The organism is Mesorhizobium sp. WSM4810, from assembly GCF_055811235.1.
The window spans coordinates 1-57,165 of the sequence record NZ_JBVVQV010000024.1; the positions used below are offsets into that span (position 1 = coordinate 1).

Sequence of the window (57,165 nt, forward strand, 5' to 3'; positions counted from 1 at the left end):
TCCGGCACCGGCACTTCTTCCATCCAGATGCCCGGCTCGGCCTTGGCCTTGACCAGCGCCTTCATCATGTTCGACATTCTTTTGTCCCTTGAAACTCTTGATCCGGAATCGCTTTTCGGTTCCGGTCGTTCAGGAAATCACACCAAGTTCGCGCCCGACCGCGCCGAACGCCTCGACCGCACGGTCGATGTCGGCGCTGGAATGGGCGGCCGACATCTGCGTCCTGATGCGGGCCTGGCCCTTCGGCACCACCGGAAACGAGAAGCCGATGACATAGATGCCGCGCTGCAGCATGCGCGCCGCCATCTCCTGCGCCAGCGTCGCATCGCCGAGCATGACCGGAACGATCGGATGTTCGGCGCCGGCCAGCGTAAAGCCGAGCTTACCCATTTCAGACCGGAACCGTGCCGCATTGGCATAGAGGCGCTGGCGCAGCGCATCGCCATTTTGGATCAGTTCGAAAACCCGGATCGAGGCGCCGGCGATCGCCGGCATCAGCGTGTTGGAAAACAGATAGGGACGCGAGCGCTGGCGCAGCCAGTCGACCACCTGGCTCTTGCCCGATGTGTAGCCGCCCGACGCGCCGCCCAATGCCTTGCCGAGCGTGCCGGTGATGATGTCCACCCTGCCCTCGACGCCGCAATGCTCGGACGAGCCGCGCCCGTTCTTGCCGACGAAGCCGACTGCATGGCTGTCGTCGACCATCACCATTGCATCGTACTTGTCGGCGAGATCGCAGACGCCCTTCAGATTGGCGATGATGCCGTCCATGGAAAATACACCATCGGTAGCGATCAGCCGAAAACGGCAATCCATCGCCTCCTTCAGCCGCGCTTCCAGATCGGCCATGTCGTTGTTGGCGTAACGGAAACGCTTCGCCTTCGACAGCCGCACGCCGTCGATGATCGAGGCATGGTTCAGCGCGTCGGAAATGACCGCATCCTCCTCGGAAAGCAGCGTCTCGAACAGCCCGCCATTAGCGTCGAAGCAGGAGCCGTAGAGGATCGTGTCCTCCATGCCGAGAAAGCCAGAAATCGTCGCCTCGAGCAGCTTGTGCTCTTCCTGCGTGCCGCAGATGAAACGCACCGACGCCATGCCGTAGCCATAGCGGTCGAGTGCCTGCTTGGCCGCATCGCGCAAGTCGGCGCTATCGGCGAGGCCAAGATAATTGTTGGCGCAGAAATTCAGCACCCTCTCGCCGCCCACCTCGATCTTAGCCGATTGCGTCGAGGTGATCACCCGCTCGGATTTGTAGAGGCCGGCCGATTTCAGCCCTTGAAGCTCGCTGTCGATATGGGAGAGGAATGCCGCGCTCATGATTTGGCCCTGTTGAGATTGAATGGACTGTCGCCCCGCGCGGGCGAAAAATCCACCGCAAAAGCGACGGCTTCGGTGACCCGACGGTCAGTGGCCAGAATGCCGCCCCAGAATGCCGCCAAATGGCAGATGTTCAAATGCAGCTGCGGCGCGAAAGAAGGCGATAACCATTTTGCGAGCTTTTCACCGCTGCTGCTGTGTCGGCTTCCGGAGCTGTTAACCTTTCAAGCCAATGGTTCTCATACCCAACAATCTGTCGGCGAGAGGGACCGCCCCAGAAAATGTCGCAGCAACCGATGCAAACCATTTCGGGCAAGCTCATATTGCTGATCAAGGCAGGCTATTGGCTGGCGCTGCTGATCATTGCAGCCATGGTGATGGCCTCCTTCATCCTTCTCCAGCAGATGATGGCTGGCCATCGGCACGACGACACGCTGCTCGATATTGTCGGCATGCAAAAGGTGCTGTCGCAACGCATTGTCTTCCTTGCCAACGCGGCAGGAGCAGCTACGCCCAACCAACAACCGGCTCTGGTCACCGCATTCAAACAGGCCACGGCCGACTTCGAGAGGAACTACGACCTTCTGCTCGAGCGTGTGGTCGCCGACCCGGCGTCACCGGCAAGGCTCGATCCAAAATCAGTCGAGAACGTCCTTTTTGCCAAGCCGTTTCATCTCGATTACTTCTCGGTCGGGCTTATCGCCAACGGCGAACGCCTGGTTTCGGCGTTTGAATCGCAACTCGGCATGGCCGACAATGGCGGCTACAAGGGTGGCGGCGAACGCGTCAACCTCGACGCTTCCGTAGCCAATGCGGCCCTGTCGGGCTATGCGGCACTCGGTCAGCGCATCAGCGCCCAAGCCGACGCGCGATCGGAGAGCCTTCTCGATCTCCATCGAACGCTGTTCTACTCCACCCTCGGGGTCATCGTGCTGGTGGCACTTTTCATCTTCAGGCCGATGTCGAACGCCATCCTGCGCAAGACGCGTGAACTGATCGATACCCGCAATTCCATGGCCTTCATCGCCGTGCATGACGGCCTTACCGGCCTGCACAACCGCACCTTCCTGACCGACCATTTCGATACGCTGATCAAGGGCGCGCAGCGCCGGCGGGAGCGGCTTGCGGCGGTCCACCTCGACCTCGACCGGTTCAAGCAGATCAACGACACGCTTGGCCACGCCGCCGGCGACTATGTGCTGGTGGTGATGGCGCAGCGCATGCGTGATTCCTGCCGGGCGTCGGATCTCTGCGTGCGTCTCGGCAGCGACGAGTTCGTGATGATCCTCAACGGTGCCGGCGGCACCGAGGACATCAACACGGTCGCCGGGCGCGTCCTGTCGCAGATCAACGAACCGATCGTCTATCGGGGCGCGACCATCCTCCCGGGCGCCAGCGCCGGCGTCGCCGTCTATCCGGTCGACGCCGACAATGCGCAAGACCTGCTCGTCCATGCCGACCTCGCGCTCCACGCCGCCAAGAAGCAGGGTGGCGGCAGTCTCTCATTCTTCTCCGAGGAGTTGCGGCATGAACTCGACTACCGCAAGCGGCTCGAGCATGACATCAGGATCGCTATCGCGGAGAAGACGTTCCAGGTCTATTTCCAGCCACAGGTTTCGTTGTCGAACGGCACAATCGGCGGCATCGAGGCGCTGGTTCGCTGGAGACATGCCGAGCGCGGCATGATCGCACCGGGCGAGTTCATTCCCATCGCCGAGAAATGCGGACTCATGCCTGCGATCGGCCGCATCGTCATCGCCAAGGCAATCGGCGAGGCGGCGGAGTGGAACCGTGCCGGCATTGCCTTCGGACGGCTCGCCGTCAACGTCTCCGGCTCCGAATTGCGTGAGGCCGATTTCGACACCTTCCTCTTCGGTGCGCTGGAAAAGGCTGGGCTGCCGCCACAAAAACTGTCGCTCGAGATCGTCGAATCCGTCATTCTCGACGACGAGAAGACCGGCATCGCGGCAAAGCTGCGGCACATCCGCGCCACCGGCGTCCATCTTGAACTCGATGATTTCGGCACCGGCTACGCGTCGCTCAGCCACGTCAACCCGAACGAGATCGACAGGCTGAAGATCGATCGCCGCTTCGTCCAGAACATCAATGAGAACGGCGACAACACCAAGATCGTGCGTGCCATCACCGAACTCGCCCGCGGCCTTGGCATCTCGATCGTCGCCGAGGGCGCCGAAACCGAGGCTGAGCTCGATTCGCTGATGGCGATCGGCTGCGACCAGGTGCAGGGCTACTCGATCGCCTTCCCGATGCCGCAGGACCAGGTACGCGAATGGCTGGTCGCGCGGGCGCCGAAGAGAGCCAGGCTGACGGTGCTGCAGGGAAGGCTGGCGTAAGGCGCCAACCTTGACACGCCGCTTCGGAAATGGCGGCCTGATGGGGTTACGGCCGGTCCGTAGCCGGCTGCCGCTACATCTTGGGCTCGCTGAACAATGCGTTCGGCAGTTGGGATCAATCGACATTCGCCCGTAGCGTCGCCAAAACTTCTGCGAACTCCGCCAGCCTGTCGTCCGACAACCCGGTCCGCAGCCGCTTGTCGAAGGCAATGGCTGCCGTGCGCAATTTCAGGAACAGCGCCTCTCCCGCTTCGGTCAGTTCGACCTGATGGACGCGGCGGTTTTCCGGATCGCGGCGCCGGGTCAGCAAACCTTGCGTCTCCATCGCGTTCAGATGGTGGGTCAGCGTCGCGCCTTGGATTCCGATCATGCCGGCGAGCTCACGCTGGTTGGCCAGTTCGCGCGACTTGATCGACAACAGCGTGACCCAGACCGGCAGCGTGCCGCCCGCCTCGACCAACGTGGCGTCAAAGGCCTGAGCGACAAGCTTTGCGGTGCGGGCGAGATTCATCCCGACTGGCGGGCGGTCAAAAAGCGTCATGATCCGACACTAGAGTAAGGGAAAGGCCGATGGAACTGGCCCTTTGACTTTACATTGACACCTAATCATTTGATATCTAACTTTATGGTTGGCGGTAGGAAAGGAGGAACGCGGTCATGCAGTATGTCTACATCATCGTCCTCGGCCTTCACGTATTGGCCGGTGTGTTCTGGGCTGGAACGACCATCGCTGTCGCCCGCGATCCGGAGATTCGGATCGAACGGTTTTTCCGGCCGCAAATGAACGCGGCTGGCATGGTTTTCCTGACCGGCGCCCTGCTCTGGTATTTCTTCCACAGCGGCTCTTTCGGTTCGATGGAAATGGTTCTGGCCCTGGGTATCGCGACGGCCTTGATTGCCGCCGGTGTTCAGGGAGCTCTGGTCGGCTCTGCCAGGACGCGGCTTGCCGGCACTGACACGGCGACGGAAACGCAGTTGCGCGCGAAAATGACAAGGGGCGAACGCATCGCCGGCGGCCTGCTGGTCATCACCGTGCTCTGCATGGCCACCGCCAGAATGTTTTGAGCGGCCAGCCGCTATCGCGGTTTAAGAGATCGTACGGTGTCTGGCTGCAAGCCGGCGGCGTGCGCAGCGCGCAGATCGGACCGACGTGCCTGGTGGCTCTCCGTGCGGAGGTTCGGCTGCGCGCCACCAAATCAAATCCGAAGTGATCTTCAGATCCATACCGTCCTCGGAAATAGGCCGGCTCGTGGCTGGTCGACATGACCCGGTTCTTCAGCGTCAAATGTTTGAGCTGATAGGGTTGGAGAAGCGGATCGCTGGTGGTCATCGTCTTCCTGTTTCAAATTGTGCTAATGAGCGGCAAATTTTTGTTTTTGCGCATGTCGTATCCAAATCCGCGCACCCTCGGGTCGGGCCCGTGGGCAGGCTTTTGGGCGACATGCAGTAAGGAACCCGCCGATGACCGATACGAAAAACCTTACCCAGCTCGGCTCCAACGTCGAGGCGCCACAGAACCCTGAAGCAGCAGTCCTGGAGACCGTGCTGTTTTCGCGCGGCGACGGGCCGCCGGCCATCGTTCGCTTCACCTGCCCGGAATTCACCTCGCTCTGTCCGGTCACCGGCCAGCCGGACTTCGCCCACATCGTCATCGACTATGCACCCGACACGCTGCTGGTGGAATCGAAGTCGCTGAAGCTGTTCATGACCTCGTTTCGCAACCATGGCGCCTTCCATGAAGAGTGCACCGTCATGATCGGCCGCCGCATCATCGCCGCGACCAAACCACTGTGGTTACGCATCGGCGGCTATTGGTATCCGCGCGGCGGCATTCCGATCGACGTGTTCTGGCAGACCGGCGCGCCGCCGGAAGGCGCATGGCTGCCCGACACCGGTGTTGCGCCCTATCGCGGACGCGGCTGAATTCTGCTGCGAGATGTCCGGCGGGACAGTAGGATCGCCAACTCTGGTTTTCGATCGCCATCAGGCGATCGACGCTGTATGTCCCATCCTTCATCGGTCCGTTCTCACTCACACTGATATTGGCTGAGCGCCCATTCGCCGGTCACCGACAGAAGGTCCGATATCTTCCAGTCGCCGTCGACCTTTTTGAACTTCCATTCCAGCCGGTGCGGAGTGCCGGCAACGACAAAGGCGACGATGACCTTGGCCTCATCGCCTTTGACCGTTTCAACGGTCTTCAGGCTGTTGTCGATCTCGGCCCTGTCGTACGTCGCATTGTCGAGTGCAATGTTGGGATCGAGGCATTCGCCCTGCCCCGATTTCCGCAGCGCATCGCTTTTGTCGAGCACCGACTTCGCGGGATCGACGAAATGGCTGCGCTGAGCCGGATCGAGCTCGAGCCCGACATGCTCGTAAAACGGTTTCACCACAGCTGTTGGAGAGCCCGGCTGCAACGGGGCGGCCGGTGCCCCATCAGTCGGCTGGGACGCGGCCGGCGCATTTGCGGGCAGCGCGCCGAATAGACCCTGGCCAGCGGTGCTGCTCAAACCCGCGGCCAGCAGGCACACAGTCCGCAGGGCCAGGATGCGGGCCATGGCATTACTCCGGAGTCTGGCCAGCCAGGCATTCGAGCGCACTCAGCGTCCAGCCGCTGGTCTTCGAGGTGATGTCGGCAACCTTCCATTGGCCGTCGACCTTCTTCAGCGACCAGACCATTTCGCGTTTGGATTCATCGTCTTCCGGGAAAAGGTTGAAGGTCACTGTCACGTTGGCGCTGTCGCCATCCACTGCTTCGGACAGCTTCAACGTCTTGGCGACTGTCTTCTCGTCAAAATCCTGCGCGTCGAGACCGGGGGCGAAGTCGATGCAAGGCACCTCGTCCGGCTTGTTCTTCTGCGCCTGGTCGTTGAGGTCGAACAGCCTTGTCACCGGCTCGGTGAAACGGTCGCGGTATTTCGCGTCGGCCTCGAACTTGACCTCGGGCATGTAGAAGAACTTCACCGCATTGGAGGCCGGCCCGGCCAGGGCGGCCGCAGGCGCTGCGATCGAGAGAGCGGCGGCAAGCACAATCAGTCTCATCCGATAATCTCCAGGCTTTCGTGGTTTGAACCCGTTCAATACCACGAATCCATAGCGAGCGCGGTGACGTGAAGCCGCCCGAAGAAGTCAGCGAGCAAGAGAGCAGCTGCTCAAGAGCTTTTGGCGAGCCAGCTCGCAAAAAGCCGCGCTTTCGAACCTGCCCTGAGATGGATTTTCAGATAAAATGCCCTGGGTGAGGGAATGTTGTCGGGTACAAGTGTGACCAGCCGGCCCTGTTCCATCAGGCTTTTGACCAATCCATCCCACCCCAAGACCGCCCCGATATCATCCTGGGCGGCCTGGAGGGCAATCATGTAGTTGTTCACGCTAAACCTGCGGCCTTTTGGGATGGTGTGTCCAAGCGCTTGAAACCACTCCGGCCAGTTCGTCCAGTCGGTTTCCTCGTTGTTCATATGAATCAAAGGCGCCTTGAGCAGGTCCTCAACTCGGTCAATGCCGTGCTCGGCGGCGAATTTTGGAGTTCCGAGCGCGACAATGCGATCTTGAAAAAGTTTGTGACATTCTTCAAGATTCTCCTGCGCATCCCCGTATTGAATACTTAGATCGCAGCGGGCGGCTATTGCGGGAACGTCGCTGACGATCTGCGAGACAGTGATGGTGGGATGGCTCTTCCAGAAGGCTGAGATCTTCGGCGTGAGCCATAGCGAACTGACGGCCGTCGTTGTCCGGATGGTCACGTCGGCGGTTTCCGGGCGATCGCGCATGTGAGTAACCGCGTCGGAAATCCTCTCAAGCCCGCGCTGCACGGCAACGAACAGGAACGCCCCTTTCTCAGTCAATTCGACGCCGCGGCTCAAGCGCAGGAACAGGTTGCATCCCAAGTCACCCTCAAGCGCCTTGATCTGGTGGCTGATCGCCGCGGGCGTCACATTCAATTCCTGGGCGGCGTTCTTGAAACTCGCATTTCGGGCGGCTGCCTCGAAGCAGATGAGAGCCGTCACCGAAGAGAGATCGTACGGTCTTGGCATCAACGCTTCTTCGGACCCGCTTTTAGGATGGTTCGCTGAGTGCAACAGATTAGCTGAACTAAATCGTTCTGAAAATTAGTGCTATTGCGCAAAAGGCGTTCAGGCAAGAAAATTTCATCTCAAATGTGCACGCCATCTATGGAATTCCGCATGAACGCCCCCTCGCCCTCGATCCAAGCGTTGCTAGCGCGCCCTTTTACACGTCGCCGACGATTTACCAGCTCGATCTCGAGCACATCTTCTACCAGGAATGGCTCTACGCGGCTCCGGCGTGCCAGCTTGCGAAAGCTGGTAGCTACGTGACGATACGCGTGGGTGCCTATGAGGTGGTCATCGTGCGCGCCCGCGATGGTGAAATCCGCGCCTTCCACAATTCCTGCCGCCATCGCGGCTCGATGATTTGCAAGGCGCGCGAAGGCCAAGTGGCCAAACTCGTCTGCCCCTATCACCAGTGGACCTATGAGCTTGACGGCAAGCTCATCTGGGCAAATGACATGGGGCCCGACTTCGACATGTCCAAACACGGGCTGAAGCCGGTCCATCTGCGCAATCTTGCCGGCCTGATCTACGTCTGTCTGTCCGCTACGCCCCCAGACTTCGAACCGTTTGCCGACCTGGCCCTTCCCTACCTAGAGGTCCATGACCTCAACAATGCAAAGGTTGCGCATACGTCGACTATCATCGAGAAGGCCAACTGGAAGCTTGTGTGGGAAAACAACCGCGAATGCTACCACTGCAGCAGCAACCACCCGTCGCTCTGCCGCTCCTTCTCGCTCGACCCGGAAGTGGCCGGGGTGTCTACCGACGGGTCGGTCTCGGCGACCCTCCAGGCGCATTTTGACCGTTGCGAAGCCTCAGGCGCGCCGGCGCAGTTCCGCCTTGACGGCAGCGGCCAATTTCGCCTGGCGCGGATGCCGCTGCAGCAAAAGGCGGTGAGCTACACCCTCGACGGCAAGACTGCCGTTCGCAAGAATCTTGGCCGGGTGGCGCTGCCCGAAGCAGGCTCGCTGTTGATGTTCCATTATCCAACGACCTGGAGCCACTTCCTGCCGGATCACTCCTTGACCTTCCGGGTCACGCCAATCAGCGCCACGGAAACCGAGGTCACCACCACCTGGCTGGTGAACAAAGATGCCGTCGAAGGGCTTGACTACGACCTCAAGCGCCTGACCGAGGTCTGGATTTCTACCAATGATGAAGACCGTGATATCGTCGAGACCAACCAGCAAGGGATCTTCTCTCCTGCCTATGTTCCCGGACCATATTCGCCGGTTCAGGAAAGCGGTGTGACCCAATTCGTCGATTGGTATGCGAACTGGCTTGGGCGCTCTCAGGCCTCGATGCGATTGGCCGCGGAGTGAAGCAATGAACGTGGTGGCAAAACTCAGGCTGGTTTTCTGGACCGACGCGGAAGAACTCGAATGTGCCTCCTTTCTTCCGGAGGCGCCGAACGTCCTGACCTTTTGTTTCCGGTCGCCGTCCGGAGCGCTGTTCAATTTTGATCCGGGACAGTTCCTCACTTTGGAACTGCCCACCCCCGGCGGTCCGGTCTACCGGACCTACACGATATCCTCATCTCCGTCGCGGCCGACCTCGCTGACCATTACCGTAAAGGCGCAGGCCGACTCTGTCGGAACGCAGTGGATGTTTGACAGCCTCCGTCCGGGCATGCGCCTGCGGGCAATTGGTCCGGGGGGCACCTTCTCGATGGCACATCAGCCAGCCGAAAAGTTTCTTTTCATATCAGCCGGCTCGGGCATCACACCGATGATGTCCATGACTACACATCTGTATGATTCCGGAGTTGATCCGGACATCGTCTTTGTCCACTGCGCGCGCCGCCCTTCTGAGATCATCTTCCGCGAACGGCTGGAGCATATGGCGTCGCGCGTAACTGGCATCGACCTGAAATGGGTGGTTGAACAGACCGATCCATACAGGCCATGGACCGGCTACAGAGGCATGCTCAACCAGTTGATGCTCGGACTGATGGCGCAGGATTATCTTGATCGCGAGGTGTTCTGCTGCGGGCCCGAGCCCTTCATGCAAGCCGTGCGCGAGGCGCTGGCCGGTCTCGGTTTCGACATGGCAAATTACCATCAGGAAAGCTTCCGCGCGCCGCTTCCTGAGGCCGAGAAGGTCCCGGATGACTTCGTTCCCGCCGAGAACAACGAGGCCGAGATCGAATTTGTCCTATCCGGCGTCTCGGCGAAATGCGTCGAGACGGATACGATCCTGGCTGCGGCACGGGCTGCCGGTCTGGTGATCCGATCGGGTTGCAGATGGGGATATGCGGGACATGCAAGGTTCGCAAAATCGATGGCGATGTGCATATGGTCCACAATGGCGGCATCACCGACGATGAGATTGCCGACGGCTACATCCTTGCTTGCTGCTCTAATCCGGTTGGCCGTGTGAAAGTCGAGATATAGCAACCATTTCGCGATCTTTGATCAAGGCGCTTCTTCGAAATCGGCAGCGCCTTGACGGTCCGCGGTCAACCGAAGTCGATGATGAAGCTATTGATGAGTCACGCGCTTCACCCGCAAGGCGGTCTTGGCTCTTCCTCGGCCGGTAGCCGGGTTTCGGGCAAGCTCAGTGATGCGTCTGGTCCACCAACAGCGCCCAGAATGCGAACAGCGGCCGATCCAGCGATCTCATTGCGTGTTTGATGCCTGGCGGATTGTAGAGTGATCCACCGATGCCGGGCGAAAACCAATCCATGTCAGCCTGCTTGAACTCGCCATGCGAAAGCACGAGGTAGGTTTCTTCCGGCGGATGATCGTGGTCGGGATACCGGACGTGAGGAGCCATCAAAGTGACGCCGAGCCACAGGTCGTTTCTGTCCTCGAGGCCGCCCGGGCCAAGGATCATCGCGTTGGCGTGACCGTCGCGGAAATTGCTGCTGGCAGACGGGGCGGGATTTGATTTCAGCCGCCATTCGAGCAGCGGCTCGATCGCCTTGAAGCGCCCAATCAAGTTGCGGAGCGTAGACGGGATCGCCTCTTCCGCCAACGCCGGGCCGAGATAGGAACAGACCGGCAAACGGCTCCCGGCCCTGGTCTTTTCAGGCCCGGGAACCTCCGATTGGGCGAAGAGCTGGATGATCGATCTGCGCGATCGCAGGTCGTGTGAGAACTGGTCAAAGGCCACGAACGCTGTGTCTACGAAATATTGCAGGGCCTCACTTCTGTTCATCTTTCAGCCCTTGTTGTGAGCGGACGCTATGGTCCGTTGCCGGATGTTAGATATCTTTCGCCAGTCGCAGTGCATCGTAGATCGCGGCGTGGGTGTTGCGAGCTGAAACGGCGTCGCCGATACGAAAGAGTTGGAATTGGCCCTGCGCATTCCGCACCACCGACTGCGGCTGCCCGGCGATGAGCTCATCTTGCGAAATCTCTCCGTGATTGGTCGATTTCGGTTTCAGTTCGAAATAGATGTCGTCCAGCGGAATGGTGCCGTGGTTAATGACAACCTGATCCACGACCCGCTGTTTGGATATGCCGCCGTAGTCACTGCCGACATTTGCAATGAGCTGATTGCCATTCTTTTCAACTGACTCGAGCCGATAGGTAACGGTGAAGGTCACATCGAGTTTTTGAAGAGACCTCATGTAGGGCACGAGGTTCATAGCCATGACCTCGGGTGAGAATGACCGGTCCGGTGTCATGATTTCAACCTTCGCTCCGGCGCCGGCGAGGAATTCCGCGGCCTGGAGTGCCGCGTGGTCACCCGCGTCGTCGAAGATGAGGACATTGGTTCCCGGCTTTGCGTCTCCGGAGATGATGTCCCAAGACGACACCACGAACTCGTTGCCCTTGGAAAGGACGTCGGTGTGCGCCACCCCGCCCGTTGCGACGATGACAACGTCCGGATTTTCCGCCTCGATGGTTTCGGCTTCCGCCCAGGCATTGAACCTGATGGTCACTCCATGTTTTTCGCACTGGGCCATGCGCCAATCGATGATGCTCATCATCTCCTTGCGGCGCGGGCTCAGCGCTGTCAGCCGGATCTGCCCGCCAGGGTCGCTGGCGGCCTCGAAGACCACGACCTCGTGTCCCCGCTCACCCGCGACACGGGCGGCCTCGAGGCCAGCCGGACCTGCACCGACGATAACAACTTTCTTGCGGCTGTCGGCCTTGGCGACAATGTGCGGCATGGTCAATTCGCGGCCGGTCGCGGCGTTGTGAATGCAGTATGCCGCCCCGCCCTGATAGATACGGTCAAGGCAATAGTTTGCGCCCACGCATGGCCTGATTTCGTCTTCGCGCTTTTCGATGATCTTGCGCACGATGTGAGGGTCGGTCATGTGCGCGCGCGTCATGCCGATCATATCCACCTTACCCGATTCAATCGCGTGGCGCGCTGTCGCCACGTCCGGTATTTTCGCTGCATGGAAGGTTGGGAAGTTGGTTGCCGCACGAATCTCGCCGGCAAAATCAAGATGCGGCGCATTCGCCATACCCTGAATCGGAATGACGTCCGTCAGGCCCGCATCGGTGTCGATGTGGCCGCGGATCACGTTGAGGTAGTCGACGAGTCCGCTTTGCTTGAGGCGTTTGGAGATCTCAATGCCCTCCGACATGCCAGTGCCACCGGGGAGACGCTCATCAGCGGTATATCGTACGCCCAGGATAAAGTCGTCGCCCACCCGTGACCGGATCGCCTTGAAGACGTCCATGCAAAAGCGCATGCGATTATCGAGCGAACCACCATACGGACCGTCAAGTTCGTTCGTGAGAGGAGACACGAACTGGTCGATCAAGTGGCCATAGGCCTCAAGTTCGACGCCATCCATCCCGCCTGCCTTCATCCGCTCCGCGGCGTCCGCAAAGTCCTTGATGATGCGCTCGATATCCCAGTCTTCAATTTTCTTGGGAAATGCACGGTGTGAGGCTTCACGATGATGGGACGGAGCCACAACGGGAAGCCAATCGCCTTTGTCCCAGCGTGTACGCCGTCCAAGATGGGTCAGCTGGATCATGATGGCGGCGCCCTCTTCGTGCACCGCATCGGTCATTTGCCTGATCCACGGCACGATCTCGTCCTTGTAGGCGAGCAGGTTATTGAAAACCGGGGGGCTGTCCTTCGAGACCGCCGCGGACCCGGCTGTCATCGTCATCGCCACACCGCCCTTCGCCCGTTCCACCGTATAGGCAAGATAGCGTTGCTTCGGCATCCCGTCCTCCGGATAAGCCGGCTCGTGGGACGTCACGATGATGCGATTGCGCAGAGTCAAATGCTTGAGTTTGTACGGCTGCAGAAGGGGATCGGTCGACATCTGACGGACTCCGGGCTGGGATGGCAAGTGCGAACGCTATCCGAAAATGTACATGCATGTCAAGTTTCACTTCTCATAAGTCGATATAGTCGACATAAGTGTACATTATGCTGGTTTTCACTTTGATATTTTGTTAGGCTGATCGCTCATGGAGCAAATTTCGAACGATAGCGGATGGCGCGGATCGCCGGAGGGGTGGCTTGAAGCCGCCTACGACCTGCTTCTTGAATCCGGCGTCGACACGGTCAGAATATCGCCACTGGCCAAGAAATTGGGCCTGTCGCGCACCAGCTTCTATTGGTTCTTCAAGGATAGAGAAGAACTGTTGGCTGCCCTCGTGACCCGTTGGCGGGACAAGAACACCGGCAACCTCGTCAAGCAGGCTGAGGCATACGCCGAGACGGTCGCCGAAGCGATGCTGAACGTTTTCGACTGCTGGCTCGACAAATCCTTGTTCGATTCCCAGTTCGAGTTCGCAGTCAGAAGCTGGGCGCTTCAATCCCCTGACATTCTGGCGGAGGTGCAGAAAGCCGACCAGACGCGTCTCGATGCATTGAGCCAGATGTTTGTCCGCTTTGGTTACGGCGAAGGCTCAGCCGATGTTCGAGCGCGCACCATCTACCTCGTGCAGATCGGCTACATCTCAATGCAGACCAGCGAAGATCTCGCGGACCGCATGAAGCGCATTCCCGGGTACGTGGAGATTTTTACAGGTAAGGCCCCGCGGAAGCGCGAACTCGACCGGTTCTTCGCCAGACACGGCCATTCGGCGGGCTGAGGAAGCGTTTCGACAATGGGTGAACCCCTGAGCATCGGAATAATCGGCGGAGGTGGCTGGCTTGGACGCGCTATCGCCGAGGCCATCATTGATGCGCAAACAGTCGCCGCAGAGCACCTCACGCTCTCTCATCGAAGTGGGCAACCCGACTTTCTGCCAAACGCTACATGGACCAGGGACAACCAGGAACTGGTGGATCGATCTGATGTCATCATCGTCTCGGTCCGGCCCCAGGATTGGCCTGCCATCGACATTACTGCGTCCGGCAAGCTCGCCATGTCGGTTATGGCCGGGATCACTCTCGACCAACTGGCGGGACGTCTTAAAACCGACCGCGTCGTCCGCACGCTTCCGAATGCAGCGGCAGAGGTGCGGAATTCCTATACTCCCTGGATAAGCTCTCAGGGCGTCACCGCCGATGACCGCAATGTCGTTCGCCGGATTCTGGAGGCCTGTGGCGCTGCCGATGAAGTCAAAACAGAAGCAGATATCGACTATTTGACGGGCCTCACCGGATCCGGTCCAGCCTTTCCGGCGCTCTTGGCGGCAGCGATGATGGACGATGCCGTCAGCCGAGGAATGGATCCAGATATTGCCCGGCGGAGCGTCAGCGCGGTGCTTGTTGGAACCGGAAAACTCCTCGAGGCTCGTCCAGACAATCCCCAAGATATCGTCCAGACCTTCCTCGACTACCGCGGCACCACCGCGGCAGCGATCGAGGCCATGCGCGCAGCCGGGTTTGAATCTGCCGTGGCAGACGGCCTTGCCGCGGCGCTCCAGAAATCCGTGACTATGGGACAAGCCACCTGACTGCCGCCCGAGGCCTTCCTCCGACCGCTGGTGTGATATTATGTCAAAACTCTTTCCGCATCTGTTTTCACCTGCAAAGCTAGGCAGTCGCACGCTGCGAAACCGGATCGTGTTCGGGGCTCATACCGCCAACATGGCCGAAAATGGCGTGCCGACCGAACGACACGTTGCCTACTATGCCGAGCGAGCGCTCGGTGGGGCCGGCATGATTGTTGTCGAACCCATGCCCGTCCATCAGGCCGCCGTCCTGACACGCGGCAATTTTCGACCTGACGACGACAGCGTCATTCCTCATTTCCAGCAGGTCACGCGCGCGATCAAGGACCACGGGGCGATCGCCATCCAGCAGCTCTATCACGTCGGAGCGCACGGGGATTCGGACAACTCATTTCACGCGCATTGGTCGCCCTCTGGCCTGCCGAGCTATCATGACAGCGACGGTTCCCACGCCATGTCCGAGGGTGAGATTTGGGAAACCATCGACAGCTTCGTTCAGGCGGCGCGCCGCTGCCAAGAAGCCGGTTTCGACGGCGTCGAAGTCTGGGCTGCCTATCTCGGACTGGTCGATCAGTTCTGGACGCCCTGGACAAACCGACGCGAGGACCAATGGGGAGGGTCGCTCGACAACCGCACGCGGATCTCGCGCGAAATCCTAACCCGCATCCGCGAAACATGCGGCCTCGATTTCATCATTGGACTCTCGGTCAGCGACGAACCCGACTACACAGTAGCGCTCAGTCGCCAGGAACTGGCGGAGATCATTCGGCTGCACGATGAGCAGGGGCTGATCGATTACGTGACCTGCGGCACTGGCAGCTACCTCGATTTCTACAAGATAATGCCGACGTTTCTCTATCCGGAGAAGCTTGGCACCGATCTCGCGACGACCCTCAAGGCCGCGGTCAAGAAGGCCCTCGTGGTCGCCGAAAGCCACATCAGGACGCCTGAAAACGCCGAAACCGTGCTCGGCGAGAAAGCTGCAGATCTGGTCTCGATCGTCCGGGGCCAGATCGCCGATCCGCATCTGGCACGCAAAGCCGCGGCAGACCGGCCCGAGGATGTGCGCGGATGCATATCCTGCAACCAGATGTGCTGGGGCCGTCGTTCGCGCGACTACTGGATCAGCTGCCTTATCAATCCCTCTGCAGGGCGCGAGTTTGAATGGGGTGGTGACCGGTTCACGTCCGCTGTCATCAAGAAACGGGTGCTTGTCGTCGGCGGCGGTCCCGCCGGGCTCGAGACGGCTCGGGTTGCCGCCGAGCGAGGGCACGACGTGGTGCTGGCCGAAGCCTCCAGTAGGCTGGGCGGGAACTTTCTGCTCGCAGGACTGCAGCCGCGCCGCGGGCAAATCCTCGACCTTCTCGGGTGGTATGAACGCCAGCTCAGCAAACTGAATGTCGACGTACGACTGAACACCTACGTCGAGGCCTCGGAAATCGCCTCTTTCCAAGCTGACACCGTTATCCTGGCCACGGGGTCGGTGTCTCCCGAAACCGGCTTTCAGAAGGGTTTGCCGGCAGTGCCGAGCCTGCCCGGCATCGAAAGGGGCAATGTCTTCTCGATCGAATCCGTCATGGCCCGCGTTGTGCGGCCGGGTAAGCACGTGCTTTTGCTCGACGAGGGCGGAGGCTGGCGCGGTTGTGGCACGGCCTGGAAACTTGCCGAGGATGGCCGTCAAGTGACCATTCTCACGCCCGATCCGTTGGTCGGCAAGGAGCTGCAGCGGACAGCTGCCGATTTCCCGCTTCGACGGACATTGCGCCAGCTTGGCGTCACATGGGTGTTGAATGTCAACGTGCTGGAATGGCACGGGGACGGCGTGACCATCGTTGACCACAACACCCGTGAAGAGAGCTTTGTGCCGGGCGATTGCCTTGTTCTCGCAACCACCAATGTAGCAGCGAATTGGCTGGCGAAAGAGTTGGAAAGCACGTCCCAGCCTTTCATGGAGGTCGGCGACGCCGTCGCTCCGCGCCAGGCGCCCTACGCCTTCCACGAAGGACGGAAACTTGCCTTGGGGCTATGATACGCGGACGTTGTGCTTGCGCTTCATAAAATCCTTGGCGGTCTCGACTGCCACGGCTGCGTCGCGGCAATAGGCGTCGGCGCCGACGGCCTTGCCGAATTCCTCGTTGAGCGGGGCACCGCCGACCAGCACGACGTAGTCGTCGCGGATGCCCTTTTCCTTCATCGTGTCGATGACGACCTTCATGTAGGGCATGGTCGTGGTCAAAAGCGCCGACATGCCGATGATGTCGGGCTGGTGCTGTTCGATGGCGTCGAGATATTTTTCCACCGCATTGTTGATGCCGAGGTCGATGACGTCGAAGCCGGCGCCCTCCATCATCATGCCGACAAGGTTCTTGCCGATGTCGTGGATGTCGCCCTTGACGGTGCCGATCACCATCTTGCCCTGCTTCGGCGCGCCGGTGGCGACAAGCAGCGGACGCAGGATGAACATGCCCGCCTTCATCGCGTTGGCCGACAACAGCACTTCCGGCACGAACAGGATGCCGTCGCGAAAATCCTCGCCGACGATGCGCATGCCTTCGACCAGTGCCTCGGTCAGCACCTTGTAAGGCGCCCAGCCGCGCTCGAGAAGGATGTTGGTCCCTTCCTCGATCTCTTCCTTCAGCCCGTCATAAAGGTCGTCGTGCATCTGCTGCACGAGTTCGTCGTCGGAAAGCTCGGAAAGGACGATCTCGTCGTCGGACATGTTTGACGCACTCACTGATTTCAATGGTTTGCGGTCCGCCGGCACCTGTTTCTGCAACGGGTGCCGGCGGGTCATTGCCAGCCTTGGGAGCTAACTCAGGCGTCCAGCCAGACGTTCTGAAGATCCATCTCGAAAGTCTGGTGGACCGCGTAGTTCTTCACCTTCTTGTTCATGTGGCTGTACAGCTTCTGCCAGAACGGCTGAATGATGACGCCCGAATCCTGCAGGATCTGCTCGACGTCCTTCATGACCTCGCGGCGCTTCTCCACGTCGATGAGTGAGAGGGCCTGCTTGAGCTTGGCGTCGAAATCAGGATTCGAATACGCCGTTTCATTCCAGGCCTCGCCGGTGCGATAGCCGAGCGCCAACACCTGAACGCCGAGTGGGCGCATATACCAGATGGTCATGGAATAGGGGTATTTCGTCCAGTCGTTCCAGAAGGTCGAACCCGGCAGCACCGTGCGCTTCACCTTGATCCCGGCATCGCGCAGCTGGCCGGCAATCGCGTCGCCGGTGTTCTTTTGCCAATCGTCCTCGACGGTGATCAGTTCATGCTCGAAATCGGCCTGTCCGGCCTCGGCCATCAGCTTCTTGGCGCCGGCCGCATCGCGTGTCTTCTTGGGCAGCGGAAAATATTCCGGATGGATCGGGCTGACATGGTGGTTTTCACCTGGGGTGCCGCGCCCGGCGTAGCCAAGTTCGAGCACCGCATTGTTGTCGACGGCCATCTGCAGGGCGTTGCGTACCCGCTGGTCATCATAAGGCTTGTGCGTGATGTTGGTGCGGGCAACGAGCGTCGTCGCCGTCGCGACCTCCGATTTCACCAGATCCATCTGGTCGAGGATGTCGATGAAGTCGGCGGGCGTCTCGAAATTGACGTCGATTTCCTCGGATTCGAATGCATTCACCGAGGCGTTGAAGTCGGTGCCGTAGTCGATGAATTCGACGCTGTCGAGCGGCGCTTCACCGCCCCACCATTTGCCATTCTCGCGACGCTTGACGACCGCGTTCTGGCCGACCGAATAAGACACAAGCTCGAAAGGCCCGGTGCCGATCGGCTTGGCGAGCGGATCGGCGCCATCGGTATCGAATTTGCGGTGGACGACGAGCGCTGGATAGTCGGTGAAGTTCGGGATCAGCGAGATATCAGGTTCGTTCAGCATCAGCTTGACCGTGTTGTCGTCGACCTTGGTGATCGCCCCGTCCCTGGCCTTGCCGGTTTTGACGTCGATCAGCGCACCGACGCGGGCGGCCATCGAATTGCCGGCGGCATCCTTCTCGCACCAGCGCGTCAGATTGTAGACCACGTCGTCGGCGTTGAAGGCGTCGCCATTGTTCCAGGTGATGCCCTTGCGCAGATGCAGCACGTATTCGGTGGCGTCGTCGTTGACGTCCCAGCTCTCGAGCAGGACCGGCTCGAAAGTAAATTCGCGGGTGTAGCGGACAAGCGGCTCGAGCCAGCAGCGCGAAATGTTGGCAAGTTCCACCCAGTCGTAAGTACGCGGATCCTTCTGCGCCTTCACCGACATCGATACGCGCAGCGTTCCGCCTTTCTTGGGCTCTTCGGCCAAAGCCCGTCCCGGCACCGCAAGACCGATCATAGCGTAGGCAAGGGCAGTCGATGCCCCGAAGGCGCTTGCCAGCGCCAGAAACTCGCGCCGGTCCATCCGGCCTGAGCGGGCTTCTTCAGCCATCGCTTCGATAACGCTGGGGACACGATCACCGTTGTTTCTGAAGATTGCCATTGTTTCCTCCCTTATGGTTGCCTTTGGGTCTTCGCCCGTTGGATTAACTAACGCTGTCCGGCAGCTTCTCCTCGCGCAGCGCGATCAAATCTTTGAGACCATCGGCGATGCCCTCATCGAGCTTCGGCTCCTCATAATCGGCGAGCATGTTGCGCGCTTTCTCGCGGCCGCGCGTGTCGTGGTCCTTTGCCCCTTCAGCCTTCCACTGTTCGTAGGAATTGAAGTCCATGATGCTGGGCATGAAGAAGGCGGACTGGAAATGCTCGAGCGTGTGCTGGGTGCCGAGGAAATGGCCCTGCGGCCCGACCTCGCGGATCGCCGCCATCGCTTCCTTGAAATCGTCGAACGGCAGGCCGCCGGCATATTTGTACCAGCCGACAAGCTGTTCGCAGTCCGTCGCGAATTTTGAATAGCCGCAGGTCAGGCCCGCCTCGAGCCATCCGGCGGAGTGCCAGATGTAGTTGGCGCCGGCAAGGATGGCGGCATGCATCAGCATGTTCGCCTCGTAGCCCGCCTGGGCGTCATTCAGTTTCGACCCGACATGGAAGCCCGACGTGCGCCATGGCAGCCGGTATTTTCGCGCCAGTGCTCCCATCAGATACATCATCTGGGCGGCCTCGGGCGTGCCACCCATGGGCGCGCCGGTCTTCATGTCGACCGTGACCATGAACTGCCCGTAGATCTGCGGCGAGCCCGGACGCAGCAGCTGCGTGAAGGCGACGCCCGCCAGCGCTTCGGCATTGACCTGCGCCACCGCTCCCACCGCCGAGGCCGAAGTCGAGGCGCCGCACAGCGCGAACGGCGCCAGGATCAACGGCTGGTTGTGACGCGCATAGACCTTCATCGCGTCCAGCATGGTGGCGTCCCATACCAGTGGCGAGTTGCAATTGGTGATCGCGACCAACACAGGGTTGTCGCGAACAAAATCCTCGCCGAACACGATGCCCGCCATCGCCATCGTGTCTTCGGCGCGATCCTTTGATGTCACGATGCCCATGAACGGCTTGTCGGAATGCTTCAGCGCCGAATGGATGATGTGGAGGTGACGCTTCGGCACCGCAATTTCCATCGGCTCGCAGATGATCGAGCTCGACGAATGCAGCGCTGGCGCCATATAGGCGAGCTTGTGGAAATTGTTGAGGTCGGCGAGTGTGCCATAGCGCCTGACATTGTCGAGGTCGCGCACGTAAGGCGCGCCGTACATCGGCACGAAGATGGAATTCTTGCCGCCGACGCGGACCGAGCGCTCAGGGTTGCGCGCATTGAGCGTGAACTCCGGCGGGACTTTCGAGACCAGCTCCATCAAGAGCGCGCGGTCAATGCGGACGCGCGTCTCAGAGACATCGGCTCCGGCGGCCTGCCACAGTGCTATGGCCTCGTCGTCGCGGAACTCGCAACCAACCTCTTCGAGGATCGACAGCGACTCCTGGTGGATCAGCTCGACAGCCTCGTCTGGGACCATTTGGTATGTGGGTATGTTGCGAACCAGCGTCGGAAACGACGCCATCGGAGTTCCCCGCAGCGCCTTGCGGCCCAGGCGGCCGCCACCTCGGCGGCCGGCGTGTTCGGTGACTTCGGCGGCCGGTGCATTCATGGCAACTCTATCCTCCCAATGACGACCAGCCTAGCGAGAGGAAATACGGCTGTGACGCTGGAAAATCCTGATCACTTGTATAAGCTCAGCTTATGCGAAGCTTGCGCCATCTGCTGCCCTCGGCCGGTAGCCTGATCGTTTTCGAGGCCGCCGGCCGGCTGTCGAGCTTTACCGCCGCCGGGCGGGAGCTCGGCATGACGCAGGCTGCCGTGTCTTATGCGATCCGCGGGCTTGAAGAGCAGCTCGGCGCGAAACTCTTCCAGCGCCGCCATCGTCAGGTCAGCCTTACCGAAGCCGGCGAGCGTTTCCACGCCGACGTCTCGCTCGGCCTGTCGCACATCCGCAAGTCGGCGGAGGATCTGCGCCTACAGGCGACCGGCGGCCATGTGACGCTCGCTGCCTCGACCGCCTTCGCCTCGTTCTGGATGATGCCGCGCCTGCAGCAGTTTCGCGACGAACTGCCGGGCATCGACCTGCGCATCCAGACCGCCGACCGCGATCTCGACATCATCGCCGAAGACATCCCGCTCGGCGTTCGTGGCGGCGAACCCCAGGGATGGCCGGACTATCATTCGCTGCCGCTCGCCGATGAGGAAATATTCCCGGTTGCCGGCGCGAGCTATGTGGCACGGTTCGGGCTGCCGGAGAGCGTCGAGGATCTGCCATCGCACCGGCTCATCCATCTCGAAGAGCCGTTTCGCGAAGCCGCGAGTTGGGACGAGTGGTTCCAATCGGCCGGGGTCACCATCACCGATGCCGGGCGCGGCTTGCGCATCAACGATTATGCGCTGGTGATCCAGGCGGTCATGGAAGGGCAAGGCATTGCGCTCGGCTGGGGCCACCTCGCCGAGCGCCTGCTGGCGTCAGGACTGCTCGTGCGTGCGACCGACCACACGATGACGACCGGCAAGGGCTTTCATGTCATCTGGTCGAGAACCCGCGACCTCAGCGACAATGCTCGCAAGGTGCGGGACTGGCTGGCCGCGCAGGCGTGAGGCTCCCATTAATGCTCAATCAACCGTCACGACGATCTTGCCGAATTGCTCGTTCGACTCGAGAAAGCGATGCGCTTCGACGATCTGCTCGAATGAAAAGGTTTTGGCGATTACCGGCTTTAGCGAACCCGACATCAATCCGTCGAGGATGAACGCCTTGGCAGCTTCCAACTTCACCGGATCGCCAGTGATCTCGTAGACGAGATAGCCGCGCAGCGTCAGCGTCTTGGCCAGCACATCGAACAGCGGGAACGGCGTCGGCTCGGGGCTCAAGCCGCCATATTCGATGAGAATGCCACCCCGTGCCATCGCCGCCGTCAGAGGTTCGAAAATCGGGCCGCCGACTGCGTCGAAAACCACTCGGATGTTGTCCGGACTGGCGATTTCCTTCAGCCGGGCTTCCAGATCTTCGTCCGCTGAAGCGACGACATGGGCCGCCCCGAACTTGAGCAGGGCCTCTCTCTTGACAGATGTCCGCGTCACCGCGATCGCGGTCGCACCAACGATGTTGGCAATCTGGATCGCGGCAAGTCCGACACTACTCGATGCCGCGGTAATGACGACGAAGTCGTCTCTGCTGAGCTTGGCAATGTCGATCAGTGCGCCATAGGCGGTGAGATATTGCATCCAGACGGCTGCCGCCTCTTCCCAGGTAAGCGATGGCGGGTGCTTGGCCACGAGATGGGCGGGATATGTGGCGATCTCACCATAGGCGGGCCAGCGGGCCATCGATAATGGCGGCACGACGCTGACGGCGTCACCTGGCGCAAAACCGTGCACGGCTTCGCCGACCGCTTCGACGACACCCGCTGCCTCAAGGCCAAGACCGGAAGGTAACGGCGGCGTCTGGATATAAGTGCCCGAACGCAGCAGCGCCTCGGCCCGGTTGAGACCCAATGCCTTGACCCGGATATGAATCTCGCCGCGACCGAGCGCGGGAATATCGAGATTCTCGATGCGCAGAACCTCGGGACCACCATGCTCATGAAAGCGAACAACACGTGCCATGCGGCCATAACTCCAAAATATTTGAACCGAATACGCTATGCCATCGGCCTTCCGGCAGATAAATGCTTGCTTTGGCAAGACAGTAGAAACTGAGAGTTTTGAATATGGATCGCCTTACGAGCATGGCCGTGTTCGTCAAAACCGTCGATCTTGGCTCGTTCGCGGCGACTGCTGCCGCTCTCGATCTGTCCGGACCGATGGTCGGCAAGCATGTCCGGTTTCTCGAGGAGCGTCTGGGTGTGCGCCTCATCAACCGGACCACACGCCGCCAGAGCCTGACCGACTTCGGGCGCGCTTACTATGAGCGCTGCCGGATGGTACTCGCTGAAGCCGAAGCTGCGGATGCACTGGCGGCCGATCAACTTTCCGAACCACGCGGAAAGCTGCGCGTCATCATGCCCGTACACTTCGGCCGGCGCTGCGTTGCCCCGATCCTGCTGGAGCTTGCGCAGCGATATCCCGCTCTGGAACTCGACCTGTCTTTCAGCGATCCCATCGCCGATCTTGCAGAGGATGGCTGCGATCTTGCCATCCGGACCGGCAATCTGGAGGATCAGGCCGGCGTGATTGCGCGTCGCGTCGCGCGCCAGCGCATGGTCGTCTGCGCGTCGCCATCCTATCTCGAGATGCACGGGCAGCCACGGCGGGTAGAGGATCTCGGCAGCCACCAGACCATTATCTACCGCCGTTCGGGCCGTGTCGTTCAACCGTGGCTGTTTCCGCGTGATGGCCAGCGTGCGCTGGAGGTCATGCCGGTCAGCCGGCTGCGGCTCGACGACCTCGCTGCGATCGCCGATGCTGCGGCAGCCGGCATGGGGCTCGCCTGGCTGCCATACTGGCTGGTCCGTGAGCGCATTCAGGCCGGCGCACTTGTCGTGCTGTTGCCGGAACAGCCGGGATTTCTTTACGACGCCTATGCGCTCTGGCTGCAGACGCCTCACTTGCCGCTGAAGGTCCGCCTTGCCGTCGGCGCGCTGGCAGCGGCACTGCCCAGGCTGATGACGTGAAATGCAGGAGCACGGTGAGCGGCTCGGATTCCTGAATTCGCCCCTCCCGCTTGGGCGACGAATCCGCGTATAGTACCCCCATGCCCATTCGCCAGCTTTCCGAAACGATGATCAACCAGATCGCCGCCGGCGAAGTCATCGAGCGTCCGGCAAGCGTGGTCAAGGAACTGGTCGAGAACGCACTCGATGCCGGCGCTGCGAGAATAGAGATCGTCACCGCCGGCGGTGGGCTGAACCTGATCCGCGTTACCGACGACGGCTCGGGCATCCCGGAAAAGGAACTGCCGCTGGCGATCGCACGCCATTGCACCTCGAAGCTCGCCGATGACATTCACGACATCCGCTCGCTCGGCTTTCGCGGCGAAGCGCTGCCGTCGATCGGCTCGGTGGCGCGGCTGTCGATCCGCTCGCGCACCGCCAACGGCGACAGCGCCGCCGAGATCGGTATCGAGGGCGGGCGCGTGTCCGCCGTCAAGCCGGCGGCCGCCAATCGCGGCACCACGGTCGAGGTGCGCGACCTGTTCTTCGCCACGCCGGCGCGGCTCAAATTCATGAAGGGCGAGCGCGCCGAAAGCTCGGCGACCAGCGACGTGATCAAGCGTATCGCGATCGCTTTCCCGGCCGTGCGCTTCACGCTGGCCGGTTCCGACCGCTCGACGCTGGAACTGCCGGCGACCGACGACAGCGCGGAAGGCCGGCTGCGCCGCGTCGCGCAAGTGATGGGCGCCGACTTTCCGGCCAACGCGATCGCCATCGACGCCATGCGCGACGGTGTGCATCTTGCCGGCCACGTGTCGATACCATCCTTCAGCCGCGCCAACGCGCTGCAGCAATATGGCTATGTCAACGGCCGGCCGGTGCGCGACAAGCTGATCGCCGGCGCTATCCGCGGCGCCTTCGCCGACGTGCTGCCGCGCGACCGCCATGCGGTGACGGTGCTGTTCCTGACCCTCGATCCGGCCATCGTCGACGTCAATGTCCACCCGGCCAAGGCCGACGTCCGCTTTCGCGATCCGGGGCTGGTGCGCGGGCTGATCGTCGGCGCCATTCGCGAGGCGCTGGCCAATGCCGGCATCCGTGCCGCCACATCAGGGGCGGCCGGCATGATGGCGGCATTCCGGCCAGGCGCAGCATCCTATGCGCATCCAGGACCGGCCAACGGCCATCGCAGCTACGAAGCGGCCTACCGGGCCTCCGGCTTCGCCGGTTTCGATCCGGCCCGCTCGCCGCAACGGCCGCTGGATGCAGGATCTGCAAATGGCGGCTTCGGCGAAAACGATCAGGCGGCGTTCGATGCCGGTTCGCTTCACAGCGCCGACGCGCGCGCCGGACAAGACGAAGCGGCGGAGACGCTGCTCGGCATGGCGCTGGGTGCCGCACGCGCGCAAGTACACGAGAACTATATCGTCGCGCAGACCAGGGATTCGCTTGTTATCGTCGACCAGCATGCGGCGCATGAGCGGCTGGTCTACGAGGCACTGAAGAACGCGTTGCATTCGCGCGCCGTGCCGTCGCAGATGCTGCTTTTGCCCGAGATCGTCGATCTGCCGGAAGAGGATGCAGAACGGCTCGCGTTGCATTCCGAAACACTGGCCCGCTTCGGTCTCGCCGTCGAGCGCTTCGGCCCGGGTGCGGTTGCGGTGCGCGAGACGCCGTCGATGCTCGGCGAAACCAATGTCCAGCAGCTGGTGCGCGACCTTGCCGACGAGATCGCCGACAACGACACCGTCGACACGCTGAAAGAGCGGCTGGACAAAATAGCCGCGACCATGGCCTGCCACGGCTCGGTGCGTTCCGGCCGCCTGCTCAAGCCGGAAGAGATGAACGCACTGCTGCGCCAGATGGAGGCGACGCCCGGGGCCGGCACCTGCAACCACGGCCGCCCGACCTATATCGAGCTCAGGCTCGCCGACATTGAGCGACTGTTCGGGCGGCGGTGAAGGGACTGAGCTTTTCAGTTGTAACGGCGTAGCCCCCTCTCCGGCCGCTTCGCGGCCACCTCCCCCATTAAAATGGGGGCGAGGAAACACCAATCGCCAAGGCCGCGACCCCAGAAAACTTGGGTTCCTCGCCCCACGAAGTGGGGAGAGGTGGTTTGCGAAGCAAACCGGAGAGGGAAAATCATAAAGAGCCGTTCGAAACAGCTGTCTATGATTCAAGCAAACCTCCAACCCTCTGATTCACCGCTTCAAATTCACCACGACCACGCCGCCGAGCGCCAGCGCGCCACCGAGAATGCCGAGCAGCGTCGGCACCTCGCCCAGCCAGAAGAAGCCGATCAGCGTCGCCACCGGCGAAACCAGATAAAGGAAGTTCGAGGCGCGCGCCGCCGGCAGCCGGGAAAGTGCTGTCGCCCAGGCGGCGTAGGCGATGAGGCTTGGCACGATGCCGAGAAAGACGACGGCGCCGAGACCGGCGGTATCGGCAACTGCCGCCTGCGCCAGGCCGTTCGGCAGGAAGGGCAGCAGACAGAGCGCGCCGAGCAGCATGTTCGAGGCCGAAATGGTCAGTGGATGATGGCGGGCAAACAGCGGCTTTTGCACGATGGTGTTGACCGCCGAGCACAGCGCCGAGCCGAGGACCAGCAGCGCGCCATTGTTGAAATGCAACCCTTGCCCCTCGCCCATGGCGATGATGCCGATGCCGGCGAAGGACAGGAATGTGCCGGCCCAGGCCAGGCCCGAGAAGCGTTCGCCAAGCAGCGCCATCGCCATGATCGCGGTGAAGATCGGGCTGACATTGATGATGAAGCCGGCGGCACCCGCCGAGACGGTCAGCTCGCCGAAATTGAGCATTACCGTGTACAGCGCAACGAAGACGGCGCCGCCGAAGGCAAAGCGCCATAATTCATCGAGCCGGGGCAGCGCCGGCCGCTTGACGGCGAGGAAGATCGCCGCCGGCACCGCCGCGATGGCGAAGCGCAGCGCGCCAAGTTCCAGCGGCCCGAAAGCGACGAGGCCGGCACGGATCGCCGGAAAGGCGGAGGCCCAGCCGACCACTGTCAACGCCACCGCAATGGCCGCCGTGGTGTCGATCCGCTGTGTCGTATTCAACGTGCCGGTACAAGCGTTCATTTCCTTATTCCCGCGTTTCATGCTCTCAACATACAAAGCGCCTTTCCCGATCGGTTGACAAACGACCAAATCGAGGGTCAGCTGTGACTATGGATCACAGCTCAGACGCGATGCTGCCGCTCGAAACCCTGCGCGCCTTCGACGCCGCGGCACGGACGGGCAGCTTTTCGGCCGCTGCCGAAAAGCTCAACCTCACCCATGGCGCCGTCAGCCGGCAGATCGCCAAGCTGGAGGACTGGCTCGGGCTGAAAGTGTTCGATCGCGGCGCGCGAGGAGTCTCGCTGACGATCGAAGGCAACCGCCTGCATCTGCGCACCACTGAGGCCTTCGCGCTGATATCGAGCAATTCGGACCGCTGGATCGAGCCGCGCGGCACCGCCGTGGTGCGGCTGACCTCGATTCCCTCGGTCAGCGGGCTGTGGCTGATGCCGCGCATGGCGGCGCTGGAAAACAATCCGTCCAGGCTGCGCATCGTGCTCGACGTCGATATCCGCCAGGCGGACCTTGCCGACGAGGGCATCGATCTGTCGATCCGCTGCGGACGCGGCCGCATCCCCGGCCGCGTCTCGGTGCAGCTGTTCGAGGAACATGTGTTTCCGGTCGCCTCGCCGGACCTCGCCCGCGAGATCGGCCGAGGCGACCCTGCCCGGCTGCTCAAATTCCCGCTGATCAACGATTCCGACGCCTCGGCCTGGCGTGCCTGGTTTGCCGCACAGGACATCGATTACCGCCCGCGTCCGCAGGACCGCCGTTTCGAGGACTACAATCTGGTGCTCGGCGCCGCCGCCCATGGTCTCGGCATCGCGCTGGCGCGGCCGCCGATGACCGAGGATCAACTGAAGTCTGGCCGTATCACCGCGGCCGACGAGCGCGTCGTCCTCAGCCCGATATCCTACTGGCTCGACCGGCCTATCGGGCGCCCGCGCGCCGCCGCAGCCGAGCTTGCCCGGCGCATCGCCGCCCAAGCCGGACTGGCGGCGGAAAAGATCGAGGATTTCATCGCAGCCGAGCAGTAGGATGCGGGGCATCCACTTTGCCGGCCTGCCCGGCTGGTTGCCGTCCGAAACGAAGCCGACTGAAGCCAATCTTGCCTCGCTCGGAGCTTGACCTTGCCGGCATTTTGTGGCGATGACATCGTCATGAACCTTGGCTCCATGTCATGATGAATCGCTTTGAAGGCCCCGGCGGCAAGGAAGCCCGTATCCGCTACCTGGACGGCGACTTCCAGGTGACCAGCCCCGGCGCCTTCGTGCGCTGTGCGGTCACCGGTGAAAGCATCCCGCTCGATGAGCTCAAATACTGGAGCGTCGCCAGGCAGGAGCCCTATGTGAGTGCCGCGGCCTCGCTGCGCCGCGAGATCGAGGCACATCCCGAAATGCGCAGCCGGCGCTAAACCGGTTACGCAGAATGAGACCCGATCTGTAGCGGTCCTTCGCGCCCCCTCCGCCCTGCCGACATCTCCGCAAAGTTCGACCGCCGCGGCGCTCGAAGGTTCTCTGATTCAGTCCTGCAGCTTGCGCTGCCGCCAGGCATCCAGCGTCTCGACGATGATGCGTTCGGGCACGTGGTCGGGATCGAACACGGTGTCGATCTCCAGCACATCGAGCTGTCCGAGGAAATCGGCCGACGCGGCATCGTGGCGCAGCCGGGCGGCGTCCTTGGCGGTGGTGATGAGGCCAAGTCCGGCACCTCGCGCTGTCGTTGCCAGTTCGGCCAGTTCGTCCTTGCCATAGAAATGATGGTCAGGAAACGACCGGGCCAGCGCAACCTCGCCGCCGGCCTGACGGACCGTGTCGAAGAATTTGTCGGGATGGCCGATGCCGGCAAAGGCCAGATATCGCTTGCCGGCCAGCCCCGCCTTGCTGGTTGGCCGCGTATGCGCCTCGAAGATCGGCCGACCGGCGCGCGCCGCCTGGCGAACGACGGCATCGGCAGCAAGGCCCTCGCCCATCTTCAGCAGCGCGCTGGTGAAAACCAGTTGGTCGACGATACCAGCCCTGAGCGGACCGCCGGGAATGACGCGGCCGTTGCCGACGCCGTAGCGTGCGTCGACGACGACCAGCGCATAGTCGATGTGGATGCGCGCGCTCTGGAAACCGTCATCCATGATCAGGAAATCACAGCCATGCTTTTCCAGCAGGATGCGTGCGCCGGCGGCACGGTTCGGCGTCACTGCGACCGGCGCATGCGCAGCCAAAAGCAGCGGCTCATCGCCGACATGCTTGGCGGCGTCATGGTGCGGATCGACGACATGCGGCCGCGCGAAGGAGCCGCCATGGCCGCGCGACAGGAAACCTGGATTGAGCTGCATGCGCCTGGCCCGCCGTGCCAGTGCGATCGCCACCGGCGTCTTGCCGGTGCCGCCGACGGTGAAGTTGCCGACGCAAAGCACCGGCGCCTCGATCTTCTCGCGCGCCGCTGAGCGCATGCGGCGGCCGGCAACCAGCGCATAGACAGCCGACAGCGGCGTCAGCGCCAGCGCTCGCCAGTCCGGTTCTTCCCACCAGAAGGGGGGCGCTTCGCTGGCCATCTTAACGGCCGTTGGCGCCCTTGAGGCGCGATTTGACGACCAAAGGCTGAATGTAGGGTTCGAGCGACTTCAAGGTGAGCGCCAGCGCGCCGCGCATCTCTTCGACAGTCGCCGCACCCGCGGCCATCATCTCGTGGCGAGCCACCTCGTTGGTCAAAAGGAAATTGACGGCGCCGGCCAGCATGTCGCGGTCGCGCACCAGCTTGGCGCCGCCGCTGTCGAGCAGGCGCTGATAGGTCTCGCGAAAATTCTGGACATTGCGGCCGGCCAGCACCGCGGTGTCGAGCATGGCCGGCTCCAGCGGGTTCTGGCCACCCTCCGAGGTGAGCGAACGGCCAACGAAGGCGATCTCTGTCAGCCGGAGATAAAGCCCCATCTCGCCCATCGTGTCGCCGAGCAGAATGTCCGTATCGGCGATGATCCGGTCGCCCTTGCTGCGCCGAGCGAGTTTCAGGCCCATGCCGGAAATCTGCGCGGCAAGCGCTTCGGCGCGATCGGGATGGCGCGGCACGACGATGGTCAAAAGACCGTGGTGCCGCTTGTGCAGCATCGCGTGAACCTCGGCGGCGACCGCCTCCTCGCCGTCATGGGTCGAGATCGCCGCCCAGGTCGGGCGGGCGCCGATCTGGCGCTTCAACGTGTACAGCGCCCTTTCATCGGCCGGCGGCGGCGTGGTGTCGACCTTGAGATTGCCGGATACGGTGACCGGCCGGGCGCCGAGCGAGAGGAAGCGCTCGCCGTCGACATCCGACTGGGCGACAACATGGGCGAGATTCTCGAACAGCGCCTCGGCGATGTTGGCGCGCTTCTTCCAGGATTTGTACGAACGGTCCGACAGCCTGCCATTGACCAGCACCTGCGGCACACGCCGTGCGCCGAGTTCGAGGATGGTCATCGGCCAGATCTCCGATTCGGCGATGATCGCCAGATCCGGCCGCCAATGGTCGAGGAAGCGGCTGACCGCCGGCTTGAGGTCGAGCGGCACGTATTGGTGGATGATGCGGTCGCCGAGCCGTTCCTCGGCAACCTGAGCGGAGGTGACGGTCCCCGTCGTCAGCACGATGTTGACACCGTAATCGAGGATGCTCTCGACCAGCGGCACGACGGCGATCGTCTCGCCGACGCTCGCCGCATGGATCCAGATCAGCGGCCCTTCGGGGCGCTCGCGCCCGGCGATGCCATAGCGCTCGCGCCGGCGAATTCGATCCTCCTTGCCTCTGGAGGTACGCCAGGCGACATAGGGCCCGACCAGGGGATAGGCGGCTGCGCCTGCGAAACGATACGCCGTCAGGAAAGTGCGCGCCCAGCGCTCGCTCATTTTGGGCCATCCACGAGGCGGTAGGCCTCGGCGGTCGCGGCGTTGAGCGCGGCCGTGACCTCCTGGCGCTTGCGTTCCATTTCAGCCTCGTCGGCGTTGGCCGGAACGAACACCGGCGCTCCAAGCACGATCGAGGAGCGGCCGAACGGCAGATTGATCGTGGTCTTGTCCCAGCTGCGCTCCAGCACCTTGCGGCGGCTGGTGGCGATGGCGGCGGGCAGGATCGGCCGGCCCGAAAGCCGCGCCAGGAGAACGATGCCAAGCCCGGCGTCGCGCGGCGTGCCATGCGGAATGTCAGCGATCATGGCGACGTTCTTGCCGGTGGCGAGTGACTTTTTCAGGGCGATCAGCGCTTTGGCGCCGCCCTTGTCGCGACGCTTCGAGCCTTCGCGTCCACCCGAGCCGCGCACCGCCTCGATCCCGAATTTCTCGATCATCAGTGCGTTGAGCTCGGCATCGGCACTACGCGACACCATGGCGACTACTGGCCGTCCCCCGGGATAGTAGGCCGGAGTCAGAAGATGCTGGCCGTGCCACAGCGCGATGATGGCGGGTTCGAACTGCGAGTAGGCGCCGCCCGACATCTGCGCCGATCCGTCGACAGCACGATTGGTCAGGCGGACGAGGCGAACGAACTGCGCAAACAGGCTGGCGATGGCGTTCTTGACGAATCGCGATTGCGCCAGCGGTTCGCGTATCTTGCGCCAGAATGTCTTCGGGGTGCCACCGCGGCGCCGCCTTGCCGCGGACCTCGTGGCCGGCCCTTTCACGCCTTCATGATCCATCCATGTCAACCGGCAGGCTTGTTTTCGGGGTCGAGCAACCGGTGCAGGTGAACGACGAAATAACGCATGTGGGCATTGTCCACGCTGGCTTGGGCCTTGGCTTTCCACGCCGTTTGCGCGGATTGATAATCCGGATAGATGCCGACGATATCGAGCGTCTCGAGATCACGGAATTCTGTTCCGCCCAGCGTCTTCAGTTCGCCGCCGAACACCAGGTGCAAAAGCTGCTTCTTTCCGTCTTCCGCGGTCATGTCGGTCCTTCACATATCGTGAGTTTGTGACAGGTCTAGACCAAAGCCGCCGACTTTGGAACCATTGATGACATGTTCAATCGTCCAGCCCTGCGACGACGGCGGAGAGGACGGCGAGCAGTTCGCCGCTGCCAGCGACCAGCGCGCCGTGCTGGATCACTTCGCCGGCATAGCGCGGTGCGCGGCCCTTCTGGTCGAGCAACGCGCCGCCGGCCTCGCGCAGGATGAGATCCGCCGCGGCGATGTCCCAGTCATGTGCGCTGGGTTTGACGAAGGTCGCGTCGAGCCGGCCATTGGCGACCATCGCCAGCCGGTAGGCGAGCGAGGGAATATAGGGCACGCGGCTCAGCCGCCCCTGCCATTGCGCCGGCATCAGGGCGATCAATGGCTTCGGCCCGCCAATTTCGACCATCGCTGCCGGGCGGCGCACGGCAATGCGACGGCCATTCAGGAACGCCCCCTCACCTGGCAGCGCCCAATAGGTCTCCTCGGTGGCAGGACATTCGAGCACGCCGGCAAGCGTGCGGCCGTCCTCGACCACCGCGACGCTGACGCACCAGGAGCGCAGGCCTTCGAGGAAGCCGCGCGTGCCGTCGATCGGATCGACGACGAAGGTGCGGCGGGCGGCAAGCCTTGCCGGATCGTCGGCCGTCTCCTCCGACAGCCAGCCATAGTCCGGCCGCGCTGCAAGCAAGGTTTGGCGCAGATAGGCGTCGGCGGCGTGATCGGCCTCGCTCACCGGTGAGGTGCCGCCCTTCATCCACACTTGCGGATTGTTGCCGAAATAGCGCATGGCGATGGCGCCCGCCTCGCGGGCAGCGTCGCGCAGCAGCGGCAGATCCTCACCAGCCCCGGCGGCGGAGGCGACCTGGTCAAGCTCCGGCAAGGGTCATGCCTTCGATCAGCAGCGTTGGTGCGGCGGTGCCGAAATTGCGATCGAGATCGCTCGCCGGAACCATGTTGAGGAACATCGTCTTCAGGTTCGAGGCGATGGTCACTTCCGCAACCGGATAGGCGAGCTCGCCATTCTCGATCCAGAAGCCGGAAGCGCCGCGGCTGTACTCGCCAGTCACCATGTCGACGCCCTGGCCGAACACTTCGGTGACGTAAAAGCCTGATTTGAGCGACTTGATGAGGTCCTCGGGCGTCCGCTCGCCCGGCTCGATGGCAAGATTGGTCGATGACGGCGAGACCGAGGAGCCGTTGCGCGAGCCGCGCCCGTTGGTGGTCAGCCCCAATTCCCGCGCGACTGAGGTCGACAGGAACCAGTGGTTCAAAACGCCCTTCTCGACCATGAGCAGCTTTTCGCCCTCGATGCCTTCGCCGTCGAACGGACGCGACGCCTGGCCACGGAGCCGGAGCGGCTGGTCGGTGACGGTGATCGCGGCCGCCGCCACCTGCTTGCCCATCATGTCGCGCAGAAAGCTGGTCTTGCGCGCGACGGAGGCGCCATTGATGGCGCCGGCGAGATGGCCGGCAATGCCGCGGGCGACGCGCGGGTCGAACACCACATCGACCGGCCCGGTCGCCGCCTTGCGCGCGCCGACGCGTCGCGCGGCGCGTTCGCCGGCCTTGCGGCCGATGTCTTCGGGTGCGTCGAGATCGGAGAAATGCTGGCGCGAGGAGTATTCATAGTCGCGCTCCATGCCGGTGCCCTCGCCGGCGATGACGCTGGTCGAGCGCGAAAAGCGCGAGGCGACATAGTGGCCGACGAAGCCATGCGAGGTGGCGAGCACCAGCCCGCCAAGCCCGGCGCTGGCGCCGCTGCCGGCCGAATTGGTAACGCCCTTGACGGCAAGGGCCGCCGCTTCCGCGGCCAGCGCCGCTTCCTTCAATTGGTCGGCCGAGACTTCCGTCGGATCGAACAGATCGAGGTCGCGCGGCTTCTTGACCAGCAAGGCCGGATCGGCGAGGCCCTGGTAGGGATCTTCCGGCGAGACTTTCGCCATCGCCACGGCGCGCTCGGCCAGCGCTTTCGGGTCGGAGGCAGCGGTTGCCGAGACGCTCGCCACCCGCTTGCCGACGAAGACGCGCAGCGAGACATCCTCGCTCTCGGACGCCTCGGTGCCCTCGACCTTGCCAAGCCGCACCGACACGCCGGTCGAACGGCCGCGCACCGCAACCGCGTCGGCGGCGTCGGCGCCGGCCCGTTTGGCAGCCTCGACCAGGGCCGCGACCCGGTCGGTCAATTTCGCTGAGTCCAGCGTATCGGTCATGCGCATAGTCCCGTTTTCCGCCTGACATAAGGGGCGGCCGCTCCGCACCATCTATTGTTCTGATATGGCTTGTGCAATGGCAGAAGTGGCAAGCGGGGCAGATCGGCCAGCAGACACCCGGTTTTGGGCGGCATGATCGAAGCGGGCCTCAAAGGTTGCTTCGCGGCGGTTTCGGACTGGCCGATAGCCCATTGGCGCCGTGCTCCGACCACAAATGGACGCTCGATTGCGGTAACGCCTGTGTTCCTTTCCACGCATGATCAGCACCTGGCCGAAACCGCTAAATTTAGCGATTTCTTGTATGTCCTTGGAACTTTGTAGCTTGCGTTCCATTTTCAACGGCATGCGAGACCCTGTGATCCAAAGCATCAGGACTGCGGTGAACGTGTCGCCGCCGCGGTACTCGCTGGTCCTTCCCATATACAATGAAGAACAGGTGCTGCCGCGACTGATCGAGCGGATCAGTTCGCTGATCGGCCGGCTGGACGGCGAGACTGAGGCGATCTTCGTCGATGACGGAAGCCTCGATGGGAGCGTCGAATACCTTCGCAACGTCGTCGCCGTCGAGCCGCGCTTCCGGCTGATCGAGCTTTCCCGCAATTTCGGCCATCAGGTCGCCATCACGGCCGGCATGGATGCGGCTGCGGGTGATGCCGTCATCGTCATGGATGCCGACCTGCAAGACCCGCCGGAGGTGGTCCTCGATCTGGTGGCGAAGTGGAAGGAAGGCTTCGAGATCGTCTATGCCCGCCGTGTCAAGCGTGAGGGCGAATCCTGGTTCAAGCGCCTGACGGCGAGTCTCTTCTACCGCCTGCTGGAGAAGATGACGTCGGTCGACATCCCCCGCGACGTCGGCGATTTTCGCCTGGTCGGGCGCAAGGCTCTGGAAACCTTCAAGCAAATGCCCGAACACGACCGTTTCGTCAGGGGCATGTTCGCCTGGATGGGATTCAAGCAGACAGCGGTGCCTTTCGAACGCCCGGCGCGGACCCTTGGCCAGACCAAATACCCATTCTGGAAGATGATGCACCTTGCCGTTCACGGCATCGTAAGCTTCTCCGAGAAGCCGCTGCGCATGGCGCTGTGGGGCGGATTGGCGATCTCCGCGCTTGCGGTGTTGTTCGGCATTTACGCCATCTTCGCCTGGATTTTTGAAACCGGCATCATTGCCGGCTGGACATCCACCGTGGTGATCGTGTCGCTGCTTTGCGGCATCAATCTTTTCATGACCGGCGTGGTCGGGCTCTATGTCGGCGGCATCCACGCCGAGGTGAAACGCCGTCCGCTTTACGTGATCGATCGGGTCGCCGGCTTCGACAAGGCGATGCGTGCCGCCAGTGAGAGCCGTCGACCGTTTCGAAAACCCAGGAACGGAGCCTCGGCTGATGGCCGAACTCTTCGACAGCTATAAATCGAACTATGGCGAGGCGGTCGCAGGATCCATCCGGTTTTCCGGACTCGGGCACGACTTTTTTCTGATCGCCAAGGCCGACCTGCTGCGGCGTCTCGTTGTCGAGCGTGGGCTTCGACAGGGCGGGGTGCGGGCGCTGGATATCGGCTGCGGCGTCGGGTCGCTCCACCCTTATCTCGAAGGCGCGTTCGAGAGCCTGGATGGCTGCGACGTCTCGGAAGAATCGATTCTGCGAGCCGGCCAGGACAATCCGTGTGTGACCTACAGGGCCTGCACGACGCCGCGCCTGCCTTATGGCGACGGCGCGTTCGATCTGGCTTTCGCCAGTTGCGTCGTCCATCACGTTCCGCCCGCCTCCTGGCTCGACTTCTTCCAGGAAATGCGGCGCGTTGTGCGGCCGGGCGGCGTCGCCTGCATCATCGAGCACAACCCCTTTAATCCACTGACGCGTCTTGCGGTGTTGCGGTGTCCGTTCGACCAGGAAGCGGTCCTGCTCAACGCCGCCAAAGCAAGGTTGCTTTTTCAGGAGACGGGTTTTCAGGATATCCGATCCGAGCACTTCCTGCTGCTGCCGTCGGCCAGGTCCTTCGCCAGACGACTCGAGCGCCTGCTCGCGCCTCTACCGCTCGGGGCCCAGTATGCGTGTAGCGCGCATGTCTGAGGACCGTTCGACCGCCGGCGCCGGGCTGAAGCTGCTGGCGCGCTTCGGGTTGGTCGGCATCGCCGCGACAATCCTGTATGCTGCCCTGGCTATCGGTTTGGTCGAATCGAAATGGATCGGCTTTTCGCCGGTCCCGGCGTCGCTCGCGGCTTACGCGGCGGCTGCCGTGTTTTCATATTTCGCCCATAAATCGGTAACCTTCATGTCGAATGGATCGCATCGATCGGAAGCTGCGCGTTTTCTCCTGCTGACGGCGACAGGCTTTGCCGTGGCTTACGCGGCGCCGGCGCTTTTGACGGCGAAACTCGGCCTGCCGCCGATCATTGCCATTGTGGTTACATGCCTGCTTGTTCCGGCGGTCAATCTTCTCATGCTCGACCGATGGGTTTTTGCGCAGCGAGGACCCGGCGAGCACAGCGACCGCTCCACCTGATCCATGGCCTTCTGAGTTGGCCTCAGCCGAGGGCCTGGCTGGCCAGGGCAAAGATGCGTGGGTTCGTGGAACCCGGGATATTGCTTGCGCCCCGAAGCATGGCAACCGGCCCGCCCACATGGGCGAGCCCCAGTCCTTCGAGCCAGGGTGAAAGGCCGGCGTCTTCAGGGATGTCGATGCGCACGAAGCAGCCCTGCATTCCCGAGAGGATGAAGGCGATCAGGGCTCTCGCCTGATCGCGATCCTGCGCCACGACCGGTCCGACGACCTCGCCCCTGCCAAATGCCCTCAGGGCCGCGAAGGCCGCGATGCCGTCCTCGTTGGTGATGGCCGCAAACCGCCCCTCGCCCGCCAACGCGTTCATGAGCGCGGCGCGATCCGCACCGAAGGTGGCGCGATCGAGCGCGGTGGGTGTCTGAAGGTGCTCGGACCCGATCCACTCCACGGCCGGGGGCGCACTGACCTGCCCGACGATGCCCTGGTGCTGCCGAACATCGTGCGTCGCGACAAAGCCAAGCTTTTCATAAAGAGGCAGTCCGTCGGCCGTGGCGGTAAGGCGGCACTCGCGGTCGCCGGCCTGCTCGAGCGCGGTGGTGGTCAGCCGCCGTCCCAGCCCGCGACCACGCATTGCCTCATCGACGATGATGGTGTTGAGAGTTGCGCAGGTATTTCCGAAAGGGGTCATGAAGGCGGTTCCCACCACCCTGCCGCCTTCCAACGCGACCTGACCTTCGCTCAGGGACCAGATCATGGCCCAGTCTTCCCTCCGGTGCGGCCAGCCGGCCGCTCGCGACAGGGCCGTCGCTTCCTCAAGATGGTGCGCTTCAAAAGGTTCGAATGTGATGGACTGGATGATCATAAGCACCAGGACTGTTGGAGTGGGAAGACTGACAGGACGATAGAACCGCCTCTTTCGCGCCACTCGCCGAATGCCGGCGATATTCGGTGCAAAAATACCAAAATGCCGCTGCAGTCAGTGCATTCTGCGGCACCGGTCGCCGATACTGCGAGCTATCATTGATCGCCGAGACCGCCATGTCCCCTTTCATCCACCACATCAGCAGCGATGAAACGCTGCCCAAGTCAGCGGACGTCGTGGTGATCGGCGGCGGGATTGTCGGCGCCAGCGCGGCCTATTCCCTGGCGCGGCGCGGCCTGTCGGTGGCGCTGATCGAAAAGGGCTATGTCGGCTGCGAACAGTCGAGCCGGAACTGGGGCTGGTGCCGCCGGCAGAACCGCGATGCACGTGAATTGCCGCTTGCCAATCTGGCGCTGCGGCTGTGGCAAGAGCTGACCGAAGAGATCGGGCACGACCTTGGCTTTCGCCGTTGCGGGCTCATCTATGCGACGGACGATCCAAAGCAGCTCGCCGAATGGGACAAGTGGCGCGCGGTTGCGCGGCGGTTCGACGTCAAGACGCGGATGCTTACGGCCGAGGAGGCCACTGCCGCCGTTCCCGCGGCTGGCGGCCGCAAATGGCTGGGCGGCGTCCACGCGGCAGACGATGGCAAGGCCGAGCCCTGGCTCGCCGCCCCGCGGATCGCCGAGGGCGCCCGCAAGCGTGGCGCGACCATTCATCAGAACTGCGCGGCACGCGGCCTGGATATCACCAATGGGCAAGTGAGCGGCGTCGTCACCGAGAAAGGCCTGATCCGCACCAGCGCGGTGCTGTGCGCCGCCGGCGTCTGGGCTTCTGCTTTCCTGCGCATGCATGCGGTTTCGCTGCCGCAGGCCAGCGTCCGTCAGACCACCTTGCGGACCGGTCCGGCACCGGATCTTGGCGGGGCAATCTTTACCTCTGACGGTGCCCTGACGCGCCGGATCGACGGCAGCTACACGATAGCCGCCAGCGGCAGGGCGACGCTCGAGATCACGCCGCAGGGATCCGCTATGCCCGCCCGTTTCTGCCGATGTTCATCAAACGGCTGAAGGCCGTCGAGATCGGCGTAAGTCGCTCGTTCTTCGCAGGCCCGGAAACACTCGGTCGCTGGCATCTCGACAGGCCGACCCCGTTTGAGCGCATCCGCGTCCTCGATCCCGCTCCGGACAAGCGGATGGTGGCAAGCATCATGACGCAGATAAGGGCCCTGTTCCCCGCCGTTGCCGATGCCGGCATCGTGTCTTCCTGGGGCGGGTATATCGACTTCACACCGGACGCAGTACCGGTGATTTCGGCGGTGGACAGCATCGGCGGAGCGTTCGTCGCCGCAGGCTGTTCCGGACACGGCTTCGGCGCCGGCCCTGGCATTGGCCATCTGGCGGCGGATCTGGTCGCCGGTGACGCGGCAAGCGTCGATCCGACGCCATTCCGCGTGTCACGCTTCGCGGACAGATCCAAAATTGAAGTCGGCGCCTTCTGATGCAATTGACCGCTGGCGACAGCAAAGGGCGCTGAGCGATCGTTACCTACGGGCTCAGGCGCGATCTGGACCGTTTGATGACCGCTCTCGCCGATGCGGTCGCCGCCGCCGCACCCTCTTCCGGCATCCAATACATACAGGCGCGCTTCAGGCACACAGCTTCACCGCGTCCACGGCGCATGTCCGCCATAGTCCGGCGTGGCAGTTCGTTCCTTTCGGACAGAGGAAGCTGTGGTCAGTTCTCAGCGATGACGAAGATCTTCTTGAGTGGACCCTTCGGGGCGAGCTGATTGACTGTTCCGTGCGCAACGAAGATCGCGTCTCGAGCTTTGTTCCGTCGCCGTCGGTCACTTCGGCCCGGCCTACCAGCGCCATGGCACGCGCGTTCCCGTGCCCCGGCTCCTGGCCTGTCGCCAGAGCATATCCGCGACCGTCAGATCCTGCAGCGCGAGCCCGGTCATATCGAAGACCGTGATGTCGGCGGCATCGCGCGTGAACGGAATTTTTCCGGTCAGAAGATCGCCGATTTCAATTGCCCGGCAGCCGGTGTCCCACTGGCCTTCGCCGACAGCGGCCGATTGCTCGCAGTCGTCGGCAAAGAGCCGTACCCGGCGCAGCAGGCCGTCGGGCAGTTCCCGCTTGCCTTGCGTATCGGCACCCACGGCGTTGATGTGCGTGCCGGGCCGCACCGCTTCTGGCGGAAACAGCGGCCCGCTGCCAGGGGTCGCGGTGATAATGATATCGCTCGAGCCGACAGCTTTGGCGGCTTGGTTCGAATGGGCCGGCGCGAAATCCTCGAATGCCGCCTCGAACGCCGCGTCGGGGCGGCCGTCCGCCGTCAGGTAGTGGATGGTATCCAGACCGGGCATCGCACGCAGTGCCAGGCGCAGCTGGATCCGGCCCTGGGTGCCGGTGCCGAAAATGCAGATCGACCGGCTTTCGGGGCGGGCCAGCTGGGTCAGGCCAATGGCGCCAGCCCCCCCTGTGCGCAAGGTGGTGATGGCGTTCCCGTCGATGATGCACAAGGGACGCCCGGTGTGCGGGTCGAAAAGCACGATGGTCGCCTGATGCGGCTCCTTGCCGAGTTCGCGGTTGGCTGGCCAGAAGCCCGCTGCCTTGAAGCCCAGAAGATCGGCTTTCGGCACGTCGCCCGACTTGATACCGAAAATGCCGCCGGTATGCAGCTTCTCGCGCACAAGCGGAAAGACCCTGCCTTCGCGCGCACTGTGAAGCTCGAAGGACCGCCGCACGGCATCGAGGACGGCATCCGGCTCCAACAGCGGCGCGACCTGATCGCCCGCAAGCAGCACCAGCTGCGACTCGTCTGCGGTGACGGACATGACATCTCCCCGGCTTTCCCTCATTCTAGCCAGCGGTTCTCAGGGGAAGACAGCGGTGTTGGCCAACGAGCCGCATTTCCTGCGGTTTGTCGCCCGTCATTCGGGCGAATGTTGCGCCAACCTTCCCATCGAATGCGATCGCCGGTTCGCGCAAACACGTATCGTCGCAGACAAGCCAGCCCATCGGACAGCCCACCACCGGCAAGCGTAGAAGGCGACCCGCAATGCCCCTCAATATCCCGACATTCGACGATGTTCTGACCGCCGCGGCGCGCCTCGCCGGATTGGCCCACCGGACGCCGGTGCTGACCTCGCGCACCTTCAACGAGCTGACCGGCGCCGAGGTGTTCTTCAAGTGCGAGAACTTCCAGCGTGGCGGCGCGTTCAAGTTCCGCGGCGCCATGAACGCGCTTCTGGCCTTGGATATTTCGGTGCGGGCGCGCGGAGTGGTGGCCTATTCTTCGGGCAACCATGCGCAGGCGCTGGCCTATGCGGCCGCGATCAAGGGCGTGAAGGCAACGATCATCATGCCCAGGGATGCGCCCGAGCTGAAGGTGCGTGCCACCCGCGGCCATGGCGCCGAAGTGATATTCTACGACCGCTACAGCGAGAACCGCGAAGAGATTGGCGGCAGGATCGCCGCCGAGCGGGGAGCCGCCCTCATTCCACCCTACGACCACCCCGATGTGATTGCCGGGCAAGGCACGGCGACACTTGAACTTATCCAGGAGGCCGGCTCTCTCGATGCCCTTTATGTCTGCCTTGGCGGTGGCGGCCTGCTCGCCGGCGCCGCACTGGCGGCGGCGGAATGCGCGCCCGCCTGCCGGGTCGTCGGGGTTGAACCGGAGGCCGGCAATGATGGTCAGCAATCGCTCGCCCGGGGTGAGGTCGTCACCATCGAGGTGCCGAAATCCATCGCCGACGGCGCGGTCGTCACCCATCTGGGCGCGCATAATTTTCCTGTCATCCGCGACAAGGTTGCCGCTATCACCACGGTCAGCGACGACGCGCTCATCGAAATGATGCATTTTTTCGCCGAGCGCATGAAAATCGTGGTCGAACCCACCGGTTGCCTTGCAGCGGCGGCGGTTCGCAGTGAATCGCAAAGCCTGCGCGGCCAGCGCATCGGTGTCATCGTCAGCGGCGGCAATGTGGATCTCACGCGCTTCGCCAGCTTGATCATGGCGGCCGCAGACAAAACACCTCGAGAGCAGGCCATGGCGCGCCCCGGGCCGGAGACCTTTCGCTAAGACACGCTCGGCACTGCTGGTACGCTGCGACCCCGTGCTGGTCGCCAGCGCACGGCAATGCTCTTCATTGGCTGTAATGCAGCGTTCTGTGAACACGCCTGTTGCGCGCGTTCATGATACGCATGGACTGCAGATTTTGAGCGTGATCTCAAATCGCATCCAGCCGCAACGACACCAGCTTGATGGAGCGCTTGTAGATGTCGCTGGCGGCCGGAGTCGGCGGAATGCCGTCGAGATAGTCGAAGGCGATTTCGAGTGTATCGGCCTTGCCGAGAGCCGCCGGTGGAACGACGAACGAGACCGTTCGTGGTTCTTTGCCAGACAGCGTCTCCGCATGCACCCGAACACCGTTCACCGAGATCACCACCCTTTGCGTGATCTGCGGTGGACGAATGACGGCGGCCATTTGCAGCGTGGCCATCAGGCTGTCGCGGAGCGGCGGTATCTTCACGCGAAGCCGCGAGGTCTCGCCTAGCGAATGGGTGCCGTCGCCTGCCGACCCCGACCAGCCGCAGACCTTCATGCTGGCTGCCCGTTTGGCGCCGTCGCTCCGGAACGACACCGTCTGGCCAAGTGTGTAGCTGCCGGTCGCATCGCGATTGAGGCAGGTCGTCGTCTGATCGATGTAAAAGGCGCGGTAATCGGCGTTGACGTCCGGATTGAGAGCAAGCGCAAGGATGACGATCTCGGACCCGGCCAGAACCGCCGCGAGCGCGTAGCCACCGAGCCAGGCAACGCGCCGATACGGGGCCGGAATGTCAGACCAGGGCAAGATGGCCTCCGATCCACGCCACAGTCATCAAATAACAGGCGCCAAGGAGGAGAACCAAAGCCGCGAGCCAAATCAGCTTCGACGCCGACAACAGGATGGCGAGCAACATTGTCAGGGGCGCAAGCCCAATGACATATCTGACCATCGAGGCCAGATTGGTGATCAGCGGCAGGATGATGCAGAGCGCGCAGAACAGTGCCGCGCCATATTGCCTGCGTACCGCCAGGACGGCCGACAGCGCCAGCCCGGTGATCGCGGCGAGCGCGCTCCATTGCGGCGCCGTGGGCAGCCATCCGGTTGTCGGAACAGCTGAGAGCCCGTCCCACAGGAAGACCAGCGGATTACCGGCCACCCGTCCGAACGCGCGCTGGATGTGCAGGAATGCAAAGCCGTCTCCGACGGTGAGGTACAGGAACAGGATGTAAGCGAACAAACCGGCCGGCGAGATGAGGACAGCGACCAGCAGGTCCGGTCGGCCAAGCAGCCAACGCGGGAAAGACAGCGCCGATCCGCCCTGCTCGCGGTGCTCGCTGAACATTTGAATGACGGTTGCAAAGACGACGAAGACTCCGACCAGCCTGGTCGCCGACAGCAGCGCGGATGAAACGCCCGCGGCGAGATAGCTGGAGCGCTTGAGCGCCAGAAAAACGCACGAGGTCAGCAGCACGAAAAGCGGTTCGCTCAGGAAGGTCGTGAAGTGGAACGAGAACGGGCCGCTGAGCAGAAACGCGCAATACAGCACATAGGCCCGCATGTTCTTCTCGAGCAGCGGCCACGCCACCAGACAGGCGGCGTAGCTGCACGCAATCGAGGTGATCGTCGCGATAAGTATCGTAGGGTATGGGAAAACAAACCGGATCGCAGCCACCAGCATCGGATAGAGCGGGAAGAAGCCCCAGCGACCGACATTGCTGTGGTTTGGAATGGGAAAACGCTCATAGCCCTGTTCGCTGATGCCAACGTACCAGGCGCAATCCCACCGGCACAGCGCACGGGCATAAGCCGCAAAACCTGTTTCCTCCGACACCGAAGCAAAAGCCGCATAGCGGATGGCCAGTCCACCGATCACGAACAGCAACGGCACCGCCGCGACGGTCATGCCCATGGCGCGAGCACCAGCGCTCGGACGCGCGACGTCTTCGAGCGCCAACTCTGCCTCCACCCATTCGAGTGGCTAGCGCCACTCTCCCCTCTAAATTAGCGCCGCCGGGGCAAATTCAAGATATCCCTGTCGTCGGCGGCATCATCTTCGTCCACGGATCACGAGTCTCTCAGCCAGACCAGCATCTCGCCTGGTTCGCGGTTGTCCCAGGCAAAATACGGCACGGCGGTGATTTTTGCTTCCTCAACCGCCGGCGGTTCGGTGCGATAGAGGCCGTTGTCCCAGTCTTCAAACGCCTCTTTCCTGGCAACAGCCGAAAGCGTCACGACGCCGCCCAAAAGGTTCGGCTGCTCGCGCGCCTCGATCGGTGCCGTCCGCGGCAAGGCGATGCGGTGCAGCTGGCCGGCATTGTCGGTCTCCTCGACGCAATAGATCAGCGGACCGCGGGCGAGCGCGACGCGGCCGATGTCCTGCCGCACCTGCGGATTGGCATAGAGCCGGTCGATGGCCATTTCGAGGTCGAGCTCGACCTGGTCGCCCTTGCGCCATTCGCGCCGGATCGCGGCATAGCCGTCGCTGGTGACCGCCCGCAGATCGACCGCTTCCCCGTTCACCTTGAGCGCCGCCTTGCGGCACCAGGCCGGCAGGCGCAGGTGCAAGGTGAATGTCGACGGCGCCTCGGGCTCGATCGTGATCGAGACCGCGCCGTCCCACGGATAGTTGCTGGTCTGGCGCAGCTCTATTTGCGTTCCTGCGATATCGAAACGAGCCGTGCTGTTTCCATAGAGATGGACCGCCAATGCATCGTCGGACAGGCCGTAGAAATAACTGCCGATCGAGGCGACCATGCGGCCGATATTGGGTGGGCAGCACGGACAGCGATGCCATTTCCAGCGGTTGTGCTTGCCCCGGCTTTCCAGCGGATTTTCATAGAAGAACAGCGAGCCGTCGAGCGACAGGCCCGAAATCGAGCCGTTGTAGAGCGCTCGCTCCATCATGTCGGCGTAACGCGCATTGGGGCCCATGCCGAGCATGCGGCTCGCCCAGAACACCAATCCGACCGAAGCGCAGGTCTCGGCATAAGCGGTTTCGTTGGGCAGGTCGTAGTCTGATGTAAAGCCCTCATTGTGCGACGACGGCCCGAGGCCGCCGGTGATGTAGAGGTTCTTGGTGGTGAGGTCGTCCCACAGCCGGTCGAGCGCCGCGCGCAGCGTGTCGTCGCCATATTCGGTGGCAATATCGGCCATGCCGGAATAGAGATACATCGCCCGCACCGCATGGCCGACGACCTTGTCCTGCTCGCGCACCGGCTTGTGCGACTGGCTGTATTCGTAGGTCTTGAAATGATAGGCTTTTGGGTCGGCGCCGCGGGCACGCGCCTCCTCGTCGAAATAATGCGGCTCAAGGCCGCGCTGGTCGATGAAGTATTTGGCCAGGTCCATGTACTTCTGCTCGCCGGTGACCCGCGCGAGCTTGACCAGCGCCAGCTCGATCTCCTCATGGCCGCAATAGCCTTTCTTCTTGCCGGGCTCGGCGCCGAAGGTCTCGGCGATATGGTCGGCATAGCGGCACATGATGTCGAGCAGCTTGCGTTTTCCCGTCGCCTGGTAGTAGGCGACCGCGCCTTCGATCAGATGGCCGGCGCAGTAGAGCTCGTGGCAGTCGCGCAGATTGGTCCAGCGCAGGCCGGGCTGGATGCGCTGGTACCAGCTCGACAGATAGCCGTCCGGCTGCTGCAGTCTGCCGTACATGTCGATGACGGCGTCGATCTTCTTCTCCAGCGCGTCGTTGCGGCGGCGGTACAGCGAGTAGGCGGCGGTCTCGATGGTCTTGCCCCAGTCGGAGTCCCAGAACATCTGGGTCGTCACCGTCGATCCTGTGAATTCGTTGCCGGCGGTGGCTGCTTCGTCCGGCGAAGGTGAGTGGAACGGAATGACGACGCCCGGCGATGGCCGATCCGGATCGATCTGCTCGAGCATGCGCGCCTCGACGCAGCGGTCATAGAGGATGCCGGCGGTCGTGGTGGCGACGGCATCGGCACGGTCACCCCAGAAGCCGCGCACATCGACCTGCGGCACCGGCAGCGGGCGGAAGGCGCGTTTTGGCCTGCCCGACTTGCCGGTTTGGTCCAGCTCGGCAGCCGGCTTGGCGGATTGCGATGCGGTCATCAATTTACTCCGGTTCAGTTCGGTTGGTCACTTCACGGCCCCTGCCATGAGGCCGCGGATGTAGAAGCGCTGCAGCAGCAGGAACAGCACCAGGCATGGCACCATCATCACGGTGACCCCGGCCTGCACCGCGCCCCAGTCGATGGCGCCGAAGCGGCCCGACTGCAGCGCCGTCATCATGATCGGCAGCGTGAATTTGGACTGGTCGGTCATCAGCACCAGCGCCGCCAGAAACTCGTTCCAGGCGCCGAGGAACGCGAACAGCGCGATGGTGACGATGCCCGGCCAGACCAGCGGCAGCATCACCCGCAGCAGCATGGTGACGTTGTTGGCGCCGTCCATGCGCGCCGCCTCCTCGATCTCGCGCGGCACCGCGTCGAAGGCGTTGCGCATCATGAAGATCGAGAACGGCAGCTGCAGCGTGACATAGACGCAAACCAGCCCGGTCAGCGTGTTGTGCAGGCCGATCTTGGTCAGCACCAGGAAGATTGGCGTCAGGATCGACTGGAACGGGATCATGATCGTCGACAGGATGAGGACGAAGAGCAGGTTCTTCAGCGGAAAGCGGAAGCGCGAGAAGCCGTAGCCGGCCAGCACGCTGACGATCACCGACAGCACCACGGTCATGACGGAGACATAGATGCTGTTTTGCGCCGGCAGCCAGAGACCGTCGCCGAAGGTGTTGAGCGTGGCGTAGTTCTCGACCGAAAAACCGGTCGTCGGCCAGGGCGGCAGCGGCGGCTGGCGCGATTCCTGCGCCGGCTTGAACGCCGAAAGCACGGTCCAGACGATCGGCGCCAGAAACAGCAGCGAGGCGATGATGCCCGTCGCGTGCTCGGCGATCTGCATGCCGATGCGGCGTTTTCGGCTCCTTGCCTGCGCCATCAGTCAACACCCTCCGGTTGGCGCAGCAGCCGCAGCTGGATCAGGCTGAGCGCGACCAGGATGACCAGCAGGACCATCGACAGGGCAGCGCCATAGCCGAGCTTGAACGACACGAACGACTGGTTGAAAATCCAGTAGACTGCGGTCAGCGTCTGGTTGCGCGGTCCGCCGCGCAGGATGATGTAGAACTGGTCGAAGGCGAGCACCGAGCCGGCAACCGACAGGATCAGCGCCAGCGCCAGCGTGCGGCGCATCAGCGGCAGGGTGATGGCGCGAAACCGCGCCAGCGGCCCTGCCCCGTCGATCATCGCCGCCTCCTGCAGATCCGGCGGGATCGATTGCAGGCCGGTCATCAGGATGATCATGGTAAAACCGGCCACCTTCCAGACGACCATGGCGATGATCGACCAGAACGCCGGCTGGAACGTCGCCAGCAGGTTGACCTTCTTCTCGGTCAGGCCGAGCTCGAAGGCGGCCGGGCTGAACAGGCCGGAATCGACATTGAGCAGCCACGACCACAGCAGGCTGGCCGAGGCGAAACCGATGACGGCCGGCATGAAGAACGACGTCCGGTAGAAGCCGGTCAGCGGCCGTGGCCTTTCGATGAACAGTGCCAGCGGAAAGGCGACGACGAAGATCGCGATGGTGACGATCACCGTATAGTAGCCGGTGAATTTGAGCGCGTTCCAGAACCTGGTGTCGCGCAGGATCGCCCAGTAATTGTCGAGGCCAATGAACGAGTGCGCGCCCATCAGCGGCCAGTTGTGCAGCGACATCCACGCCGTCATGCCAAGCGGAATGATGAAGAAGACGACGACCAGCGCGACGGCCGGCGCGACATAGAGCAGGCCGACGCACTGCCGGCGGCCGGCGCCGACCAGTTTGCGGCGGGAGGTTGGGGTGGAGATGGCTGCGATGGAGGTCATGCCTGCTCTCTCGTTAGCGCTACGTCCCCCTCCCCCTTGAGGGGAGGGTCCGGCCGAAGGTCGGGGGTGGGGTCGCCTGTGCAGCGCGCCGACGCAAAGAGAACGTCGAGCACTGCCGCGACGACCCCACCCGGACCTGCGGTCCGACCTCCCCTCAAGGGGGAGGTAAGCCGGCGCTTACTGCTGCGGTGCCGAATCGATGATCGACTGCATGGTTTCCTGCGCATTGGCGATGGCGCCATTGACGTCCTCGCCGAAGAAGACCTCGTTGACCATCTGGTTCCACGGACCGTTGGCGGAGTTGATCAGGTCGTTGAACACCACCGAATAGGGCGTGCGGCCCTTGGCCATGGCCTCGGCGGCGATCTTGTAGCGCGGGTCAAGGTCTTTCAGCGCCTCGTTGGCGATGTCGCCGCGCACCGGCAGGCTGCCGTATTTCGCCAGGATGGTCTGGCCCTCCAGCGAATAGGCGAAGTCGAGGAACTCCTTGACCACCGCGATTTTCGTGGTGCCCTTGGTGACGACGAAATTGTCCCCGCCGGCAAAGGACGACCAGCCGCCATCCTTGCCCGGCAGGAAGGTGACGCCGTAGTCGATGTCCGGGTATTGCGTGTTCAGCGCGCCGATGGCGAAGGCGCCGGACGGCGAGATGCCGATATTGCCGGCGGCAAACGCCGCAAAGAAGTTGGAGCCGGTATCGGTCTGCGCGCCTGCCGGCACCAGGTCCTTCTTGACCATCGAGCGGTAAAGATCGATGGCGCCGCGCAGCTGCGGGCTGTCGAGCGTCGCTTTCGAGCCGTCCTCGGTGAGGATGTCGCCGCCCGAGGCCCAGATCAGCGGCGTGAATGTGAAGATGTTGCAGCCGCCGCAATTGCCGGAGAAATAGAAGCCTTTGATATCGCCGCCAAGCGCGTTGACCTTTTCGGCATAGGCCTCGATCTCGGCCCAGTTGGTCGGCCCCTTTTCAGGGTCGAGGCCGGCCTGCTTGAACAGTTTCTTGTTCCAGATCAGCACCGAGCTATCGGCGGAGAACGGCAGCCCGTAGATGCGGTCCTTGTAGGTGCCGGTTTTGACGTGCGCCGGCGACAGACTGTTGAAATAAGGCAGCGATTTCGCCCAGTCGGTGATGTCTTCCAGCTGACCGGCGGCAGCGAAGGACGGCGTGTAGATCAGGTCGAGCGACAGCGCATCGGGTGCTGTGCCGCCGGCGGCGGCAGCGCCGTATTTCGGAATGATCTCGGCATTGGGGATGATGTCCAGCTTGATCTGGTTCTCATGCCCCTTGTTGAAGGCATCGACGATGCGCGGCATGAAGTTCGAGCCGTCGGCGCGAACCCAGATGTTCGCGGTCTCGGCGGCGGCGGCCGGAAAGCTCAGGATGCTCGCGGCAATAGCGAGCCCGGCAATCATAGTTCTTCTCATGGTTCTCCTCCTGATGGTTCTGCTTAGGCCGCGCTCCCCGCACGGCGTCTTAATCTCAGCCGTCCGGTGGACGGCCGCATGACTGACGCACCACCAGCCGGCACGGCAGTTTTCTTATGCCCGGCTCGGCGGGTTCGCCGCCGACGAGCGAAAGCAAGGTGAGGCCGGCCTCGCGCCCGAGTGCCGCCAGGTTCATGTCGACGGAGGTCAGCGGCGGGCGGGTTGCCTCGGCTACGATCTGCCAGTTGTCGAACCCGATGACGCCGACATCGTCCGGCACGCCAAGCCCGCGCTCGCGCAGCGCGTCGATGACGCCGCGCGCGATCTGGTCGTTGCCGCAAAACACGGCATCGGGCTTTTCGCCCCCGCGCTTCGACAGCTTGCCGTCGAAAAGCATCTTCACCGCCTCGTGACCCCACGCTTCCGACCACGATCCGAGCAATGGTTCCATGACCGGCAAGCCTTTCTCGGTCAGCACGTCACGATAGGCCTGTGCCCGCGCGTGCACCACCGCAAAACTCGCCGGCCCGCTGACATGGGCGATGCGCCGCCGGCCAAGCCGGCAAAAATGCTCGACCGCCAGCCGCGCGCCGCCGGCATCGTCAGAGACAAAGGCGATGGCGCCGGGATCGGGCTGGGTGAAGGCGTAGATCACGGGAACGCCGAGATTGGACAAGTCGACCGGCAGGTGGCGATCGATGCGCTTGCCGGTGGCGATGATGCCGTCGACGCGCTTGTCGAGCATGGCATCGACATGCAGCTGGCCGAGGCGCTGGTCATCCTCGACATTGCACAAAAACACCGAGACGCCCTTGTCGACCAGCGCATCCGAAATGCCCGACATGACCGGCAGCGAAAAGCGGCCATAGGTATCGTTGGTCAACAGGCCGACGGTAAAGGAACGCCGGCGCAACAGGCTCTGCGCCAGGCTGTTCGGGCGAAAGCCGAGCCGTTGCGCCGTCTCGCGAATGCGCTCGCGGGTCTCGGCTGTCATCCGCCCCTGCCCGTTGAGGGCTTTTGAGGCCGTCGCAACGCTGACGCCGGCGGTGGCGGCCACCTCACGGAGGGTGACCGGGTTTTTGGCGGGCGCTGGCGAGGCGTCGGAAACCATGGTGCGCGGCGAGTTCCTTGGTTGGGAAAAGGTTTTCTCTAATCACCCTGCGAGGCGCCGACTGGTGAGGTCAGCAGATGCAAGCTGATTTGGGAAAAGGTTTTCTCAGAGGGACATTAGGGGAAGGTGGTGGGGATGGCAAGAGGGGATGACAAGCAGGCGACGCGGTTGTTCGTCAATGACCGCCTTGCGCCATTTCGAGTCAGCCAGATGCATACTCGCGGATGACCGCAATGGGCCGTTTGCCGACCGGCAGTTTCTGGCGTCCAAAAAAGCGATAGCGGACATTCGATCCGGTAGGTCCGAGGTCCCTGACTGACCCGATTGAGACGTAGAACGCTCCATCGCGGTATCGAGCCGATGCCCGGCCGGCTCGGTCGCGCCACTTCCGGTCATTCACGACATTTTTCCAAACCGGACGATCGCGCTGAGCCCGGATCCACTCTCAAGGAGGTGGATACGGCGCAGATAAAGAGCGATCTCGGCGCCCTTCCGGAGGTCCGGCCGCCTGCAAGGACAGACTGCTGTATTTGAGTGGGCTTAAGGAAAGCTGCTGGATACACTGGGCACGAGCCGTCGCAGGCTCCCGTAGATGTGACCAAATGAGGGCTGGCACAAATTCACGTCGCTTTCGCTTCAACCCAATGCGATTTAACTCGTAAGTCGGAACGATAAACAATGAACCAATGCCGCGACGGACATTATCCTCCATCCAGACGCGCGGTCGTGATGCAATTGCTCGGCCTTGGCGCAGCAGCCATGTTCCCCAATGCCTCGTTGGGCCAGGCTGAGCCACAACGGCCCGAACCGACGCAACATTCATCTTTACCAGTGACGTGCATGCCTGCCGCATGGCCAGCGGCCTGAACCCCAATTGCGCGAATGAGGGCAAGCCGACGCAAGCCTCCTCCGTCACATCGCTCGCCATCAATCGCATTTCCGGCGAGAGTTGGCCAAGCCGAATTGACGGGGCCGCGACGCGACTTGCGGGTGCGGGGCACAAGATCGCGGAGCCGCTCGGCGTGATCATCGGCGGCGACATGACCGATGACGGGGGCGGTCAGGTCGCGACGCCCGGCGAGGGATCACAGCTTCGCCAGTTCAGCCAGCGCCACCAGGAGGGTATCGGTCCCGATCGTATCCCTTTTCCGGTTTACACCGGTCTTGGAAATCACGACCTAGATCAAGACGGTCCACCGCCTCATGTCGATTGGTATCGGCGAGAACTGCGGGATTATGTCGAACTCAATCACCGCACGACGGTATTTTTCAAGCCGCCAGTACCGGTGTTAAATTACGATGTAGCGTCCGACAGTTACTCGTGGGACTGGGGCGGACTCCATCTTGTCCAGGCGCACCGCTTCGCGGGTGACACCACGAAAGGCGCAATCAGCGGGCTGCCCTGGCTCAAGAACGACCTCGCCACCTACGCTGCCGATGGCAGGCCAGTCGTGCTGTTCCAACATTACGGCTGGGACCAATTCTCGACGGAACGATGGGATCCCGTCAGGCGGACTTTCGACGACGACGGGTCCGGCACGCCTCACTGGTGGAGCGATGCAGAGCGCCAGGCGCTGCAGTCGCTTCTCGCGAAATACAATGTCATCGGCATTTTCCACGGCCATCAGCACGAAACCGCCATGGTCTATCGGCACAGCGGATTGGATCTCTTCAAGCCGAAAGCCGCGTTCATGGGCGGCTTTGCCGTGGTGCATGTCACGGACGACTATTTGGACGTGGTATTCGCCGAGGCGTCGGCGGCGATGGCGAGGTGAAGTTTACTAACGCCTTCAGCAAACGCCTCGGGTAGCCCTGTCCTAACGCGCTGTTCTGCTTGCAGACTGTCGTCTTGCGAGCGCGCCGTGCCTTGGGACCGATCACGCGGGCCAACCCGCCCGAGATCAGCGTGTTCGAGGCCGACTAGCTGCACGACCGGGCGAGAGCTAGAACATCCTCCCACGAAGCGCTCGACCCCTTCGAAACACAGGATGCAAATTGCTCTTCACCAAGTGTTTCGCGGGTCACCGATATAATCTTCTGAAAATCGGCGTTGTCGGTCGGCTCGAACTGGGCTCCAAATCGCGTTAAACGCGCCTGGATGGCACCGATGGTCCAGGCAGCTTCCTTGGCGGCTCCCTTTGCCAGGAATACCCCGCTGACAGCGGCAGTCGCCAGGTTGACAACCACCGGGTAGTCATACCTCTCGCTGATGGCCAAGGCGTCGCGGGCCAACCTGGCTGCCTCTTTCCAGTCTCCTTGGTGCAGCCTGAAATGAGCCAGGTTCTGCAACAAATGACCTGGCCAGTAGGTATCCCCGAGACCTTCCAGCAGGGAAAGAGCTTCCTGATAGTATTTCTCGGCCGTCTTCTCGTCGCCTTCTGAACGGGCCCCTTCGCCGAAAGCGATCAACGCCACCACGGCCCCGTAGTCGTCGCCCAGGGCCCTGAAGAGTTCCAGCGACCCGCTTATCAGTTCGAGACCGGTTTCCAGATCTTCTCCCAACGTCACCTTGGCAATGCCCAAAATAATGCCGGAACTCGCTGCACCGGCTTGATTGCCAAGCTCCAGACAGAGCCTATGGCTTTCATTGGACAATTCGTGAGCCCTTGCAGGATCGCCCGACATGTAGCTGATCCAACCTGCTGCATCCAATATCTCGGCGAGCGGACCTGCCTCTCCTACGTGCCGAGCCTGCGCGACAGCTGCTTTCGACCACCGCTTCGCTTCAGAGAATTGGCCACGGGAGATCCAGAACCACTTCAGCGCGCAAAATAGCTTGGCCGTCCCGTCCGCGTCTGACTGCTTCATCAGCCATTCAAGAGCAGCTCTTATGTTGCCGGTCTCCTGGAAAAGCCGTTCGACGCAATCCCGTTGATTGTGCCGCATCACGTTCGGAGCATCGTCCGCGACGAGGGCGGCAAAGTAGCGGGCATGCTGCGCCTGACAATCCTGCAACGAACCCGACTGGCTCAGGCCTTGGCTGGCGTACTCTCGAATGGTGTCGAGCAAGTGGAGCCTTGGCTTCCCGAGCGTCACATTCTGATACACGAGGCTCTTTGTTAGAAGCGACTCCAAGTGTTCGACGGCCTCATCACCGTTGCACCATGGAGCCATCACGTATTCTGCCGCCGCCACGTCAAACCCACCCACAAAGACAGACAGCTTCCGGAACGCCTCGCGCTGGTCCTGCGTCAGAAGATCCTCACTCCATTGAATGGCCGCCCGCAAGGTGCGGTGGCGTGGGTCGACATCTCTCACCTTGTGCTTGAGGCTGTGCAGACCTCTGACAAGCCGCCGCGAGAGTGCGGCCGGATCCAGCACGCGTATGTGCGAAGCAGCGAGCTCGATCGCCAAGGGCAAACCGTCGAGGCGCCGACAGATTTGAACAATCTCACGGGCAACGTCGGGCGTTAGCCTAAACTCTGGACGTTCTCGCTGGGCCAGGTCGACGAAGAGCCGTACACAGGGGTTCTGCGAAACCTCGCCGAAAGGGGCCCTTCCATCGGGGAGAGGCAGCGGTCCCACGACAACTTCCGTCTCACCTCGAACGCCCAAGGTCTCCCGGCTGGTGACAATGAAAGCAAGATGGGGACATTCCTTCATCAACGACGTCACGGTCGGGGCACCGGCAATGACGTGCTCGAACGTGTCAAGAATCAACAACAAGTGCGCATCGCCGATCGAGTTGCGCAGGGACTCGATCGCAGAAAGTCCAGCTACTTCCTGTATGCCTAACGTCTGGCATATCGCAGACGGAATCAAATCTGCACTGTGGATGTTGCCGAGCTGGGCAAAGAATACGCCACGAGCGAAGGATTGTATCAGTGACCTGCCAACCACGAGCGAAAGAGACGTCTTTCCAGAACCGCCCGTGCCGGTGAGTGTGACCAATCTGCGCCCGCTTTCGAGGATAAGTCGCCGGACCTTCTCGACGTCCGCGTCCCTTCCGAAGAATGCCTCCGGCTCGAGAGCGAGATTCGTCCTGTTTGCACCCATCGACGAGATGGGCGCAAAATCGCTGGGCAGTCCTGGAACCACCAGGTCGAACAGCGCTTCCGGATAGCGCAGATCTTTCAGGCGGTGGAAGCCAAGGTCGCGGATGTGCATGCCCGGCTGAATTGCACTTTGAGAGATATCATCACGGACGGCATGCGAAATCACAATCTGCCCACCGTGCGCAACTGCACTTATTCGAGCCGCGCGATGTACTTCTATGCCCACGACCGCGGATTCATGCCGCTGCACCTTGCCAGCGTGCAAACCCATTCGCACTTTGGGCTCGCACCCCTTAGCCCATTTTTCCTTGCTGATTGCAATTTGGGCGTCGATCGCTGCCCGAACCCCCAGGTCCGCGCCGGGGAACAGCGCGAAGATGGAATCTCCGGCAACCCCGACTTCCTCTCCTCCATGCGACTCGATGGCGTTTCGGAGCAGCTCACGGTGCCGCGACAACATCAATGGATAGACATCGGCATATCTGTCAACGAGCCCTGTCGACCCCTCGATATCCGTGAACAGCATGCAGACGCTTTCACTCTGCAAGCCGTCGCTGCTGGTTAGTTGCGTTCCCATTGTGGTTGGTGTTCCATAGGTTCCTGAGCACTTGCAGGCGGAAAGAGGATGCGTCTCAAGCTTTTCGTCAGGGCGTGCAGGTCCCGCTGCTTCGCCAAGTCCGGCGTCGACAATCTCCCACTGGTCGCCAGCTCGTTCCAACACGAGACTTGGTGGGCGCACGCAAGTTCCAGCTCGGCGTCTTGAAGGTCGCTCGCCTCAGGTGAAATCCCGAGTCGCCGTGCCTCCCTCACCGCTCGATTGAATACGTTGAACCCTGTAAGAGCGGCGTCGAAGTCGAAGGAAGTGCTGATCGCGGCCCAGAGCGTATTTGCCTGCTCGACCGTCAGCTTGCTGGTGATTTCTTGTGTTGAAAGTCCATGCAGATGCATGCGGTGAATGTATCCGGAAACCACGATCCACGCCACCAGATCATCTCGAATTGCATCTATTTTGGTGCCGTCGAGCGGGTCAGGCCCACGCTCGCGCCCTTCGTCCAACAATCCGAACAGTCCAGGCCCATATTTTGGCGGCTGTGGTCGCAAAGCCCCCGTCCGCAACCATTTTTCGAGCCTGCGAAACGCCAGCTTCGCGTCCTGCCGCTTTGCGTCGGCCCCCTTGAGAAACTCTTGCGTCGCCATGGGAGGTATGACCCCGGCATCCTTGAACGCCGCGCTCCATGTGCGATGAGAGTAATGCGTTGATTTGGCAGCTGCAACGATGGAAACACCGTCGGCTGCCGTCATCACGCCAAGGTTCACGGCTCGGCGCAATGCAACACGGATATTGATGAGCGGGTCTGTCAGCGACGGATAGGGCCTATCCTCCCTGAACGTGACGGCGACTTCATCCTCGGAGGATATCGCGCGCCGCCGGTATAGGCGGTAGACGATGCCAATCCCCAGCGCGCCAGCCGGGTAACAGTCTGCGGAACGCAGCGCGCCCATGCTCGAAGCTCCGATGACGACAGCTCCGTCTTTGATGACATCAATGACCTCGCGCGGGGGAACAGCGAGTGAGCCGCCAAAGACACCATCGATTATGAGAAAAATGGAATGCTTGAGGATACGGTAGCGATAGAGGTCACCGCGCCGGCAGGGCCGCGCCACCAGGGCATCGGGCAGAACCGAGAGAACATCCGATCGCGGCGCCGTTGGCCCAATGAAAACGATCGGCGGCAGCTCATGCATCACAAGAGGTGTCTCGCACATCTCCAGCCGACGCGATGGCGGTCCGCGACGAAGGCGGAGAGGCCAGGCACCCTGACCCTCACGACTGCAATGCCTAGATCGTCGCGTTTCATGTCCACGGCGATTGCTTGCCGGATGCCCACCGATCCCAGCCGATCGAGAATATAGTCAGTTTCGGATTCCAGATCGTCGAACGCCCTGCTTCGAAGCGCTGAGAACGGGACCATCGGCGCCTTGCAGAGCAGATGCCGTCTTGCCGAGAGCGTGAACGGCCGAGCCGTGGCGGACAGGCCGTTGAAAGTGTCTCTTGCGCCCTGAATGACGCCAACACGCGACTGGAATGCTTCGGTAACCGCTCGCCGAAGGGCCGTTTCTGTAACTGGGTCGGCTCCCCAGCCACCGAAGACATGCGTGATCGGGCCATGCTCGGTCAGGAAGGCGCGATCGACCAGCATGCAGCCGACAACCGGGATTTCCAGATCGCTGGTCAGGTCCTCAAGAACGACATCCATGCCGGCTTCGGTCGCGGACAAGACGAAGCGCTTACAGGACTCTGGAATCGAGTCCGGATCGATCCTCGCCTTGTGGGGTGGCACGCGCCCGTCATCCCCGAACAGATCGAAGAACTGATGCTGGCTCACAGCGTCTCGCTCTATCACTTCCAGGAGCGCATGGCGCAGCGCCTCCGAATAGGTAGCGGCTGCGGCCAGTCCGTTCGTATCGACATGATCCAATATTCCCTGCTTGGGCGGCGTCCTAGCGAGGTCGGCCGCGATCCAGATCGGCCGGGAACCGTATAGATCCCAGGCCTCGACCCATTCGAACTCCAGGTTCGCTTGGTAAGCGGTCCGCGGCGGCAAATCGAAATCCAGAGGATCAGCGACGTTGACACCGGATGCGCGAAGCTGCTCGAAGCTCGCACAGCGGGAGGGAGCAGCAATCCGCTCGGCCGCGACCCTTTCTACCGCCTCCATGATCGCGCTGATCCGCGCCGATCGCCGGTCCGGCCCCTTCCCCAAATGGGTCGTCAAGTCGCTTGCGAGCGGCGAAATCGCCGCGAACACCGGCGCGCCCACGCAGTCAAGGGGCGTGATATCCGCCAAGCGTGTTATTGGCAATCGGTCCAGTATCCCTTCAACCAACTCTTCAACGAAGCCAAGGTCGCAAACTCTTCCGCTTTGTGGCGAGAGTTTCCCGAAAGTCTCTGCCTTCGCGGCGGGCCAGGTGCTAAGCCGGGACGTCAGTGCCTCAGCCTTCTTACAAGCCGCAAACTGCGAAATGGTAATCTTTGTTGTGTAAGGTGAGATGAGACCCGGTGCTTTCCGCGATCTTTTTAAGAACCGTTATTTCATCAGGACTCAAGTTCGAAATCACATCGTGAACATTCGGCGGCAACATGTTCTCTTGGATGTCGGGGATTACCCCGCTGTCTTTCAAGCTTTGGAAATTCTTTGCAAAATCCGGCATCGGTTCCCCCTGAATCTCGCGATCTGGAAACAGTCTGTGAAGCAGCAATGCGAAGATATCGAGCGCTATTGTAATTGGTCTCCTGGAACTGTCCAGTCATTATTAGCAGGTCATAATACACCTGAATTGCCTGAGCGCTGCGGAGGATTCTCGTTCAGGGGCAGGTGTCGTCGTGGCCGACAGTAGTGACGCTGATGACGTCCGAAGTGACGAGTTGAATGTGCACGCGAGTTCCAGCAGAATGGGTCACATCTCAGAACGCCAAGGCGAATCGGAGGGAGTTTGCCGGGAGTTCGACGGCTTGGC

The 57,165-nt window shown here is 62.2% G+C and carries 48 protein-coding genes and 2 pseudogenes; 19 read left to right on the top strand and 31 right to left on the bottom strand.

The window, feature by feature from the left end:
• Positions 1–129: 129 nt before the first annotated feature.
• Positions 130–1,317 (bottom strand): glycine C-acetyltransferase, encoded by a 1,188-nt coding sequence (locus tag AC0L3O_RS26890; RefSeq protein WP_473535477.1) that lies wholly within the window; start codon positions 1,315–1,317, stop codon positions 130–132.
• A gap of 281 nt (positions 1,318–1,598) precedes the next feature.
• Between AC0L3O_RS26890 and AC0L3O_RS26895 the strand changes: the two genes are divergently transcribed.
• On the top strand, positions 1,599–3,671 hold the full coding sequence (locus AC0L3O_RS26895; protein WP_473617101.1) for a putative bifunctional diguanylate cyclase/phosphodiesterase: 2,073 nt from the start codon (positions 1,599–1,601) through the stop codon (positions 3,669–3,671).
• Positions 3,672–3,786: 115 nt separating this feature from the next.
• On the opposite strand, the gene AC0L3O_RS26900 is transcribed toward AC0L3O_RS26895, so the two are convergent.
• On the bottom strand, positions 3,787–4,212 hold the full coding sequence (locus tag AC0L3O_RS26900; protein WP_027153887.1) for a MarR family winged helix-turn-helix transcriptional regulator: 426 nt from the start codon (positions 4,210–4,212) through the stop codon (positions 3,787–3,789).
• 116 nt (positions 4,213–4,328) lie between these two features.
• On the opposite strand from AC0L3O_RS26900, the gene AC0L3O_RS26905 reads away from it, so the two are divergent.
• Both AC0L3O_RS26905 and queF read left to right on the top strand, forming a co-directional pair.
• A complete protein-coding gene (locus AC0L3O_RS26905) occupies positions 4,329–4,736 on the top strand; it encodes a hypothetical protein (protein WP_473617103.1) in 408 nt (135 codons plus the stop codon).
• 396 nt (positions 4,737–5,132) lie between these two features.
• Positions 5,133–5,594, top strand: coding sequence for a preQ(1) synthase (gene queF / locus AC0L3O_RS26910; RefSeq protein WP_287176286.1), 462 nt, complete (start codon positions 5,133–5,135; stop codon positions 5,592–5,594).
• Between the two features lie 104 nt (positions 5,595–5,698).
• Here the strand turns inward: queF and AC0L3O_RS26915 are convergent, their stop codons facing one another.
• The 3 genes from AC0L3O_RS26915 to AC0L3O_RS26925 form a co-directional block, all read right to left on the bottom strand.
• Positions 5,699–6,229: a hypothetical protein gene (locus tag AC0L3O_RS26915; protein ID WP_473617104.1), complete on the bottom strand. Its 531-nt coding sequence runs from the start codon at positions 6,227–6,229 to the stop codon at positions 5,699–5,701.
• A 4-nt stretch (positions 6,230–6,233) separates the two neighbouring features.
• The gene (locus AC0L3O_RS26920; protein ID WP_027153882.1) at positions 6,234–6,713 is read right to left on the bottom strand and encodes a DUF3828 domain-containing protein; all 480 of its coding nucleotides are present in this window, start codon (positions 6,711–6,713) and stop codon (positions 6,234–6,236) included.
• A 110-nt stretch (positions 6,714–6,823) separates the two neighbouring features.
• Complete coding sequence (locus AC0L3O_RS26925) at positions 6,824–7,702, bottom strand: LysR substrate-binding domain-containing protein (protein WP_473617106.1); 879 nt, start codon at positions 7,700–7,702, stop codon at positions 6,824–6,826.
• A gap of 134 nt (positions 7,703–7,836) precedes the next feature.
• On the opposite strand from AC0L3O_RS26925, the gene AC0L3O_RS26930 reads away from it, so the two are divergent.
• Positions 7,837–9,063, top strand: a complete 1,227-nt coding sequence (locus AC0L3O_RS26930) for an aromatic ring-hydroxylating oxygenase subunit alpha (protein WP_473617140.1) — start codon at positions 7,837–7,839, stop codon at positions 9,061–9,063.
• Between the two features lie 4 nt (positions 9,064–9,067).
• Positions 9,068–10,134, top strand: a pseudogene (locus AC0L3O_RS26935) (FAD-binding oxidoreductase).
• 163 nt (positions 10,135–10,297) lie between these two features.
• On the opposite strand, the gene AC0L3O_RS26940 reads toward AC0L3O_RS26935, so the two are convergent.
• Together AC0L3O_RS26940 and AC0L3O_RS26945 are read right to left on the bottom strand one after the other, a co-directional pair.
• Positions 10,298–10,900, bottom strand: coding sequence for a dimethylsulfoniopropionate lyase (locus AC0L3O_RS26940; protein ID WP_473617107.1), 603 nt, complete (start codon positions 10,898–10,900; stop codon positions 10,298–10,300).
• Positions 10,901–10,946: 46 nt separating this feature from the next.
• On the bottom strand, positions 10,947–12,983 hold the full coding sequence (locus AC0L3O_RS26945) for an oxidoreductase (RefSeq protein ID WP_473617108.1): 2,037 nt from the start codon (positions 12,981–12,983) through the stop codon (positions 10,947–10,949).
• A gap of 148 nt (positions 12,984–13,131) precedes the next feature.
• Here AC0L3O_RS26945 and AC0L3O_RS26950 point away from each other — a divergent pair, with 148 nt between their 5' ends.
• The 3 genes from AC0L3O_RS26950 to AC0L3O_RS26960 are packed head-to-tail and all read left to right on the top strand — an operon-like array spanning position 13,132 to position 16,597.
• Positions 13,132–13,761, top strand: a complete 630-nt coding sequence (locus AC0L3O_RS26950) for a TetR/AcrR family transcriptional regulator (protein WP_287347635.1) — start codon at positions 13,132–13,134, stop codon at positions 13,759–13,761.
• A 15-nt stretch (positions 13,762–13,776) separates the two neighbouring features.
• On the top strand, positions 13,777–14,571 hold the full coding sequence (locus AC0L3O_RS26955; protein WP_473617110.1) for a pyrroline-5-carboxylate reductase family protein: 795 nt from the start codon (positions 13,777–13,779) through the stop codon (positions 14,569–14,571).
• 40 nt (positions 14,572–14,611) lie between these two features.
• The gene (locus AC0L3O_RS26960; protein WP_473617112.1) at positions 14,612–16,597 is read left to right on the top strand and encodes an oxidoreductase; all 1,986 of its coding nucleotides are present in this window, start codon (positions 14,612–14,614) and stop codon (positions 16,595–16,597) included.
• Here AC0L3O_RS26960 and AC0L3O_RS26965 read toward each other — a convergent pair.
• The 3 genes from AC0L3O_RS26965 to AC0L3O_RS26975 all read right to left on the bottom strand — a co-directional run bounded on the left by AC0L3O_RS26965 (position 16,592) and on the right by AC0L3O_RS26975 (position 20,626).
• Entirely contained in the window at positions 16,592–17,287 is a 696-nt protein-coding gene (locus AC0L3O_RS26965; protein WP_128170762.1) for a corrinoid protein, read from the bottom strand. The genes AC0L3O_RS26960 and AC0L3O_RS26965 overlap by 6 nt on opposite strands.
• A 95-nt stretch (positions 17,288–17,382) precedes the next feature.
• Positions 17,383–19,032 (bottom strand): ABC transporter substrate-binding protein, encoded by a 1,650-nt coding sequence (locus tag AC0L3O_RS26970; protein WP_473617113.1) that lies wholly within the window; start codon positions 19,030–19,032, stop codon positions 17,383–17,385.
• Between the two features lie 43 nt (positions 19,033–19,075).
• Positions 19,076–20,626, bottom strand: coding sequence for a trimethylamine methyltransferase family protein (locus AC0L3O_RS26975; protein WP_473525213.1), 1,551 nt, complete (start codon positions 20,624–20,626; stop codon positions 19,076–19,078).
• Between the two features lie 92 nt (positions 20,627–20,718).
• Here AC0L3O_RS26975 and AC0L3O_RS26980 point away from each other — a divergent pair, with 92 nt between their 5' ends.
• The gene (locus AC0L3O_RS26980) at positions 20,719–21,621 is read left to right on the top strand and encodes a LysR substrate-binding domain-containing protein (protein WP_473617114.1); all 903 of its coding nucleotides are present in this window, start codon (positions 20,719–20,721) and stop codon (positions 21,619–21,621) included.
• A 15-nt stretch (positions 21,622–21,636) separates the two neighbouring features.
• Here AC0L3O_RS26980 and AC0L3O_RS26985 read toward each other — a convergent pair whose 3' ends face one another.
• Positions 21,637–22,629: a zinc-dependent alcohol dehydrogenase family protein gene (locus AC0L3O_RS26985; RefSeq protein ID WP_473617115.1), complete on the bottom strand. Its 993-nt coding sequence runs from the start codon at positions 22,627–22,629 to the stop codon at positions 21,637–21,639.
• 104 nt (positions 22,630–22,733) lie between these two features.
• Here AC0L3O_RS26985 and AC0L3O_RS26990 point away from each other — a divergent pair, with 104 nt between their 5' ends.
• Positions 22,734–23,636 carry a LysR family transcriptional regulator gene (locus AC0L3O_RS26990; RefSeq protein ID WP_473617116.1) on the top strand — a complete coding sequence of 301 codons (903 nt, stop codon included), beginning with the start codon at positions 22,734–22,736 and terminating at the stop codon, positions 23,634–23,636.
• 80 nt (positions 23,637–23,716) lie between these two features.
• Entirely contained in the window at positions 23,717–25,576 is a 1,860-nt protein-coding gene (mutL, locus tag AC0L3O_RS26995; protein WP_473617118.1) for a DNA mismatch repair endonuclease MutL, read from the top strand.
• 240 nt (positions 25,577–25,816) lie between these two features.
• On the opposite strand, the gene AC0L3O_RS27000 is transcribed toward mutL, so the two are convergent.
• Entirely contained in the window at positions 25,817–26,710 is an 894-nt protein-coding gene (locus AC0L3O_RS27000) for a DMT family transporter (RefSeq protein WP_023802314.1), read from the bottom strand.
• 89 nt (positions 26,711–26,799) lie between these two features.
• Here AC0L3O_RS27000 and AC0L3O_RS27005 point away from each other — a divergent pair, with 89 nt between their 5' ends.
• Positions 26,800–27,726, top strand: coding sequence for a LysR substrate-binding domain-containing protein (locus tag AC0L3O_RS27005; RefSeq protein ID WP_128170769.1), 927 nt, complete (start codon positions 26,800–26,802; stop codon positions 27,724–27,726).
• Positions 27,727–27,869: 143 nt separating this feature from the next.
• On the top strand, positions 27,870–28,103 hold the full coding sequence (locus AC0L3O_RS27010; protein ID WP_095496171.1) for a DUF2093 domain-containing protein: 234 nt from the start codon (positions 27,870–27,872) through the stop codon (positions 28,101–28,103).
• A gap of 108 nt (positions 28,104–28,211) precedes the next feature.
• Here AC0L3O_RS27010 and lpxK read toward each other — a convergent pair whose 3' ends face one another.
• The 6 genes from lpxK to AC0L3O_RS27040 all read right to left on the bottom strand — a co-directional run bounded on the left by lpxK (position 28,212) and on the right by AC0L3O_RS27040 (position 33,810).
• Positions 28,212–29,240, bottom strand: coding sequence for a tetraacyldisaccharide 4'-kinase (gene lpxK / locus AC0L3O_RS27015; RefSeq protein ID WP_473617119.1), 1,029 nt, complete (start codon positions 29,238–29,240; stop codon positions 28,212–28,214).
• A 1-nt stretch (position 29,241) separates the two neighbouring features.
• Entirely contained in the window at positions 29,242–30,558 is a 1,317-nt protein-coding gene (gene waaA, locus AC0L3O_RS27020) for a lipid IV(A) 3-deoxy-D-manno-octulosonic acid transferase (RefSeq protein ID WP_023802309.1), read from the bottom strand.
• Complete coding sequence (locus AC0L3O_RS27025; protein ID WP_128170771.1) at positions 30,555–31,343, bottom strand: lysophospholipid acyltransferase family protein; 789 nt, start codon at positions 31,341–31,343, stop codon at positions 30,555–30,557. The genes waaA and AC0L3O_RS27025 overlap by 4 nt, the downstream gene beginning before the upstream one ends.
• Positions 31,344–31,348: 5 nt before the next feature.
• The gene (locus AC0L3O_RS27030) at positions 31,349–31,594 is read right to left on the bottom strand and encodes a DUF4170 domain-containing protein (protein WP_023802307.1); all 246 of its coding nucleotides are present in this window, start codon (positions 31,592–31,594) and stop codon (positions 31,349–31,351) included.
• A 76-nt stretch (positions 31,595–31,670) separates the two neighbouring features.
• Positions 31,671–32,480, bottom strand: a complete 810-nt coding sequence (locus AC0L3O_RS27035) for a 3'(2'),5'-bisphosphate nucleotidase CysQ (RefSeq protein WP_473617120.1) — start codon at positions 32,478–32,480, stop codon at positions 31,671–31,673.
• Positions 32,467–33,810 (bottom strand): TldD/PmbA family protein, encoded by a 1,344-nt coding sequence (locus AC0L3O_RS27040; RefSeq protein ID WP_287249721.1) that lies wholly within the window; start codon positions 33,808–33,810, stop codon positions 32,467–32,469. Before AC0L3O_RS27040 ends, AC0L3O_RS27035 begins: the two co-directional genes overlap by 14 nt.
• Before the next feature lie 355 nt (positions 33,811–34,165).
• Between AC0L3O_RS27040 and AC0L3O_RS27045 the strand changes: the two genes are divergently transcribed.
• The 3 genes from AC0L3O_RS27045 to AC0L3O_RS27055 are packed head-to-tail and all read left to right on the top strand — an operon-like array spanning position 34,166 to position 36,315.
• Positions 34,166–35,221 (top strand): glycosyltransferase family 2 protein, encoded by a 1,056-nt coding sequence (locus AC0L3O_RS27045; protein WP_031256224.1) that lies wholly within the window; start codon positions 34,166–34,168, stop codon positions 35,219–35,221.
• Positions 35,196–35,882 (top strand): class I SAM-dependent methyltransferase, encoded by a 687-nt coding sequence (locus AC0L3O_RS27050; RefSeq protein WP_287347324.1) that lies wholly within the window; start codon positions 35,196–35,198, stop codon positions 35,880–35,882. The genes AC0L3O_RS27045 and AC0L3O_RS27050 overlap by 26 nt, the downstream gene beginning before the upstream one ends.
• On the top strand, positions 35,875–36,315 hold the full coding sequence (locus tag AC0L3O_RS27055; protein WP_287229824.1) for a GtrA family protein: 441 nt from the start codon (positions 35,875–35,877) through the stop codon (positions 36,313–36,315). Before AC0L3O_RS27050 ends, AC0L3O_RS27055 begins: the two co-directional genes overlap by 8 nt.
• 22 nt (positions 36,316–36,337) lie before the next feature.
• Here AC0L3O_RS27055 and AC0L3O_RS27060 read toward each other — a convergent pair whose 3' ends face one another.
• Entirely contained in the window at positions 36,338–37,174 is an 837-nt protein-coding gene (locus AC0L3O_RS27060) for a GNAT family N-acetyltransferase (RefSeq protein ID WP_473617122.1), read from the bottom strand.
• Positions 37,175–37,350: 176 nt separating this feature from the next.
• Between AC0L3O_RS27060 and AC0L3O_RS27065 the strand changes: the two are divergent.
• Positions 37,351–38,675: pseudogene (locus AC0L3O_RS27065) on the top strand (NAD(P)/FAD-dependent oxidoreductase).
• Positions 38,676–39,037: 362 nt separating this feature from the next.
• Here AC0L3O_RS27065 and AC0L3O_RS27070 read toward each other — a convergent pair.
• Positions 39,038–39,985: an ornithine cyclodeaminase family protein gene (locus tag AC0L3O_RS27070; protein WP_473617123.1), complete on the bottom strand. Its 948-nt coding sequence runs from the start codon at positions 39,983–39,985 to the stop codon at positions 39,038–39,040.
• A 254-nt stretch (positions 39,986–40,239) separates the two neighbouring features.
• On the opposite strand from AC0L3O_RS27070, the gene AC0L3O_RS27075 reads away from it, so the two are divergent.
• On the top strand, positions 40,240–41,265 hold the full coding sequence (locus AC0L3O_RS27075; protein WP_287347320.1) for a threo-3-hydroxy-L-aspartate ammonia-lyase: 1,026 nt from the start codon (positions 40,240–40,242) through the stop codon (positions 41,263–41,265).
• A gap of 148 nt (positions 41,266–41,413) precedes the next feature.
• Here the strand turns inward: AC0L3O_RS27075 and AC0L3O_RS27080 are convergent, their stop codons facing one another.
• The 7 genes from AC0L3O_RS27080 to AC0L3O_RS27110 all read right to left on the bottom strand — a co-directional run bounded on the left by AC0L3O_RS27080 (position 41,414) and on the right by AC0L3O_RS27110 (position 49,651).
• Positions 41,414–42,037, bottom strand: coding sequence for a hypothetical protein (locus tag AC0L3O_RS27080; RefSeq protein ID WP_128247858.1), 624 nt, complete (start codon positions 42,035–42,037; stop codon positions 41,414–41,416).
• On the bottom strand, positions 42,024–43,187 hold the full coding sequence (locus AC0L3O_RS27085) for a hypothetical protein (protein WP_287347316.1): 1,164 nt from the start codon (positions 43,185–43,187) through the stop codon (positions 42,024–42,026). The genes AC0L3O_RS27080 and AC0L3O_RS27085 overlap by 14 nt, the downstream gene beginning before the upstream one ends.
• A gap of 110 nt (positions 43,188–43,297) precedes the next feature.
• Positions 43,298–45,307 carry a glycoside hydrolase family 127 protein gene (locus AC0L3O_RS27090; RefSeq protein WP_473617125.1) on the bottom strand — a complete coding sequence of 670 codons (2,010 nt, stop codon included), beginning with the start codon at positions 45,305–45,307 and terminating at the stop codon, positions 43,298–43,300.
• A 27-nt stretch (positions 45,308–45,334) separates the two neighbouring features.
• The gene (locus AC0L3O_RS27095) at positions 45,335–46,192 is read right to left on the bottom strand and encodes a carbohydrate ABC transporter permease (RefSeq protein ID WP_023802294.1); all 858 of its coding nucleotides are present in this window, start codon (positions 46,190–46,192) and stop codon (positions 45,335–45,337) included.
• Positions 46,192–47,118 (bottom strand): carbohydrate ABC transporter permease, encoded by a 927-nt coding sequence (locus tag AC0L3O_RS27100; RefSeq protein ID WP_473617126.1) that lies wholly within the window; start codon positions 47,116–47,118, stop codon positions 46,192–46,194. Before AC0L3O_RS27100 ends, AC0L3O_RS27095 begins: the two co-directional genes overlap by 1 nt.
• Positions 47,119–47,295: 177 nt before the next feature.
• Positions 47,296–48,540: an ABC transporter substrate-binding protein gene (locus AC0L3O_RS27105; protein ID WP_287249733.1), complete on the bottom strand. Its 1,245-nt coding sequence runs from the start codon at positions 48,538–48,540 to the stop codon at positions 47,296–47,298.
• A gap of 55 nt (positions 48,541–48,595) precedes the next feature.
• The gene (locus AC0L3O_RS27110; RefSeq protein WP_473535485.1) at positions 48,596–49,651 is read right to left on the bottom strand and encodes a LacI family DNA-binding transcriptional regulator; all 1,056 of its coding nucleotides are present in this window, start codon (positions 49,649–49,651) and stop codon (positions 48,596–48,598) included.
• 851 nt (positions 49,652–50,502) lie between these two features.
• On the opposite strand from AC0L3O_RS27110, the gene AC0L3O_RS27115 reads away from it, so the two are divergent.
• Positions 50,503–51,426: a metallophosphoesterase gene (locus tag AC0L3O_RS27115; RefSeq protein WP_473535486.1), complete on the top strand. Its 924-nt coding sequence runs from the start codon at positions 50,503–50,505 to the stop codon at positions 51,424–51,426.
• 145 nt (positions 51,427–51,571) lie between these two features.
• On the opposite strand, the gene AC0L3O_RS27120 is transcribed toward AC0L3O_RS27115, so the two are convergent.
• From AC0L3O_RS27120 to AC0L3O_RS27135, 4 genes are all read right to left on the bottom strand, one after another.
• The gene (locus AC0L3O_RS27120; RefSeq protein WP_473535487.1) at positions 51,572–54,223 is read right to left on the bottom strand and encodes an adenylate/guanylate cyclase domain-containing protein; all 2,652 of its coding nucleotides are present in this window, start codon (positions 54,221–54,223) and stop codon (positions 51,572–51,574) included.
• Positions 54,208–55,392 (bottom strand): TfuA-like protein, encoded by a 1,185-nt coding sequence (locus AC0L3O_RS27125; RefSeq protein ID WP_419697178.1) that lies wholly within the window; start codon positions 55,390–55,392, stop codon positions 54,208–54,210. The genes AC0L3O_RS27120 and AC0L3O_RS27125 overlap by 16 nt, the downstream gene beginning before the upstream one ends.
• A complete protein-coding gene (locus tag AC0L3O_RS27130; protein WP_473535488.1) occupies positions 55,392–56,534 on the bottom strand; it encodes a YcaO-like family protein in 1,143 nt (380 codons plus the stop codon). Before AC0L3O_RS27130 ends, AC0L3O_RS27125 begins: the two co-directional genes overlap by 1 nt.
• Before the next feature lie 115 nt (positions 56,535–56,649).
• Positions 56,650–56,859: a hypothetical protein gene (locus AC0L3O_RS27135; RefSeq protein ID WP_031255812.1), complete on the bottom strand. Its 210-nt coding sequence runs from the start codon at positions 56,857–56,859 to the stop codon at positions 56,650–56,652.
• Positions 56,860–57,165: the final 306 nt, after the last annotated feature.

What these genes read in the sequence shown, in the direction of transcription:
- AC0L3O_RS26960 (WP_473617112.1), top strand. Translation starts at nt 14,612, where the DNA reads ATGTCAAAACTCTTTCCGCATCTGTTTTCACCTGCAAAGCTAGGCAGT.
- AC0L3O_RS27105 (WP_287249733.1), bottom strand. Translation starts at nt 48,540, where the DNA reads ATGAGAAGAACTATGATTGCCGGGCTCGCTATTGCCGCGAGCATCCTG.
- AC0L3O_RS26895 (WP_473617101.1), top strand. Translation starts at nt 1,599, where the DNA reads ATGTCGCAGCAACCGATGCAAACCATTTCGGGCAAGCTCATATTGCTG.
- AC0L3O_RS27110 (WP_473535485.1), bottom strand. Translation starts at nt 49,651, where the DNA reads ATGGTTTCCGACGCCTCGCCAGCGCCCGCCAAAAACCCGGTCACCCTC.
- AC0L3O_RS26980 (WP_473617114.1), top strand. Translation starts at nt 20,719, where the DNA reads ATGCGAAGCTTGCGCCATCTGCTGCCCTCGGCCGGTAGCCTGATCGTT.
- AC0L3O_RS26990 (WP_473617116.1), top strand. Translation starts at nt 22,734, where the DNA reads ATGGATCGCCTTACGAGCATGGCCGTGTTCGTCAAAACCGTCGATCTT.
- AC0L3O_RS26945 (WP_473617108.1), bottom strand. Translation starts at nt 12,983, where the DNA reads ATGTCGACCGATCCCCTTCTGCAGCCGTACAAACTCAAGCATTTGACT.
- AC0L3O_RS27125 (WP_419697178.1), bottom strand. Translation starts at nt 55,392, where the DNA reads ATGCATGAGCTGCCGCCGATCGTTTTCATTGGGCCAACGGCGCCGCGA.
- AC0L3O_RS27030 (WP_023802307.1), bottom strand. Translation starts at nt 31,594, where the DNA reads ATGACCGCGGAAGACGGAAAGAAGCAGCTTTTGCACCTGGTGTTCGGC.
- AC0L3O_RS27005 (WP_128170769.1), top strand. Translation starts at nt 26,800, where the DNA reads ATGGATCACAGCTCAGACGCGATGCTGCCGCTCGAAACCCTGCGCGCC.
- AC0L3O_RS27090 (WP_473617125.1), bottom strand. Translation starts at nt 45,307, where the DNA reads ATGACCGCATCGCAATCCGCCAAGCCGGCTGCCGAGCTGGACCAAACC.
- AC0L3O_RS27040 (WP_287249721.1), bottom strand. Translation starts at nt 33,810, where the DNA reads ATGACCGATACGCTGGACTCAGCGAAATTGACCGACCGGGTCGCGGCC.
- AC0L3O_RS27010 (WP_095496171.1), top strand. Translation starts at nt 27,870, where the DNA reads ATGATGAATCGCTTTGAAGGCCCCGGCGGCAAGGAAGCCCGTATCCGC.
- lpxK (WP_473617119.1), bottom strand. Translation starts at nt 29,240, where the DNA reads ATGGCCAGCGAAGCGCCCCCCTTCTGGTGGGAAGAACCGGACTGGCGA.
- AC0L3O_RS26940 (WP_473617107.1), bottom strand. Translation starts at nt 10,900, where the DNA reads ATGAACAGAAGTGAGGCCCTGCAATATTTCGTAGACACAGCGTTCGTG.
- mutL (WP_473617118.1), top strand. Translation starts at nt 23,717, where the DNA reads ATGCCCATTCGCCAGCTTTCCGAAACGATGATCAACCAGATCGCCGCC.
- AC0L3O_RS26975 (WP_473525213.1), bottom strand. Translation starts at nt 20,626, where the DNA reads ATGAATGCACCGGCCGCCGAAGTCACCGAACACGCCGGCCGCCGAGGT.
- AC0L3O_RS26905 (WP_473617103.1), top strand. Translation starts at nt 4,329, where the DNA reads ATGCAGTATGTCTACATCATCGTCCTCGGCCTTCACGTATTGGCCGGT.
- AC0L3O_RS26985 (WP_473617115.1), bottom strand. Translation starts at nt 22,629, where the DNA reads ATGGCACGTGTTGTTCGCTTTCATGAGCATGGTGGTCCCGAGGTTCTG.
- AC0L3O_RS27075 (WP_287347320.1), top strand. Translation starts at nt 40,240, where the DNA reads ATGCCCCTCAATATCCCGACATTCGACGATGTTCTGACCGCCGCGGCG.
- AC0L3O_RS26915 (WP_473617104.1), bottom strand. Translation starts at nt 6,229, where the DNA reads ATGGCCCGCATCCTGGCCCTGCGGACTGTGTGCCTGCTGGCCGCGGGT.
- AC0L3O_RS27100 (WP_473617126.1), bottom strand. Translation starts at nt 47,118, where the DNA reads ATGACCTCCATCGCAGCCATCTCCACCCCAACCTCCCGCCGCAAACTG.
- AC0L3O_RS27120 (WP_473535487.1), bottom strand. Translation starts at nt 54,223, where the DNA reads ATGGGAACGCAACTAACCAGCAGCGACGGCTTGCAGAGTGAAAGCGTC.
- AC0L3O_RS27050 (WP_287347324.1), top strand. Translation starts at nt 35,196, where the DNA reads ATGGCCGAACTCTTCGACAGCTATAAATCGAACTATGGCGAGGCGGTC.
- AC0L3O_RS27135 (WP_031255812.1), bottom strand. Translation starts at nt 56,859, where the DNA reads ATGCCGGATTTTGCAAAGAATTTCCAAAGCTTGAAAGACAGCGGGGTA.
- AC0L3O_RS26970 (WP_473617113.1), bottom strand. Translation starts at nt 19,032, where the DNA reads ATGGCAATCTTCAGAAACAACGGTGATCGTGTCCCCAGCGTTATCGAA.
- waaA (WP_023802309.1), bottom strand. Translation starts at nt 30,558, where the DNA reads ATGAGCGAGCGCTGGGCGCGCACTTTCCTGACGGCGTATCGTTTCGCA.
- AC0L3O_RS26950 (WP_287347635.1), top strand. Translation starts at nt 13,132, where the DNA reads ATGGAGCAAATTTCGAACGATAGCGGATGGCGCGGATCGCCGGAGGGG.
- AC0L3O_RS26890 (WP_473535477.1), bottom strand. Translation starts at nt 1,317, where the DNA reads ATGAGCGCGGCATTCCTCTCCCATATCGACAGCGAGCTTCAAGGGCTG.
- AC0L3O_RS27095 (WP_023802294.1), bottom strand. Translation starts at nt 46,192, where the DNA reads ATGGCGCAGGCAAGGAGCCGAAAACGCCGCATCGGCATGCAGATCGCC.
- AC0L3O_RS27115 (WP_473535486.1), top strand. Translation starts at nt 50,503, where the DNA reads ATGGCCAGCGGCCTGAACCCCAATTGCGCGAATGAGGGCAAGCCGACG.
- AC0L3O_RS27025 (WP_128170771.1), bottom strand. Translation starts at nt 31,343, where the DNA reads ATGGATCATGAAGGCGTGAAAGGGCCGGCCACGAGGTCCGCGGCAAGG.
- AC0L3O_RS27055 (WP_287229824.1), top strand. Translation starts at nt 35,875, where the DNA reads ATGTCTGAGGACCGTTCGACCGCCGGCGCCGGGCTGAAGCTGCTGGCG.
- AC0L3O_RS27060 (WP_473617122.1), bottom strand. Translation starts at nt 37,174, where the DNA reads ATGATCATCCAGTCCATCACATTCGAACCTTTTGAAGCGCACCATCTT.
- AC0L3O_RS26965 (WP_128170762.1), bottom strand. Translation starts at nt 17,287, where the DNA reads ATGTCCGACGACGAGATCGTCCTTTCCGAGCTTTCCGACGACGAACTC.
- AC0L3O_RS27000 (WP_023802314.1), bottom strand. Translation starts at nt 26,710, where the DNA reads ATGAACGCTTGTACCGGCACGTTGAATACGACACAGCGGATCGACACC.
- AC0L3O_RS26925 (WP_473617106.1), bottom strand. Translation starts at nt 7,702, where the DNA reads ATGCCAAGACCGTACGATCTCTCTTCGGTGACGGCTCTCATCTGCTTC.
- AC0L3O_RS26955 (WP_473617110.1), top strand. Translation starts at nt 13,777, where the DNA reads ATGGGTGAACCCCTGAGCATCGGAATAATCGGCGGAGGTGGCTGGCTT.
- AC0L3O_RS26900 (WP_027153887.1), bottom strand. Translation starts at nt 4,212, where the DNA reads ATGACGCTTTTTGACCGCCCGCCAGTCGGGATGAATCTCGCCCGCACC.
- queF (WP_287176286.1), top strand. Translation starts at nt 5,133, where the DNA reads ATGACCGATACGAAAAACCTTACCCAGCTCGGCTCCAACGTCGAGGCG.
- AC0L3O_RS26920 (WP_027153882.1), bottom strand. Translation starts at nt 6,713, where the DNA reads ATGAGACTGATTGTGCTTGCCGCCGCTCTCTCGATCGCAGCGCCTGCG.